We start from the raw sequence: 57,671 nt of genomic DNA, 5'->3' as shown, positions 1-57,671 counted from the left end.
CCCCGACACGCTCATCCAGGCCACCGTCGCCCGGCTGGCGCCGGTCGCCGCGATCGGGGACACCTACGTCGTGACCGGCACCGCCCACGCGGCGGCGATCGCGCGGCAGTTGCCCGATCTGCCCGAGTCGAACATCCTTATCGAGCCGAGCCCGCGCGACTCCTGCGCCGCCATCGGCCTGGCCGCCGCGGTGATCGCGCGGCGCGACCCCGACGCCGTGATGGGCTCGTTCGCCGCTGACCACCTGGTGCGCGACACCGCCCGCTTCACCGAGGTGCTGCGCGACGCCGAGGCGGGCGCCCAGCGCGGCCTGCTCATGACCATCGGCATCACCCCGACCCACCCCGAGACCGGCTACGGCTACCTGCAGTGCGGCGCCGTCGTCGACGGGCCGGTCCGGGTCGTGGACGAGTTCAAGGAGAAGCCGTCGCGCGAGGTCGCCGCGCAGTACCTGGCCTCGGGCCGGTACCTGTGGAACGCGGGCATGTTCGTGTGGCGGGTCGACGTGTTCCTGCGCGAGCTGGCCCGCCAGCAGCCGAGCCTGCACGACGGGCTGGTCCGCATCGCCGCGGCCTGGGACACCGACGACCGGGACCGGGTGCTGGGTGAGATCTGGCCCACCCTGACCAAGATCTCGGTCGACTACGCCGTGATGGAGGGCGCCGCCGCGGCCGGGCTGGTCGCCACCGTCCCCGGCGACTTCGGCTGGAACGACATCGGCGATTTCCACACCCTCGGCGAGGTGCTGCCCGCCGACGAGAACGGCAACGTGGTGGTCGGCGACGACGCGACCCTCGACGGCGGCAAGCCCGAGGTGCTGCTGCACGACGTCCGCAACGTGGTGGTGGTACCGCAGTCGGGCCGCCTGGTCGCGGCGCTCGGCATCGAGAACATGATCGTGGTCGACACCCCCGACGCGGTGCTGGTCTGCGACCGCGACCGCGCCCAGGACGTGAAGAAGCTGGTCGACGAGCTCAAGGAGCGCGGCGACACCCGCATCTGACGCGCCGTCGCGCACCCGGTCAAGTTGCCGGGCAACCGGGGGAATCTCGCACCTTCTTTCCCCCGATTGCCCGGCAATTTGCGCTCTGCGCGGGCACGTGGCGGGCGGTGCGTACGGTGGGGATCATGAAGTTGGTGGAGTTGGCGGCGGCGGGCAACGAGGCGAGTGACCTGCTCCGGGTCGCCGACGGAGCGCTGCTGCGCGAGTTGGGTGCGCGCCGCGCGTACTGGACGGTGCTGGACGAGGGGCCGGTGGAGCGGTGCCTCGCCCTGATCATCGAGCGGGCGGACGGGTCCTGGCACGCCGAGCACGTCGCCGCCGAGGCGGGCGTGCACGCGGGACGGACCGAGGACGCCGAGGCGCTGGCCCACCACGACGGCTGGGTGTACGTGCTCGGCTCCCACTTCGGCTCCAAGGCCGGACCGCTGCGGCCCAAGCGCGCGTTCGTGGCCCGGTTTCGCGAGTCGGCCCGGCCCGAGCTGGAGATCGTCCGGCACCGGTTCGCGCTGCACCGGGTGGTCAACGACGCGCTGGCCGAGCTGGTGACCACGGGGCATCCGGTGGCGCCGGGGCCGGTCGATCCGGCCGTACACGACGGATTCATCGAGCAGACGCTGCGCCGCGGCACCGCCAAGGGCAAAGCCTGGGTCGCGCAGCTCGCGCCGGGCGACCATCCGGTCAACATCGAGGGTGCCGCCTTCACCGGGCGCGGCACGCTCCTGGTCGGGCTGCGCTGGCCGGTCACGGCCGCGGGCGAGCCGGTGCTGGTCGAGCTGGCCGGGGTGCCCGAGCTGTTCACGGGCGGCGCGGTGCGGGTCGCCGGGGTGTACGCGCTGACCGGGACCGGCTCCGGCCCGCTGGGCATACGCGCGCTGGCCGCCCGCCCCGACGGCGGGTACGACGCGGTCATCGGCTCCATCGACGCGCTGGACAAGGGCTCGGTGCTGCTCGAACGGCACCCGCACGCCCGCCACGCCACCTGCCGTCATGTGCGCTTCGAGTTGCCCGGACGGCCCGGCCCGGCCCTGCTCAAGGCCGAGCCGGTGGCGGACCTGGCGCCCCTGCACCATGTGGAGGGGGTGTCCGAACGCGACGGCAGGCCGATTTACGTCACCGATGAGGACCATCGCATCGGGCTGTGGCTCTGAGGAACCCGTGGCTCTGAGCGCGAGACCGTGGCTCTGAGCAGGCTCGAAGCGAACGGAGCGGCCGACCGGTCTGCCCCCCGGCACCCGGCCGGCCGCTACCGTGCCCCGTACGCCCCCGTACGGTTGGCGACGCTGTGCGTCGCTCGGCTCCCCAGGCCGGACCACAGGATCGCGCACCGGGCGGCGTCGGGTCCATGACTTTCGGCTGTGACTTAAAGACCCAGGTCAGTTCCCTCGGTATCCTCATCGAGGTCGCCCCCCACCCCGGAGTCCACATGCTGCGGATCCACTTCACCGGCACCGACCTCGTCCGCACCCGTGTGGCCCCCCGACCCGATCCGATGTGGGAGCTCGCGCTCAGCATCCATCTGCTGCGCATGCGCGGCACCGACCCGCTGCTGTCGGGCTGGAAGAGCGACACCGTGGCCCGGCTGCGCCCGGCCGGACCGCTGCGCGCCGAGGTGGCCATGCTGCTGGCGCTCAACCCGCCGGTGGGCTACTTCCCCGACTTCCTCACCCCGCCCGAGGCGGCCGACGGCATCGACGCCGGGCTCGACGCGGTGCTGTCCACCGCACAGCCCCGGCTGCGCCGCGAGATCGACGTCCTGGGCGGCGCGCGGGGATCACTGCCCGCGAGCGTCGACGAGCTGGGCCGGGGGAACCGGTCCGCCATTGCCGAGCTTGGCACGGCGATCACCCGGTATCACCAGACCGCGATCGAGCCGATGTGGCCCCGGGTGCGCGCCGCCGTCGAGGCCGACCGGGGCATGCGCGCCCGCACCATGCTCGACCAGGGTGTGGAGGGGCTGCTCAACGACCTGCACCCGTCGATCAGGTTCGACGGCGGCACGCTGTCCATCGCCGACTATCCGTCGCACCGTGACGTGCACCTGGACGGGCGCGGGCTGCTGCTGGTGCCGTCGTACTTCAAGACGTACACCAAGCCGGTCACGCTGGTCGACCCGGAACTGCCGCCGGTGCTGGTGTACTCGGTGCACCCGGCGGCCCGGCTCGCGGTCACGGCGCCGGGGGAGGCGCTGACGGGGCTGCTGGGACGCACCCGGGCGGCGGTGCTGGAGCTGGCGGCGGCGGGCAGCACCACCACGGAACTGTCCCGGCGGCTCGGGGTGTCGCCGGCGGCGGTGAGCCAGCACGTGACGGTGATGCGCGACGCGGGGCTGCTGCTGAGCACCCGCATCCGCAACACGGTCCACCACACCCTGACTCCGCTCGGCCACGCCCTGCTCGCGGGCAGCCCCAGGTAGGGCAGGGCACCTTCGTCGGCTCGCGTCAGCGAGACGAGCATTGTTCGGTTGGGTTCGGTTCGCGGAGCGGAAGGGCTCCAGCTCAACTCGCGGCGTGGTTCTCGGCGGCCTGTTCGCGGCCCAGGGCGATCGCCTCGGCGGTGCCCATCGAGAACAGGTCGTGGGCGGCGTCGCGGACCAGCGTCTCGACCGCGCCGGGCCCGTCGGCGCTCGCGGTGATCAAACCTCGGACCACCGCCACCGGCACCCGGTCGACCTTGCCCTTGACCAGCTCCGCCGCGGCGGCCAGCTCATCCACGATCGCCATCTGCGTGATGTGCAGCTCGTTGCCGTACGGGTCGGTCTCGCCCCGGTGGTCGCGCAGCGGCGGAATGCCCGCGCAGCCCAGGGCCACGTCGGTGAGCCCGTTGCGCCACGGGCGCCCCATCGTGTCGCTGATGATCACCGCGACGTCCAGCCCGTACCGCTCACGCATGACCGTGCGCAGCTCGCGGGCCGACCGGTCCGGGTCGATCGGCAGCAGTACCAGCTGGGAGCGGTCGACGTTGGAGGCGTCGATCCCGGCCGAGGCGAGCACGAACCCGTGGTGGGTCTGCACGATGCGGGTGTGGCCCCGGGTGGCCACCGGCCGGGCGGTCTGTTCGCGCAGCACCCGCTCCCGGGCGGCCTCCCGTTCCGGCCCGGCCTGGGGCACGTCGACCAGGTTGCCCTCGGCCTTGGACACGATCTTGCTGGTCACCACGAGGATGTCCCCGTCGACCAGCCAGGGGGCGGCCTCGGTGATGAGCTTGGCGAGGTCGTCGCCGGGGCGAACGTCGCCGATGCCGCGCACCGGGTGCACGCTGTAGCCGCCGATCACGACAGTCCTCCCAGCTCCAGCGCCGCGCGGACCATCGCCGCGGTCGCGTCCTCGTCGGTCATCCACAGCGGTGCCGCGCCCACGCGTACGCCGGGGACTTCGGTCGCCGCGTCGGCGGTGTCGACCAGCCACGCGTCGAGCACCCCACCGGCGGTACGGGCACCGTACAGTCGGCCCACGCCCTCGGCCGTGCACGGCACGTCCAGCGCGGCCAGGCACTTGTCGGCCATGCCGCGCACCGGGCTGCCACCGATGATCGGCGAGACGCCGACGACCGGAGCCCGCCCGGTGACCAGCGCGTCGCGCAGCGGGGCCACGGCCAGCACCGGCGCGATCGACACCACCGGGTTGCTCGGCGCGACCAGCACCACGTCGGCCGAGCCCAGTGCGTCGAGCACGCCCGGCGCGGGTTTGGCGGCCTCGGCCCCGACGAAGACGAACCGCTTCGCGGGCACCTGCGCGCGGTGGCGCACCCACCACTCCTGGAAGTGGATGGCCTGCTCCGCTCCGTCGAGCTCGGTGACCACGTGGGTCTCCAGCCGGTCGTCGGTGGCGGGCAGCAGGTCCAGGCCCGGCTGCCAGCGGTCGCACAGCGCGGCGACCACGGCCGACAGCGGGTAGCCCGCGTTCAGCATCCGGGTGCGGACCAGGTGGGTGGCGATGTCCCGGTCGCCGAGGCCGAACCAGGAGGGCTCGGCGCCGTATTTGGCCAGCTCCTCCTTGACGGTCCAGGTCTCGCCCGCGCGACCCCAGCCGCGCTCGGGGTCGATCCCGCCGCCCAGGGTGTACATCACCGAGTCCAGGTCGGGGGTGATGCGCAGCCCGTGCATCCACACGTCGTCACCCACGTTGACGACCGCGGTCACCTCGGCGCCGGTATCGCGGGCATATGCCCGCACTCCGGTGAGGAACCGCGCGCCGCCGATGCCGCCTGCCAGCACCACGATCCGCATCCTCACATCCTCCCGCACCGCGGCGGTCGCGCCGGGGCAGGGTCGTACGCTGGCCTGCGGGCGTTGGTACCTACTACGGGGTAGCGCGCGGAGGGGAGTCAGCATGGCCGGCGAAGCGGATGCGCAGCACCAGGTCACGGCTGCGGAGGTGACGCGCGCGCTGAGACGGGCGAGCACCGGCAAGGCGCTCGACGCCGCCGAGGCGACCGCCCTGCTCAGTGCCGAGGGCGCGGCCTTCGACGAACTGCTGGCCCTGGCCGGCGCCGTACGCGACGCGGGCCTGCGCGACGCCGGACGCCCCGGCGTCATCACCTTCTCCAAGAAGGTCTTCATCCCGCTGAGCCGCCTGTGCCGGGACCGCTGCCACTACTGCACCTTCGCCACCGTGCCGCACAAGCTGCCCGCCGCGTTCCTGGACCGCGACGAGGTGTTGGCGATCGCCCGGCAGGGCGCCGCGCTCGGCTGCAAAGAGGCATTGTTCACACTCGGGGATCGGCCCGAGGACCGGTGGCCGGCCGCGCAGCAGTGGCTCGACGAGCGGGGGTACGCCTCCACGCTGGACTATCTGCGCTCGGTGGCGATCGCCGTACTGGAGGAGACGGGCCTGCTGCCGCACCTCAACCCGGGTGTGCTGAGCTGGGCCGAGCTGCAGCGGCTGCGCCCGGTGGCGCCGAGCATGGGCATGATGCTGGAGACCACCGCCACCCGGCTGTGGTCGGAGCCCGGCGGCCCGCACTTCGGCTCGCCCGACAAGGAACCGGCGGTGCGGCTGCGGGTGCTGGCCGACGCGGGTCGGATCGGGGTGCCGTTCACCACGGGCATCCTGATCGGCATCGGTGAGACGCACGCCGAGCGGGTCGACGCGCTGTTCGAGATCCGCCGCAGCGCCCGGGAGTACGGCCACCTCCAGGAGGTGATCGTGCAGAACTTCCGCGCCAAGCCCGACACCGCGATGCGTTCGGTGCCGGATGCCTCGGTCCGCGACCTCGCCGCCACGGTGGCCGTCGCGCGGCTGCTGCTCGGGCCGGGCATGCGCCTGCAGGCCCCGCCGAACCTCATCGACGCCTCGTTCGAACTGCTGGTCAGGGCCGGGATCGACGACTGGGGCGGGGTGTCGCCGCTGACGCCGGACCACGTCAACCCCGAGCGCCCCTGGCCACACCTGGACGAGCTGGCGGCGCTGACCGCGGCCACCGGCTTCGAGCTGCGGGAGCGGCTCACGATCTACCCGGGGTACGTCCGAGGCGCCGAGCGCTGGCTCGACCCGCGCCTGCACCCGCACGTCACGGCGCTGGCCGCCGCCGACGGGATGGCCGTGGCCGACGCGCCGGTGACCGGCCGCCCCTGGCAGGAGCCCGAGGTCGAGGGCGGCACGGGCCGCACCGACCTGCACGCCACCATCGACACCACCGGCCGCGCCGCCGACCGTCGCGCCGACTTCGACACCGTGTACGGCGACTGGTCGGCCGTCTCCGAGGCGGCCGGGCGCGGCACCGCCCCCGCGGTACACCTCGGTGCGCTGGCCGAGGGCCTGCGGGTGGCCCGGGAGAACCCGGCGGACCTGCTCGAATCCCGGCACGAGGACGCCGCGCTGGCGCTGCTGCACGCCGACGGCCCGGCCCTGGACGAGCTGTGCCGCATCGCCGACGACGTGCGTGCCGCCACCGTCGGCGACGACGTGACGTACGTGGTCAACCGCAACATCAACTTCTCCAACGTCTGCTACGTCGGCTGCCGGTTCTGCGCGTTCGCCCAGCGCGAGCGCGACGCCGACGCCTACCGGCTGAGCGTGGCGCAGGTCGCCGACCGGGCCGAGGAAGCGTGGCGCGACGGCGCTACCGAGATCTGCGTGCAGGGCGGCATCGACCCGCAGCTGCCCGTCTCGGTTTACCCGGACCTGGTCCGGGCGGTGAAGGAGCGGGTGCCCGGCATGCACGTGCACGCGTTCAGTCCGATGGAGATCGTCACCGCGGCGGCCAAGGCCGGGGTGTCCGTGGCCGACTGGCTGACGCGGCTGCGCGAGGCGGGGCTGGACACCATTCCCGGCACGGCGGCCGAGATCCTCGACGACGAGGTGCGCTGGGTGCTGACCAAGGGCAAACTGCCGACCTCCGCCTGGGTGGAGACGGTCGAGACGGCGCACCGGCTGGGCATCCGGTCCAGCTCCACGATGATGTACGGCCACGTCGACCACCCCCGGCACTGGCTGGGCCACTTCCGGGTGCTCGCCGGGATCCAGGACCGCACCGGCGGCTTCACCGAGTTCGTGGCGCTGCCGTTCGTGCACACCAACGCCCCGATCTACCTCGCCGGGGTGTCCCGCGCCGGGGCGACCTGGCGCGAGAACCGGGCCGTGCACGCGATGGCCAGGTTGCTGCTGCATGGCCGGATCGACAACATTCAGTGCTCCTGGGTGAAGCTCGGCGACGAGGGCACCGTGGCGATGCTGAACGGCGGCTGCAACGACCTGGGCGGCACGCTGATGGAGGAGACGATCTCCCGGATGGCGGGCTCGGCGCACGGCTCGGCCCGTACCGTCGCGCAGCTGGAGGCGGTGGCGGCCGCCGCCGGACGTCCGGCCCGGCAGCGCACGACCGGTTACGCGACCGCGCCACACCGGCACTGACCTGCGTAGATACCGACGGCCGGGGGCGTGACGTCCCCGGCCGTCGCGTCGTTGTGCCCAGGGTGACGGACATCATCGGCTATCTGTCGGATCGCCGTCAGCCGGATGACGTCAAGCCCGACACGCCAGCAGAATTTCGCCACGACACGCCCGGGATGCCGTTACCGCTCTCGGGTCTGGATCGATAGGGCAGTGGCGGGACAATGCCGCCGCACCGAACGGCCCTGCCGGGCGTGTACCAGAGTCAGCTTGACGGTGCACGTGCGACACGCGTGTAATTCCGGTGGGGCCTGGAGGATGCGGCAGCCACGAAACCGCCTATGTGGACAGATGCCCTCTCCAGGGTGGGGGGTTGCGCCGGTGATCCCGGCGCGCATAAAGGAGGCAGCGGAGATGGACGGTCGCCCCGTCGTGGCGGATCTGCTGGGCAACGCGCCCGAGTGGCAGGAGCACGCGCTGTGCTCGCAGACCGACCCTGAGGCGTTCTTCCCCGAGAAGGGTGGATCGACCCGCGAAGCCAAGCGCATCTGCTCGCGCTGCGAGGTCAAGTCCGAGTGCCTGGAGTACGCCCTCTCGCACGACGAGCGGTTCGGCATCTGGGGTGGACTGTCCGAGCGCGAGCGCCGCAAGCTCAAGCGCCGGGCGGTCTGAAGCCTGTCTCCTGCCCGGGTCGGGGGGCCCGGGGCAGGAGGGCATGTCAGCTGAGGTCTTCGGGGCTCAGCCCGAGCAGGTTCGCCACCTGCTCCACGATCACGTCCCGGACCAGCTCGCCGAGGTCGTCGCGGTCCGAGGCGCGGAACTCCAGCGGGCGCCGGTAGACCACGATCCGGGGCGGCACGCCGTGCCGTCCCGGGCGTCCCGGCAGCAGCCGCGCCAGCGGCACCCGGCCGTCCTCCAGCACGTCGGAGTCGTACACGTTCAGGTCCGGCGGGACGTCCTCCACCGCGAACTCGACCCCGGCCAGCTCGGTGGCGAACTTCGCCTCCAGCGACTCGACCGTGTCCAGCACCAGCTCGTCGAAGACCTCCGCCTTGGTCCGGGCCAACGGCACGCTCGCGGGGACCAGGCGGCCGCGCATACCCCGCCCGTGGCGGTCGCGGCGGCGTCGTACGGCGGTGGGGCGGCGGCGGGCGGGACTGGTCACTTCGCCAATGTATCCCCGCCGGTCAGTTTCCCGTCGGGGCACGCCTGAGTGATCCTTCCCTCGGCGTGTCGCGGCGCATCCACGGCGTACTCGCCCGGCGGGGCGCTAACGTCACACGCCGTGAGGTCTCCACGGCGTTGCTCTCGTAACGGCTGCCCCCGGCAGGCGGTCGCAACGCTGACCTATGTCTATGCCGAGTCGACCGCGGTGGTCGGGCCGCTCGCCGCGCACCAGGAGCCGCACACGTACGACCTGTGCGAGCCGCACGCGCTGAGCCTGACCGCCCCCCGGGGCTGGGAGCTGGTCCGCTACGACGGCGAGTTCGAGCCGCCGCCGCCCACCACCGACGACCTGGTCGCCCTGGCCGAGGCGGTGCGCGAGGCGGCCCGCCCGCACCCGCGCGCCCCCGAGCCGCCGGACCCCGCGCCGACCCCCACCCCGGGCCGCCGCGGCCACCTCCGCGTCATCCCACCCGCCTGAGACGTAAGGAAGGGCCCCTTCTTATCGCTTTACGACGAAGAAGGGGCCCTTTCAAACCTCGCGGAGCGGCGGGGCGACCTCGCGCAGCGGTGGGCGCAGCCTGCGGGTGGTCAAGAGCGCAGGCGGGAGAGGGCGTCCAATGCCACGACGCCGCGCAGGCCCGCGTTGATGCCCAGCCAGCGCAGCGGCTCCGGCTCCCAGTTCGGGGAGCGGTGGTTCACCCAGGGCAGGGCGGTGCGTTCGGTCTCATGGCCGGTGATCAGGTCGGCCAGGGTCTGTCCGGCCAGGTTGGTGGCGGCCACCCCGTCACCGACGTAGCCCCCGGCCCAGGCCAGGCCGGTGGCGCGGTCGAGGCCCACGGACGGGTGCCAGTCCCGGGCGATGCCCAGCGGTCCGCCCCAGGCGTGGGTGAACTCGGTGCCGTCCAGCGCCGGGAACAGCTCGCGCAGGGTGTGCCGTAGCGCGTCGTGCACGCGCGGCGCGGTGTCGTACGACGGCCGCACCGCCGACCCGAAGTGGTACGGCGCCCCGCGCCCGCCGAACGCCAGCCGCCCGTCGGCGGTGCGCTGCCCGTAGATGACCAGTCGGCGCAGGTCGGTGAACGTCTCCCGCGCGGCCAGCCCGGTCCGGGCCCAGAACGAATCGGGCAGTGGCGCGGTCGCCACCATCAACGAGTAGATCGGCACCACCGCGCGCCGGGAGCCGGGCAGTCCGGGGGTGTACCCCTCGGTCGCCCGGACCACGAACCGCGCCCGGACCGTGCCGTACGCGGTGCGTACGGCACCCGGCGCCAGTTCCAGCGCCGGGGTCTTCTCGTAGATCGGCACGCCCTGCCGCTCGATGGTGCGAGCCAGCCCGCGCGCCAGCTTGAGCGGGTGCAGCGCGGCGCAGTGCGGGTTCCAGGTCCCGCCGTGCACGTCGGTGGCGCCGCAGCGGGCCCGTGCCTCGGCCGGGCCGAGCAGTTCCAGCTCGAACCCGTACGCGGCCGCCTGCGCCGCCTCGGCCCGTGCCTCGTGCCACTGCCGGGCCGAGCGGGCCAGCCCCAGCGAGCCGCCCTTGGCGAAGTCGCAGTCGATGCCCTCGGCGGCGGCGACCTTGCCGACCTCGTCGACGGTGGTGTTCATGGCGGCCTGGAACGCGACCGCCGCGTCCCGGCCGTGCCGCCGCTCCAGTTTGGGCAGCGAGACCGGCAGCAGGCCGGAGCACCAGCCGCCGTTGCGGCCGGAGGCGCCGAACCCGGCCTGCTCCGCCTCGACGATCGCGACGCGCAGGTTCGGGTCGGCGCGGCGCAGGTAGTACGCCGTCCACAGGCCGGTGTAGCCCGCGCCGACGATCGCCACGTCGACGTCGAGGTCGCCGGACAGCCGCGGGCGGGGCGCGACGGCGCCGCCCGCGGTGTCCCGCCACAGTGAGACAGTCACAGCAGATTCGAGGCCCGGGTCAGCACGTCGCGCAGGATCTGCTCCATCTCGTCGAACTCGGTCTGGGTGCAGATCAGCGCGGGGGACAGCTGGATCACCGGGTCGCCCCGGTCGTCGGCGCGGCAGTACAGCCCGGCGTCGAACAGCGCCGTGGACAGGAAGCCGCGGATCAGCTTCTCCGACTCCTCGGCGTTGAACGTCTCCCGGGTCGTCTTGTCCTTGACCAGTTCGATGCCGTAGAAGTAGCCCTCGCCGCGCACGTCGCCGACGATCGGCAGGTCGTACAGCTTCTCCAGGGTGGCCCGGAAGGCGGGCGCGTTCTCGCGTACGTGCCCGACCAGGTTCTCCCGTTCGAAGATGTCGAGGTTGGCCATGGCCACCGCGCAGCCGACCGGGTGCCCGCCGAAGGTGATGCCGTGGGCGAACATCTGCCCGTCGGCCAGGAACGGCTCCATCAGCCGGTCGCTGGCGATCATCGCGCCGAGCGGGGAGTAGCCCGAGGTCAGCGCCTTGGCGGTGGTGATGATGTCGGGCTGGTAGCCGTAGTACTGGGCACCGAAGTACTCGCCGAGGCGACCCCAGGAGCAGATGACCTCGTCGGAGACCATGAGTACGCCGTACCGGTCGCAGATCTCGCGTACCCGCTGGAAGTAGCCGGGCGGGGCGGGGAAGCAGCCGCCCGCGTTCTGCACCGGCTCCAGGAACACCGCGGCGACGGTCTCCGGCCCCTCGCGCTCGATGGCGCGGGCGATCTCGTCGGCGGCCCATACCCCGAAGGCCTCGTAGTCGTCGCCGTGCTCGGGCGCGCGGTAGAAGTTGGTGTTGGGCACCTTGATGCCGCCGGGCACCAGCGGCTCGAACTCGGCCCGGAACGCGGGCACACCGGTGATCGACAGCGCGCCCAGCGAGGTGCCGTGGTAGGCCAGGTAGCGGCTGACCACCTTGTGCCGCAGCGGCTGGCCGACCTTCTTGAAGTACGAGCGGGCGAGCTTCCACGCGCTCTCCACCGCCTCGGAGCCGCCGGTGGTGAAGAAGACCCGGTTGAGGTCGCCCGGGGTCAGCGAGGCGATCCGGTCGGCCAGCTCGATGGCCTTCGGGTGGGCGTACGACCACAGCGGGAAGAACGCCAGCTCGTGGGCCTGCTTGGCGCCCGCGTCGGCCAGTTCCGCCCGGCCGTGGCCGGCGTTGACGGTGAACAGCCCGGCGAGCCCGTCGAGGTAGCGCTTGCCGTTGCTGTCCCACACGTAGGCGCCCTCACCTCGCACGATCGTCGGCACGTTGCCGTCGCGGTAGGCACCCATCCGGGTGAAGTGCATCCAGAGGTGGTCGGTTTCCTTGCCCATCGTGAGGCTCCACTCAGAGGTACGTCGCCGTGTTGCCTACGGTTATCGCACACAGATTCGCGAGATGACAACCCTTCCAGTGCCATTATCGCTCGTACGCCACGGATTTCGTAGCGGACCGCTGGCCACCGTCCGCCCTGCCGTACCGTTGCGCCGGACAAGGGCGTTTTGTGAGCTGAGGCACCTGGCCCCGCGTAGCCGGACCTGGTTTGGGCAGAATTGTCGGCTGCCCGTTGTTCGACCTGGGGAACGTCCGTCCCCTCAGCTGTAGAGGTACCTCGATTGCGCGCTCCTCGCACCCTTTCCTCGCCCGCCCGCGCCCTGCTCCAGGCCTTCGGCCGCCCAGCCACCCGGCGCCGGGTGCTGACCGGTGCCCTCGCCGGGGGCGCGGTCGCCGTGGGGGCCGCCACGCTGGGCGGGCGTGGGCTGGAGGGCACCGCGGCGGCGGCCGCGAACTGCACCGCGGTCGACCACTCCGCGACCGAGCGCCGCGTCGCCTTCTCCAACTGGGTGCAGTACGTCGACGTCGACGAGCGCGACCCCAACCGGCGTCCGACGCTCGCCGCGTTCACCGCCCAGACCGGGATCAAGGTCGGCTACACCGAGGACATCAATGACAACAACGAGTTCTTCGGCCGCGTCCGTACGCAGCTCGCCGCCTGCCAGGACATCGAGCGCGACCTAGTGGTCTTCACCGACTGGATGGCGGCCAAGGTCATCCGGCTGGGCTTCGCCCAGTCCATCGACCCCGCCCGGGTCGCCACCGTGCACCGCAACGTGCTGCCGTCGCTGCGGCAGCGCTCGTACGACCGCGAGTTCGCGTACTCGATCCCGTGGCAGTCCGGCCTGACCGGCTTCGCCGTCAACACCCGGGTCGCGACCGAGGTGCACACCGTCGACGAGCTGCTCACCCGCCCCGACCTCAAGGGCCGGGTGACCGTGTCGATGGAGATGCCCGACACGATGGGCCTGCTCATCGCCTCGCTGGGCAAGGATCCGGCGAACTTCACGCCCGAGGACTTCGACGCCGCGCTGGACAAGCTCAGCCGGGCGGTGCGCAGCGGCCACATCCGCCGGTTCAGCGGCAACGAGTACGTCCAGGACCTGGCCAAGGGTGACGTCGCCGCCGCGATCGCCTGGTCCGGGGACGCGCTGCAGCTCAACGCGAACGACGAGAAGATCAAGTTCATCGCCCCGGACGAGGGCCTGATGATCTGGTCGGACTGCGCGCTGATCCCGTCCACCGCCCGACACGGGGCCAACGCCGCCAAGCTGCTCGACTACTACTACGACCCGAGCGTGGCCGCGGAGCTGGCGGCCTGGGTCAACTACGTGTGCCCGGTGGCCGGGGCGCAGGAGGAGATGGCGAAGATCGACCCGGAGCTGGCCGAGCACGAGCTGATCTTCCCGAGCGTGGCGACGCTGGCGCGGGTGCGCGCGTTCAAGTCGCTGAGCGCCGCCGAGGAGCGGGCGTACCAGGCGAGCTTCACGGCGGTCATGGGCATCTGACCCGTCGCCCGTCGCCGGTCGCCGGTCGCCGTCGCCCGCGCCGTGCCGTCGCACTTGGCGCTTAGCATCGACGCTGGCCTATCCAGAGGACGGATCAGCGAAAGCCGTCCTCTGGATAGGCCAGCGTCGATAAAAAACCGGGGGTGTGGTCGGGCGCCGGCGCGGTCAGGTGGTGCTGGTGCCGGTGCCCCAGGAGTACGTCTGCTTGCGCAGCTTGAGGTACACGAAGACCTCGGCCCCGACGACTCCGTCCACGGCCCGCACCTCCTGCAGGATCTGCAGCAGGTGGTCGTCGTTGCGGCAGACCGCCTCCAGCAGCAGGTCGTAGGACCCGGCCGTGATCACGACGTAGTCGACCTCCTCGATCTCCGCGATCCGGTCCGAGATGCCGTCGAGGTCGCCGGTCGTCTTGACCCCGATCATGGCCTGCCGGCCGAGGCCGAGCTGGAGCGGGTCGGTGACGGCGACGATCTGCATGACGCCCGCGTCGATGAGCCGCTGGACGCGCTGTCTGACCGCCGCCTCGCTCAGGCCGACCGCTCGGCCGATGGTCGCGTACGGGCGTCGGCCGTCCTCCTGCAACTGCTCGATGATCTGTTTCGCGGTCTCGTCGAGCAGTGCGTGGTTGGCGTGGTTGAGCTGCGGGTGGCGGCGGACGGTTCCGCGGGGCACCGTTGAGTCAGCGGGCGTCGGCAATGCCGGCCTCCTGAGGGACGTGAGCGATGAGGGTCGCAGGGTGGGGTGGGCCCGGGGCCCGGGGCTCCGGTGGTCGAATCGTAACGCCGTCAGCGCCACGATTCCGGTACCGCCCGCCAGCGCTTGTAACGAAAACGTCATCTGTTGGCGACTTTGAGCCCCGGAATCCGTGGAGTCAGCTCAAGAACGCCACGGAATCCCTTGTCATGTGGTCCACGTCATGTAACTATCGTCGCGCCACAGCTTGTTAACCATCTGACAGTGGGGGCCGGGATGACCGTTTTTTCGCCCAATCTGATCGGCGGTGCGAGCGCCGACGGTACCTCGGGTGAGCGGTTCTCCGTGATCAACCCGGCGGACGGCACCTCGGTGGCCGAGTTCGAGCTGGCGGGCACCGAGGATGTGGAGGCGGCTGTGGCGGCGGCGCGGGCGGCGTATCCGGGCTGGTCGGGCGCGACGCCCGGCGAGCGCTCCGGCGCGCTGACCCGGCTCGCGGGCGTCCTGGCCGAACGGGCCGCGGACTTCGTGGCCGCCGAGGTGGCGCAGACCGGCAAGCCGGTGCGCCTGGCGACCGAGTTCGACGTGCCCGGCACGATCGACAACACCGCCTTCTTCGCCGGGGCGGCACGCAACCTGGAGGGCAAGGCGGCGGGGGAGTACTCCGGCGACCACACCAGCATGGTGCGTCGCGAGGCGATCGGTGTGGTCGGCTCGATCTCGCCATGGAACTACCCGCTGCAGATGGCGGCCTGGAAGATCCTGCCCGCGATCGCGGCGGGCAACACCATCGTGCTCAAGCCCGCCGAGCTGACCCCGCTGACCAGCGTCATGTTCGCCCAGGCCTGCCTGGACGCGGGCATCCCGGCGGGCGTGGTCAATGTGGTGACCGGCCGGGGCACGGTGGCCGGGGCGGCGCTGGTCGCGCACCCCGACGTGGACATGGTCAGCTTCACCGGGTCGACCGGGGTCGGGCGCCAGGTCGGCGCCACCGCCGCGGGCGCGGTGAAGCGGGTGCACCTGGAGCTGGGCGGCAAGGCTCCGTTCCTGGTCTTCGACGACGCCGACGTGGAGGCCGCCGCCCAGGGCGCGGTCGCCGGGTCGCTGATCAACAGCGGTCAGGACTGCACCGCGGCGACGCGGGCGTACGTGCAGCGGCCGCTCTACGACCGCTTCGTGGCCCGGGTGGCCGAGCTGTTCGAGGGGGTACGGGCCGGAGACCCGCTCGACCCCGCGACCGACATCGGCCCGCTGATCTCGCTGGCCCAGCGGGACCGGGTGGCGGGGTTCGTGGACCGGGCCCGCGCGGCGGGTGCCAAGATCGTCGTCGGCGGCCGGGTCCCGGCCGACCTGACCCACGGCGCTTACTACGCCCCGACCCTGGTGGTCGACGCGGCGCAGGACAGCGAGATCGTCCAGCAGGAGGTGTTCGGCCCGGTGCTGGTGGTGCTGCCCTTCGACGCCGATGATGAGGGTATGGCGCTGGCCAACGACACACCGTACGGCCTGGCCGCGAGTGTGTGGACCCGGGACGTGTACCGATCCCTGCGCGGCACACGTGAGCTGCGGGCGGGCTGCGTGTGGGTCAACGACCACATCCCGATCATCAGCGAGATGCCGCACGGGGGTTACCGGCGCTCGGGATTCGGAAAAGACATGTCCACCTACTCGTTCGACGAGTACACACAGATCAAACACGTCATGTACGACCGCACCGCGGTGGCCGCCAAGCCCTGGCACCGCACCGTCTTCAAGTAGTTGATAACAGCAGCATTCGGTAGTCCCCTCTTACGTTAAGGAACGTTCGATGCCTCGTCGTATTCCTCTTTCCCCGCAGGCTCAAGCGGTGCTCGCGGCCATGCCGACGCGGCGCAACGTGCTGCGCGGCGCCCTGGCCGGCGGCGCGCTGGCGGTGGGCGGCGGCGCGCTGGCCGCCTGCGGCACCACCGGCAACGGGAGCAGCGGCCCGTCGGCCAAGCCGGCCTGCACCGTGCCGGACGTCTCGGCCACCGAGCGCACCGTGCTCTTCTCCAACTGGCCTGCCTACATCGACGAGGACGAGAAGAACGCCGACGTCCACCCGACGCTCACGACGTTCAAGGCCAAGACGGGCATCGACGTCAAGTACACCGCGGACATCAACGACAACAACGAGTTCTACGGCAAGATCCGTACGCAGCTCGCGGCCTGCCAGAGCATCGAGCGCGACATCGTGGTCTTCACCGACTGGATGGCGGCCAAATTCATCCGCAACGGCTTCGCCCAGAAGTTCAACCCGGACAAGGTGGCCACGTTCCTCAAGAACCTGTCGCCGTCGCTGAAGGGCCGCCAGTTCGACCCGAACATGGAGTACGCGGCCCCGTGGCAGTCCGGCCTGACCGGCATCGCGGTCAACACCGGGGTGACCAAGGAGGTGCACACGGTCGACGAGCTGCTGACCCGTGCCGACCTCAAGGGCAAGGTCACCGCGCTGACCGAGATGCGCGACACGATGGGCTTCATGCTGCTGTCGATGGGCAAGGACCCGGCCAACTTCACCTCGGCCGACTACGACGCGGCGCTGGACAAGCTCAAGGGCGCGGTGGCCTCGGGCCAGATCCGCAAGTTCACCGGCAACGACTACGTGCAGGACCTGGCCAAGGGCGACATCGCCGCCTGCATCGCGTGGTCCGGTGACGTGATCCAGCTCGGGTTCGACAACGACAAGATCAAGCTGATCACGCCGGACGAGGGCATGATGATCTGGTCGGACAACATGCTGATCCCGACCACCGCCGCGCACGCGGCCAACGCCCAGGCGCTGATCGACTACTACTACGACCCGAAGGTCGCCGCCGAGCTCGCCGCGTGGGTCAACTACGTGTGCCCGGTCGCCGGGGCCCAGGAGGAGATGCAGAAGATCGATCCCGACCTGGCCGCCAACCCGCTCATCTTCCCCAACGCCGAGATGCAGTCCAAGCTCCACATCTTCATGCCGCTCACCGAGGCGCAGGAGAAGGAGTACGAGGGCAAGTTCCAGTCAGCGATCGGGGCGTAACGAACGTGACCGACCAGGATCTGTGCATCGAGGGCGTCACCAAGACCTTCGGCAGCTTCACGGCCGTCGACGACCTCACCCTGACCATCCCCGACGGCTCGTTCTTCGCGCTGCTCGGGGCGTCGGGCTGCGGCAAGACCACCACGCTGCGCATGGTGGCCGGGCTGGAGGAGCCGACCAGCGGGCGGATCACGCTCGGCGGCCTCGACATCACCCGGATGCGGCCGTACAAGCGGCCCGTGAACACGGTGTTCCAGAGCTACGCGCTGTTCCCGCACATGAGCGTCGCCGACAACGTGGCGTTCGGCCTGCGGCGCAAGGGCGTGAGCAAGGCCGACGCCCGGGGCCGGGTCGCCGAGATGCTCGACCTGGTCCAGCTCGGCCAGTACGGGTCGCGCCGCCCGGCACAGCTGTCCGGCGGGCAGCAGCAGCGGGTGGCGCTGGCCCGCGCGCTGGTCAACAACCCGGAGGTGCTGCTGCTGGACGAGCCGCTGGGCGCGCTCGACCTCAAGCTGCGGCGTCAGATGCAGATCGAGCTCAAGCGCATCCAGACCGAGGTCGGCATCACCTTCGTGCACGTCACGCACGACCAGGAGGAGGCCATGACCATGGCCGACACGGTCGCGGTGATGAACGAGGGGCGCGTCGAGCAGCTCGGCGCCCCGGCGGAGATGTACGAGTTCCCCGCCTCGGCCTTCGTGGCCAACTTCCTGGGCCAGTCCAATCTGATCCAGGCGCAGGTCACCGGCCAGACCGACGGGCACGTGACGGTCGACGCGCACGGCAACCGGCTGGCGGTGCCCGCGGGCCGGTGCCGGGTCACCTCCGGCAGCGCCCTGCTGGGGGTACGCCCGGAGAAGCTGCACCTGGCCGCGGACCTGACCTCGGTGCCGCAGGGGCACGCCGCCGTCGGCGGCGTCGTCACCGACGCGTCGTTCACCGGCGTCTCCACGCAGTACCTGGTGCGTGCCCCCTGGGGCACCGAGCTGACCGTGTTCGTGCCCAACTCGGGTGTCACCGCGCCCCAGGCGCCCGGGGCCGAGGTGCACGTGCACTGGGCACCAGCGCACTCGTTCCTCGTGGGGAGCTGATGTGGCGGCTCTGATCCCCTCCGCCGGAGGCACGGGTGCGGCGGTCGACGCCGCGCCCGCGGCGCCTCCGGCGGGCATGCGCGCACACCGCTGGGTGCCGTACGCGCTGCTCGCCCCCGGCCTGCTCTGGCTGATCGTCTTCTTCATCGTGCCGGTGTGGCAGCTGTTCGCGGCGAGCCTGTGGGACCCCAACGGCTCGGTCGAGACCGGCTACGCGATGACCTGGTCGTGGAGCAACTACGCCACCGCCTGGGACATGTTCCACGTCCAGTTCCTCCGCTCGCTCTGGTACGCGCTGATCACCACGGTGATCTGCGTGCTGCTGGCCTACCCGCTGGCCTACGCGATCGCGATCAAGGGCGGGCGCTGGAAGAACCTGATGCTGGTCGGCGTGATCGCGCCGTTCTTCACCAGCTACCTGGTGCGCACCTACTCGTGGAAGGCGATCCTGGCCGACACCGGCCCGGTGGTCGAGTTCCTGAAGTGGATCCACGTGCTGCCGCCCGACGGCCGCCTGCTGGCCACCGAGTTCGCCGTGATTGCGGGCCTGGTCTACAACTTCCTGCCGTTCATGGTGCTGCCGCTCTACGCCAGCCTGGAGAAGCTCGACGTACGCCTGCTGGAGGCCGCCCGCGACCTCTACCACGGCCCGGTGCGCAGCTTCTTCCGCGTCACGCTGCCGCTGTCCATGCCGGGCGTGGTGGCGGGCACGCTGCTCTGCTTCATCCCGGCCACCGGCGACTACGTCAACGCGCAGCTGCTGGGCGGCCCGAACACCCAGATGATCGGTAGCGTGATCCAGTCGCGGTTCCTGGTGGTGAACGACTACCCGATCGCCTCGGCGCTCTCGGTGATGCTCATGATCACGATCCTGGTGCTGGTCACGATCTACGTCAGCACCGCCGGCACGGAGGAGGTCGTCTGATGGCCCGCTCCCTGTGGCGCTGGTTCGCCGAGAAATGGGTGTTCCTGCTGGGGCTGCTGTTGCTCGGGTACCTGTTCGTCCCGATCGCGGTGGTGCTGCTGCTGTCGTTCAACCAGCCCGGCAGCCGCAACACCACGTACGTGCTGGACTTCGGCGACCTGCACTTCACGCTGCACAACTGGACCGACATGTGCGGCGCGGCCGGGCTGTGCGACTCGCTGCAGCGCAGCATCGTCATCGGGTTCTGCGCGACGGTGCTTTCCACCATTCTGGGCACTCTGATCTCGTTCGCCCTGGTTCGGTACCGGTTCATGGGCCGGGGCGCCACCAACACGTTGATCTTCCTGCCGATGGCCACGCCGGAAATCGTCATGGGAACTTCGTTGTTGACACTGTTCATCGGGACAAAGTTGCCGCTGGGCTTCTTGACGATCCTGATCGCGCATGTCATGTTCTGCATATCGTTCGTGGTGGTCACCGTGAAGGCACGACTGGCCGGGCTTGACCCGAGGCTGCAGGAGGCGGCGATGGACCTGTACGCGACGCCGTGGCAGGCGTTCCGTCTGGTCATCCTGCCCTTGGTCATGCCCGGGATCGTGGCGGCGGCGCTGCTGGCGTTCTCGCTCAGCTTCGACGACTTCATCATCACGAACTTCGTGACCGGCACCAGCGGCTACGACACCTTCCCCATGTTCATCTGGGGCTCGAACCTGCGCGGCATCCCGCCGCAGGTCAACGCCGTGGCCAGTGCCATGTTCCTGATCTCGTTCGCGTTCGTCATCGCGGGCCAGCTGCGCACCCGTCGCCGCTCCGCCCGTCGCGCCGCGACCAGCTGATCTTCTGAACGGCCGCCGACCCGGCACGCGTCAAGCGTGGTCCGGCTCGGCGGCCGTTTGGTATTCCCGGACAAAACGTTTATCCGGGGAAAATTCAGGATAAGAGGCCACAAACATCTACAGATGTACGGCCTCGCGATTGGTAGAAGGAGGAGATCGGCTCATGCGGGCCAAAGGATCAAAACTGTGGGCGTCGGCGCTAGCGGATGCGTCGCCGACGCCGTACTGGACGGACCGGCCGGAGCGGCCGGCACCCGTACCCCCGCTGACCAGCGCGACCACCGCGCAGCTGGCCGTGATCGGGGGTGGCTACAGCGGCCTGTGGACGGCGCTGGTGGCCAAGGAACGCGACCCGTCGACCGACGTGGTGCTCCTGGAATCGGGGGTGTGCGGCCACGCCGCCTCCGGACGAAACGGTGGATTCTGCTCCGCGAGCCTGACCCACGGGCTGGCCAACGGGGTGGACCGATTCCCGGGCGAGATAACCGAGCTGGAACGGCTCGGCCGGGAGAACCTCGACCAGATCGAGGACACGCTGGTGCGGTACGGCATCGACTGCGACTTCGAGCGCACCGGTGAGCTGGAGGTGGCCACCTCCGCGTACCAGTTGGACTGGCTGCACGAGTCGGCGGAGCTGACCCGGTCCATGGGTTACCAGGCCGAGGTGTTCGACGCCGACCAGGTGCGGGCGCAGGTCGACTCGCCCACCTACCTGGGTGGCTGGTGGGACCGCGACCGGGTCGCCATGCTCGACCCGGCGAAGCTGGCCTGGGGCCTGCGGCAGGCGTGCCTGTCGCTCGGCGTGCGCATCTACGAGGGCACTCCCGTGCTCGGCGTGGTCACCCAGCGCGACGGCCTGGTGCTGCGTACCCCGCACGGTGAGGTGCGGGCGAGCCGGGTGGCGCTGGCGACCAACGCCTTCGGCCCGCTGGTGCGCAAGCTCAAGCGCTACCTGATCCCGGTGTACGACTACGCCCTGATGACCGAGCCGCTGAGCGACGCCCAGCTGGCCGCGGTCGGCTGGGGCAACCGGCAGGGCCTGGGCGACTCGGCCAACCAGTTCCACTACTACCGGCTCACCGCCGACAACCGGATCCTGTTCGGCGGGTACGACGCGATCTACCACTTCGGCAACCGGATCGCGCCGACGCTGGAGCAGCGGGAGGCCACCTTCGCACGGCTGGCAGAGCACTTCTTCACCACGTTCCCGCAGTTGGAGGGCTTGCGCTTCTCCCACAGCTGGGGCGGGGTGATCGACACCTGCACCCGGTTCTGCGCGTTCTTCGGCACCGCCTTCGGCGGCCGGCTGGCGTACGCGGCTGGGTACACCGGACTCGGCGTGGGCGCGACCCGCTTCGGGGCCCAGGTGATGCTCGACCAGCTCTACGGACTCGACACCGAACGCACGAGGCTCGACTTCGTCCGCAGCAAGCCTTGGCCGCTGCCGCCGGAGCCGCTGCGCTCGCTGGGCATCCAGCTCACCCGCTGGTCGCTGGCGCGCGCCGACGAGCATCAGGGCCGCCGCAACCTGTGGCTGCGCACCCTCGACCACGCGGGCCTCGGCTTCGACTCCTGACCCGGCATCTCCACGGGCACCTGCAGCCCCTCGCGTGACCACGCGGCGGGCTGGGACAACACACTTGAAAAGCCACCCATACGCGGTCGAAAGCCGCGTTGTTGAAGGGACTGTTATGCGTATCCTGCTGGTCGGCGCTGGCGGCGTCGGCAGTGCAGCAGCCTCCATCGCCGCACGCCGTGATTTCTTCCAGCTCATGGTGGTGGCGGACTACTCCCTGGAGCGGGCCCAGAAGGCCGTATCCGGGTACGACGACCGCTTCCTGGCGGCCCGTCTGGACGCCTCGAACGCCGAGGACGTCGCAGCTCTGTGCCGCGAGCACCGCATCACCCACGTGCTGAACGCGGTCGACCCCCGCTTCGTCATGCCGATCTTCGACGGGGCGTACGCCGCGGGCGCCGACTACCTCGACATGGCCATGTCGCTGTCGCGTCCGCACCCGACCGACCCCTACTCCCAGACCGGCGTGATGCTCGGCGAGGAGCAGTTCGCCAAGGCTGTCGACTGGGCGGCCAAGGAGCGACTGGCCCTGGTCGGCATCGGGGTGGAACCCGGCCTGTCGGACATCTTCGCCCGGTACGCCGCCGACCACCTGTTCGCCGAGATCGACGAGATCGGGGTGCGGGACGGGTCCAACATCACCGTGGACGGGTTCGACTTCGCCCCGTCGTTCTCGATCTGGACCACCATCGAGGAGTGCCTCAACCCGCCGATCATCTGGGAGCGCGAGCGCGGCTGGTTCACCACCGCGCCGTTCAGCGAGCCCGAGGTGTTCGACTTCCCCGAGGGCATCGGGCCGGTCGAGTGCGTCAACGTGGAGCACGAGGAGGTGCTGCTCATCCCGCGCTGGGTCGACGCCAAGCGGGTCACCTTCAAGTACGGCCTGGGCAGCGAGTTCATCGAGATCCTCAAGACGGTGCACAAGCTGGGTCTGGACTCCACCCGGCCGATCGCGATCGGCGGCGGCAAGTCCCCGGTCATGGTGTCGCCGCGCGACGTGCTCGCCGCGCAGCTGCCCGACCCGGCCACGCTGGGCTCGCGCATGCGCGGCAAGACCTGCGCGGGCACCTGGGTGCGCGGGCGCGCCCTGGACGGCAAGGTCAAGGAGGTCTACCTCTACCACGTGGTCGACAACGAGTGGTCCATGCGCGAGTACGGCCACCAGGCCGTGGTGTGGCAGACGGCCGTCAACCCGGTCGTCGCGCTGGAACTGCTCAGCGAGCGCGTGTGGCAGGGCATCGGGGTGCTCGGCCCCGAGGCGCTGGACCCGGTGCCGTTCCTGAACAAACTGACCGAGTACGGCTCCCCCTGGGGCGTACGCGAGCAGCAGCCGTTCCGTCCCACCAGCAACCAGGTTCGCCAGCAGGTAGCCGCCTGACCTGCGGCCTTGTGAGCCACGCCCCCTCGGGGATATCTTCATGACTGGGTGGGATATACCCCGAGGGGCGCTCGGCGGACAGACAGGGGACGGTCGTGGCGAAGACTCTCATCGACATCGACGAGGACGCGCTCGCCCTGGCGATGGCCGAGTTCGGCACCTCGACCAAGGTCGAGACGGTGAACCGGGCACTGCGCGAGATCGCCCAGCGCCGCCGCGAACGGGTGGACCAGTTCATGCGGATAGCGCTGCTGACGGCCGACCGGCTCGCGGAGACGGACGTCGACCGGGAAGCGTGGCAGTGATCTACCTCGTCGACAAGTCGGCGTGGGAGCAGTTGCGCTACAGCGACGCGGCACGGCAGTCGATGAGCACGCGCTTCCTCGACGGATCGATCGCGACGTGTCCGGTCATCGCGGCCGAGTTGTGCTTCTCCGCCCGTAACCACGCCGAGCTGACCTCGATGCGGGCCGAATACGAGACGGTGCTTTGGCTGGACACGAACGATGCCGCTCAGCGGCGCATGCTCGACGTCATGCAACTGCTGGCACTGCGTGGCCACCATCGCAGCGTCGGCATACCTGACCTGCTGGTGGCCGCCACGGCAGAGGCGCACGGCGCCACGATCTTGCACTACGACAGCGACTTCGAGCGCATCGCCGAGGTCACTGGCCAGCCCCATGAGTGGATCGTCCCGAGGGGCAGCGGGCACGGCGACTCTCAGCGGGGCTGATCGCATACACTCGACGGGCCGCGCGCCAGGTGCGTCGGCGACGGCTACTCCATGGAGGCCGCTGGCGTACGCCCACGAGGGTGCCGCCGACGCCTGTGAAATGACTCGCCCGGTGACGGGACGCCGCCGCCTCCTCGATCTCTGGCGCGCGGCATTCGTAATCACGTTGTGGCACAGCCGTATCCGCCATAGATTGTCTCTCGTCTCCCGGTGCGCAGGCAGCGGATACTTCTTGGATCAACGGGTTGCGGGTTCGAGTCCCGCTCGGGCCGCAGGGTCCGGTAGCTCAATCGGCAGAGCAGTCGACTGTGCCGCCGCCGACATTGACCTCGGGAGACGCCCATGCGGTCGGTCCGGTGCGCAGGTTACGGCTACTCCACTTGTAATGGGGAGGTCGCGGGTTCGAATCCCGCCCGTATCCATACCGGATGCGCGTAGCTCAGTGGCCCAGAGCGCCATCTGCCGTCGCCGACCCGATCTCGGACGGGCCGCATGGATAAAGCATTGGTGCCACCGAAATCTCTGGTCTAGTTTGATTCAGCACCTCCCGGTGCGCAGGTTGCGGCTACTTCTTCTCGCATAAGAATCCATACGCCGCCGCCGTCTTGATCTCGGGAGGCGCACCATTCCTCATCGTCCGGTGGGTGGATGCTGCGCGCCCGCCGACCACCCTCGGGGGAGGGATCTGTCATGGCGAAGTTCAACGTCGCCACCGCTTTCAAGCAGCGTCCGGCCGGGACCACGGCCCAGGGCGCGCCCGGGTTCGCTCGCGAGCCGAAGCAGGAGCTGTTCCTGCTCGCCGTGGCGAACATGGTCGGTGAGCAGACGTTCTACGAGAACGCCAAGGACCGCGACGCGCGCTTCCTGGCGCTGGTCGCACAGGTGGCTGTCGCCGACCCGGACTGGTTCGCGCGGTTCGTGCCGTGGCTGCGCCTCGGCGCCAACCTGCGCACCGCCTCCGTGGTCGCCGCACTGGAGGGCGCGAAGGCACAGGTCGCGGCCGGTATCCCCGGTTCGCGCAAGGTTGTCGACGCGGCACTGCAGCGGGCCGACGAGCCGGGCGAGGCGCTGGCGTACTGGCTGTCCCGCTACGGCCGGGCGCTGCCCAAGCCGGTCAAGCGCGGGGTCGCCGACGCGGCGGTGCGTCTATACCACGAGCGCAGCCTGCTCAAGTACGACTCCGACAGCGCCGCGGTGCGCTTCGGTGACGTCCTCGACCTGACCCACCCGGCCGCGCGCGACGCGACTCAGGCGGAGCTGTTCCGGCACGCGCTGGACCGCCGCCACCAGCGGGACAACCCGCTGCCCGAGGTGCTGTCGGTGCTGCGCGCCCGCGCGGAGCTGATGTCGCTGCCGGTGCCCGAGCGCGCGGCCGTGCTCGACCCGGGGCGCCTCGCCGCGGCGGGGATGACCTGGGAGGCGCTGGCGGGCTGGCGGCAGGGTCCGCTGGACGCGGCGGCATGGTCGGCGATGATCCCGTCCATGGGCTACCTGGCGCTACTGCGCAACCTGCGCAACTTCGACGCGGCGGGTGTGTCCGACGAGGTCGCTGCTGCCGTGGCGGCGAAGCTGTCCGACCCGGACGAGGTGGACCGTTCCCGCGTGCTGCCGATGCGGTTCCTGTCGGCGTACAACGCGGCACCGAGCCTGCGCTGGGCGTACCCGCTGGAGAAGGCGCTGCAGTTCGCGCTCGGCAACGTGCCGAAGCTGGACGGCCGCACCCTGGTGCTGATCGACACGTCCGGCTCGATGAACAGCCAGTTCAGCCGCGACGGCTCGCTGCGCTGCTGGGACGCGGCGACGCTGTTCGGCCTGGCTGTGGCGGTGCGGGCGCAGGCGGCGACGGTGGTGTCGTTCTCGGACCGGACCAAGGTCTTCGACCTGCGGCCGGGCGAGTCGGTGCTGTCGGCGGTGCGCCGCTTCAAGGACGGCGGCTGGTTCTTCGGCATGGGCACTGAGACCGAGAAGGCGGTCCGGGCTCACTACGACAAGCACGACCGGGTGGTGATCCTCACCGATGAGCAGGCGAGCTTCCACGGCAGCCACGACGTGGCGGCCGCGGTGCCCGCGCACATTCCCGTCTACACGTGGAACCTGGCCGGTTACAAGCTCGGCCACACCGCCCCCGTGGGCCGCCGCTACACCTTCGGCGGCCTCACCGACGCCGCCTTCTCGATGATCGCCCTCCTGGAGTCCGCCGAGCGCACCACGTTCCCCTTCTGAGCGCGTAAGGAAGGGCCCCTTCTTATCGCTTTACGCAGCAGAAGGGGCCCTTCCTTACCTCAGGCGGTGGTGATGAAGGCTTCTTCGAGGATGGACAGGCCGCGGTCGAGGTCGGCGTCGGAGATCACCAGCGGCGGCAGGAAGCGGAACACGTTGCCCCAGGTGCCGCAGGTGAGCGTGAGCAGGCCGGCCGCGTGGCACGCCTTGTTGACCGCGCCGGTCAGGACCGGGTCGGGGTCGAGGGTGCCGGGCTTGACCAGTTCGATGGCGACCATGGCGCCGCGGCCGCGTACCTCGGCGATCTGGGGGTGAGCGGCGGCCAGCTTCGTCAGCCGCTCGGTGAGCACCCCACCGATACGCCGCGCGGCGGCGTTGAGGTCCAGCTCGCGCATGGTCTGGATCGAGGCGAGCGCGGCGGCGCAGGCGATCGGGTTGCCGCCGTAGGTGCCGCCGAGCCCGCCGACGTGCACCGCGTCCATGAGCTCGGCGCGACCGGTGACCCCGGCCAGCGGCAGCCCGCCCGCGATGCCCTTCGCGACCGTGATCAGGTCAGGCACCACGCCCTCGTGCTCGCTGGCGAACCAGTCCCCGGTGCGGCAGAACCCGGTCTGGATCTCGTCGGCGACGAACAGCGCCCCGTTGGCCCTGGCCCACGCCGCGAGGGTGGGCAGGAAGCCGGGTGCGGGAACGACGAAGCCGCCCTCGCCCTGCACCGGCTCGATCACGATCGCGGCCACGTTCGCGGCGCCGACCTGCGTGGTGATCTCGTCGATGGCGCGGGCGGCGGCCTGCTCGCCGGTCAGGCCGTCGCGCAGCGGGTACGACATCGGCGCCCGGTAGACCTCCGGGGCGAACGGCCCGAACCCGTGCTTGTACGGCATGTTCTTCGCGGTCAGCGCCATGGTCAGGTTGGTGCGCCCGTGGTAGCCGTGGTCGAACACCACCACCGCCTGCCGCCCGGTGGCGTACCGGGCGATCTTGACGGCGTTCTCGACCGCCTCGGCACCGGAGTTGAACAGCGCCGACCGCTTCTCGTGGCCGCCCGGGGTCAGCTCGTTGAGCTGCTCGCACACCGATACGTACGACTCGTACGGCGCCACCATGAAGCAGGTGTGCGTGAACAGCTCGACCTGCCGCTTGACCGCCTCGACCACCGCCGGGGCGCTGTTGCCCACGTTGGTGACGGCGATCCCGGCCGCGAAGTCGATCCACTCCCGCCCGTCGACGTCGCGCAGCGTGCCACCGGAGGCCCGCTCGACGTAGGACGTGATGGTCGAGCCGACGCCCTTGGCGACGGCGGCGACGCGGCGGGCGTGGATGTCCGAAGAGGCGCTCAAGGTCATTCTCCGATGTTGTGCATGACGTGCTTGACCCGTGTGTAGTCCTCCAGGCCGTACGCGGACAGGTCCTTGCCGTAGCCGGACTGCTTGAACCCGCCGTGCGGCATCTCGGCGACCAGCGGGATGTGGGTGTTGACCCAGACGCAGCCGAAGTCCAGCCGCTTGCTGACCCGCATCGCGCGCCCGTGGTCGGACGTCCACACGCTGGAGGCCAGGCCGTACCGGCAGTCGTTGGCGTACTTCAGCGCCTGCGCCTCGTCGGCGACCTTCTGCACCGTGATGACCGGCCCGAACACCTCGTCGGTGACGATCTCGTCGCCCTGGACCAGGTCGGCCACGACGGTCGGCTCGAAGAAGTAGCCGCGCTCGCCGACGCGGTGGCCACCGGCGGTGATCCGGGCGTGGGCCGGGAGCCGCTCGATGAAGCCGGTGACCCGGGCCAGCTGGTTGGCGTTGTTGAGCGGCCCGAACAGCACGTCCTCGTCGTCGGGCGCGCCGGTTTTGAGGTTGCGGGCCTGCTCGGTCAGGGCCGCCACGAAGGCGTTGTACGCACCCTCGGTGACCAGCACGCGGGTGGCGGCGGTGCAGTCCTGGCCCGCGTTGAAGAACCCGGCGATCGCGATGCCCTCGGCGGCCGCGGCGATGTCGGCGTCGTCGAAGACCATGACCGGCGCCTTGCCGCCCAGCTCCAGGTGGGTGCGCTTGATCGCGGGCGCGGCCGCGGCGGCCACCTCGGATCCGGCCCGGGTGGAGCCGGTGATCGACACCATCGCCGGAGTCGGGTGCGAGACCAGGGCCCGGCCGGTGTCACGGTCGCCGCAGACGACGTTGAACACGCCCGGCGGTAGGAACTCGGCGGCGATCTCGGCCAGCAGCAGCGTCGACATCGGCGTGGTGTCCGACGGCTTGAGCACGACGGTGTTGCCCGCGGCGATGGCCGGGGCGAACTTCCACACCGCCATTAGCAGCGGGTAGTTCCACGGCGTGACCTGCGCGCAGACGCCGATCGGCTCGCGCCGCACATAGCTGGTCAGGTTCGCCATGTACTCCCCGGCGGAGCGGCCCTCGAGCAGGCGGGCGGCCCCGGCGAAGAAACGGATCTGGTCGATCGCGGGCGGCAGCTCCTCGCTCGCGGTCAGCGCCAGCGGCTTGCCGGTGTTGCGACTCTCCAGCGCCACCAGCTCGTCGGCGCGCGCCTCCACCGCGTCGGCGATCTTCAGCAGCGCCTTCTGACGCTCGCTGGGCGTGGTGTCGCGCCACGTGTCGAAGGCGGCGGCCGCCGCGGCCATGGCGTTCTCTATGTCCTGCTTCCCGGAGACCGGGGCGCTTGCGAGAATCTCCCCGGTGCAGGGGTCGATCAGGTCCGCGTAGCCGCCGTCCACCGGCGCTACGTACTTACCGTTGATGAAGTTGGCCAGTTGTTCTGTCATCGGTGGCATAAGGCAATCTTCGCTACGGAATCCGCAACGAGCAAGGGTCTTGAGCAACTGTTTCCGTGCAGTAGGGTGGGCTTATGGCCGATCAGACCCCGTTCTGGATCGCGGGCAGCCCCGAGTCCAGTGATGATCTTGTAGTTGTGCGTAACCCCTACGACGGGCGCGTGGTCGGACAGACCTCCAATGCCACCCCTGCGCAGGTGGAAGCCGCTGTCGCGGCCGCCGCGCGGGTGGCCCCCGAAGCGGCCCGGCTGTCGGCCGCCGCCCGCGCCGCCGCCCTCGACCACGTCAGCCGCCGCCTGGCCGAGCGCGGCGATGAGGTGGCCGCGCTGATCAGCGGCGAGAACGGCAAGCCGCTGCTGTGGGCCAAGGCCGAACTCAACCGTGCCGTCTCCACGTTCCGGTGGGCCGCCGAGGAGGCGCGGCGGTTCGGGGGCGAGCTGATGCGGCTGGACACCGACCCGGCCGCGGCCGGGCGGATGGCCGTGGTCCGCCGCTTCCCCAAGGGGCCGGTGCTGGGCATCAGCCCGTTCAACTTTCCACTGAACCTGGTCGCGCACAAGGTCGCCCCGGCGATCGCGGTCGGCGCGCCGATCCTGGTCAAGCCCGCCCCGGCCACGCCGCTGTCGGCCCTGCTGCTGGGCGAGCTGCTGGCCGAGACCGACCTGCCCACGGGCATGTTCTCGGTCGTCCCGCTGCCCAACGACCGCGCGGCGGCCCTGGTCGCCGACCCGCGCCTGCCGGTGGTGTCGTTCACCGGCTCCGGGCCGGTCGGCGCGAGCATTCAGCAGGCCGTCCCGCACAAGCACGTGACGTTGGAGCTGGGCGGCAACGCCGCCGCGGTGGTCTGCGGCGACTACGCCGACCTGGACTGGGCGGCCCAGCGCATCGCGCTGTTCAGCAACTACCAGGCCGGGCAGAGCTGCATCGCGGTGCAGCGGGTGATCGTGCACCGGGACCGGATGGCGGAGTTCGTGCCGAAGCTGGTCGCGGCGGTGCGCGCGCTCAAGACCGGCGACCCGGCGGCGGCCGACACCCAGGTCGGTCCGCTGATCACCGAAGCCGCCGCGCAGCGGGTCGAGAGCTGGGTGAACGAGGCGGTCGCCGCGGGCGCCCGCGTCCTCACCGGTGGTGCACGCGACGGTGCCGCCTACGCGCCGACCGTGCTGGTCGACGTCCCGGCGGACGCGAAGGTCTCCTGCGACGAGGTGTTCGGGCCGGTGCTGGTCGTGTCGGCGGTCGACTCCGATGACGACGCGTTCGCGGCGGTCAACGACTCCGCGTTCGGCCTACAGGCGGGCGTGTTCACCGGCGACCTGCAGACGGCGTTCACTGCGCACGCGACGCTGCAGGTCGGGGGCGTGATCGTGGGCGACGTGCCGTCGTTCCGGGCCGACCAGATGCCGTACGGCGGCGTGAAGGGCTCCGGCGTCGGCCGCGAGGGTCTGCGCAGCGCCATGGACGACTACACCGACCCGCGCGTCCTCGTACTCACCGGTCTGACCCTCTGAGCTCGGCCCGGTTCGGCCCGGGAGCACGCCGCTCCCGGGCCGACCGCCGGTGTTCAGGCGGCGGCGGGCTGGTTCAGGAACAGGTGGCGGACCACCCGCTCGGCGGCCCGGCCGTCGTCGAGGTGGCAGAAGCGGCGCCGGAACGCGGCGCGGGCCAGTTCCGCCTCCGGGCTGCGCACCTGGTCGTGCTCGAACAGCCAGACCAGGTCGTCCTGGCTGCGGCAGAACGGGCCAGGACCCTCGGTGGCGAGGTCGAAGTAGGTGCCCCGGGTGGCCCGGTAGACGTCCCAGTCGGGCGCGTAGATCACGATGGGCCGGTCGAGCACGCCGAAGTCGAACATCACCGACGAGTAGTCGGTGATGAGCACGTCGGTGGCCAGGTACAGCTGCTCGATGCTCGGGTGGTCGGAGACGTCGCGGACCTGCGGGTGCGCGGCGACCGAGGAGGCGTCGCGGTCGTAGAAGTAGTGCGCCCGCATCAGCACCACGCCGTCGGGTCCGAGCGCCTTGGCCAGCGCCAGCGGGTCCAGCTGCAGGTCGAACCCCTTGGCGTAGTCGCGGTGGGTCGGCGCGTAGAGGACGACCTTCTGGTCGGGCCGGATGCCGAGCTCCGCGCGCACCTTCGCCGCGTCCTCGGCCGTGGCGGTGGACAGGATGTCGTTGCGCGGGTAGCCGTACTCCAGGGACTGGTAGTTGCTCGGGTAGACCCGGCCCCAGACCTCGGTGGAGTACGTGTTGGCCGCGAGGCTGTAGTCCCAGCGGTCGACGCGCTTGAGCAGCTTGCCGAAGTTCATCTTGCGTGCGGTCAGGGCGTAGCGCATCTCGTCGATGCCCATCGACTTCAGTGCGGTGCCGTGGTGGGTCTGCAGGTGGACGCTGCCCTTGCGCTTGACCACGAAGTCCGGGAAGTTCACGTTGTTGATGAACCAGCGGGCACGGGCCAGCACCCGGAAGTAGCGCCAGGAGTTCTCGACGACGTAGTCCACGCCGGGGGGCACGTCGGCCACCCGGTCGGCCTTGACGATCCACACGCCGCGCACCTCGGGCGTGAGTTCACGGGCCCGCTCGTAGATCGCAGCCGGATTGCACCGCACGCCCCGGCCCCAGTACGCCGAGTACACGGCGAGCCGCTGGTCGATGGGGCGGCGGCGCTGGAGGCTGTAGTAGGCGTACTGCAGCTTGCGGCGCAGTCCCCTGGCCTGGCCGCCCAGCTTCCGCTTGGCCCCGCCCAGCTTGCGTCGGGTCTGGTCGAGGCGCCCGTGCGCGTGGCGCATGCTGCGGTAGCCGAGCCAGCTGCCCAGGGCGAGCAGGCGGTGCCGCGCCGGGCTGGCGTCGGGCGGCAGGATGTAGTCGTCGCCGGTCAGGTGACGCTTGCGCAGCAGCACCGACTCCTGGAAGAAGCGGCTGCGCGAGTCGGGGTTCAGCCGGCGGGGGTTGCCGAGCACGACGAGGCAGTGGTTCATGGCGTGACCGAGCACCCAGGGCCGGATCCGGGCGCCGTCGGCGGCGCGGGCGAGCCGCTCGAAGACCAGGTCGTACTGGGCGAAGACCTCGAAGTGGCGGTCGCTGGTCGTGCCCAGGATCGAACCGGAGCGGCGCTGGCGGTAGAGCACGCAGACCCGGGGCAGCACGCTGACCCGCTCGGCGTGGGCCAGCAGCGGGTAGGTGAACGGCAGGTCCTCGTACCATCCGCTGGGGAAGGGCAACTCGGCCGCGATCAGGAACTCGCGCCGGACGACCTTGTTCCAGGCGCACGGGAACAGCTGCAGCAGCTCCGGCCGCTGCGCGATCCGGAAGACGTCCGGCTGATCGGGGTCGCTCAGCAGCTCGTGCAGCATGTTGCGCTTCTGCGCGCCCCACCAGTAGGTCCGCGCGTAGTCGACGATGAGCACGTCGGGGTCCGTGGCGGCCAGGCGCTGGGCCACGGCGGCGAGCGAGCCCTCGGTCAGCGAGTCGTCGCTGTCGACGAACCAGACGTACTCGCCCGTGGCCACTGCGAGCCCGGCGTTGCGCGCGCCGCCCAGACCGACGTTCTCCGGCAGGTGCAGCGGACGCACCCGGAAGTCCCGCGCGGCGTACTCGTCGATGATCGCGCCGCAGCCGTCGGGGGACCGGTCGTCCACCGCGATGACCTCGATATCACGGAATGTCTGGTTCAGGATTGAATCCAGACACTCGCGCAGATACGGCTGGACATTGTAGATAGGCACCACAATGCTGATCTTTGCCATTTTCATTTCCCCGTTGAGCCTTTGACCGGATGCCATCCCCCAGGCACGCAGAGGGGTCGGAATCGACGTGACTCAGCGGGAAGTGCCAGAAGGGGTCGGTAGACGGCCTCGAAGGTAACAGCGTCTGAACAGTCGGCTAATCAGCTGTGAAGTGAATCACGGGCGATATTGGCGATGCGCCTATTGAGGGCCGGATAAAGGTCCCGTCGTCGGAATACGGGATCCCCTGATTGGGTATCACCTTTTAGATGATCTTCCTATCGCGGTGACGCGGTCGGACCGTCCACGCCCGCGCGCCAGCATGTTGTCGCGGTGGGGAAACCTGTGATGGCTAGGCTGTGGCGGTCCCAGCTGCGAGGAGTGAGCGAAATGTTTGACTTGTCCACCATCGTGAAGGCTTACGACGTGCGTGGCACCGTGCCCGATCAGCTCAACGAGCAGGTCGCCGGAGCCCTGGGACGGGCGTTCGCGCAGACGCTGCGGGAGCGGGGCGAGGACCGCGGCACCATCGTGGTCGCGCACGACATGCGCGAGTCCGGGCCCGCCCTGGTCGCGGCCTTCACCGACGGTGTACGCGCCGAGGGCGTCAACGTGATCAACGCCGGTCTCGGCTCCACCGACCTGCTCTACTACGCCTCCGGCGTGCTCGACCTGCCCGGGGCGATGTTCACCGCCAGCCACAACCCGGCGCAGTACAACGGCATCAAGCTCTGCTATGCGGGCGCCAAGCCGGTCGGTCAGGCCACCGGCCTGTCCGCGGTCCGCGAGACCGCCCAGGCGCTGCTGGACGCGGGCACGCCCGTCCCCGCCGCGACCGGCACCATCGAGCGGCGCGAACTGCTGGCCGACTACGCCGCGCACCTGCGCACGCTGGTGGACCTCAGTGGCGTACGCCCGCTGAAGGTCGTCGTGGACGCGGGCAACGGTATGGGCGGCTACACCGTCCCGGCGGTGCTCGGCGACGCGGTGCTCCCGGCTCTGCCGCTGGACATCGTGCCGCTCTACTTCGAGCTGGACGGCTCGTTCCCCAACCACGAGGCCAACCCGCTGGAGCCGGCGAACCTGGTCGACCTGCAGCAGGCCGTGGTCAAGGAGGGCGCCGACATCGGCCTGGCCTTCGACGGCGACGCCGACCGCTGCTTCGTCGTCGACGCCGACGGCAACCCGGTCTCGCCGTCGGCGGTGACCGCGCTGGTGGCCACCCGCGAGCTGGCCAAGCACCCCGGCTCGACGATCATCCACAACCTGATCACGTCGGCGGCGGTGCCGGAGATCGTGCGCGAGCACGGCGGCACGCCGGTGCGCACCCGGGTCGGGCACTCGTTCATCAAGGCGGAGATGGCCGCGACCGGCGCCGTCTTCGGCGGCGAGCACTCGGCGCACTACTACTTCCGCGACTTCTGGGGCGCCGACACCGGCATGCTGGCCGCGATGCACGTGCTGGCCGCGCTGGGCGAGCAGTCCGGGCCGCTGGCCGAACTGGGCCGCGAGTACGAGCGGTACGCCGCCTCGGGCGAGATCAACTCGGTGGTGTCGGACCAGCCCGCGAGCCTGGCCAAGGTGCGGGAGCACTTCGCCGGGCAGCCGCAGGACGAGCTGGACGGGCTCACCGTGACCTTCGACGACGGGGCGTGGATCAACCTGCGCGCCTCGAACACCGAACCGCTGCTGCGCCTCAATGTCGAGGCCCCGAGCGTGGAGCGGATGTCGCAGCTGCGCGACGAGGTGCTCAAGCTCGTCCGTGGGTAGGCTGCACTTCAGCTCAGCCTCGCTGTAGCCCAGCCTGCGATGTGAAGGAGCCGACGTGTCGCTCGACCCGCAACTGCTCGAGATTCTCGCCTGCCCGGCGGAGGACCACGCCCCGCTGCGCCACGACCCCGAGGCGCAGACGCTGACCTGCACCTCGTGCGGCCGGGTGTATCCGGTGCGCGAGGGTCTGCCGGTACTGCTGCTCGACGAGGTGCTGACCGACAAGGCTGGTGCCTGATGGCCATGCCGCCGCTGGACGGTGCCGCGGGCGTACGCGGCAACCGGTGGTTCGACGAGGCGCTGCTCGACGACGCCCCGGGTCTGGCCGCCCGTGACCCGGGCGGGATGCTGCGCGCCATCGCCTCGGCGGGCGCGCAGGTGCGTGAGGCGACCTCGCTGACCGCCGAGGTGGATCTGAGCCACCTGGCCGACGAGGGTCGCCCCCGGGCGGTCGTGGTGGTGGGCGCCGGTACGGCGGCCCGTACCGGCGACATCCTCACCACCATCGCCGGGCCCCGCTGCCTGGTCCCGGTGCTGACCCACCGCAGCGTGGAGGTGCCCGCCTGGATCGGCGCGGCCGACGTGGTGATCGCGGTATCGGCGTCGGGCCGCTCGCCCGAGGCGCTGGCGGTCGCGGAGGCGGCCGGGCGGCGCGGAGCGCGCCTGGTGGCGATCGGTGCTCCCGGCTCGCCGCTGCAGTCGGTGGCCGAGCGCCACCGGGCGCCGTTCATCCAGGTGCCCCGCCGCGGCGCGGCGCGGGCGAACCTGTGGGGTCTGACCGTGCCGGTGCTGCTCACCGCACGCGCGCTGGGCCTGGTCAAGGTCAACGAGGCCGACCTGGCCGAGACCGCGACCCGGCTGGACCTGGAGGCCGACCGTTGCCGGCCGACCGCCGAGACCTTCGTCAACCGGGCCAAGACCCTCGCCCTGAACCTGGCCGGTTCGGTGCCCATCATCTGGGGTGACTCGCCGCTGGCGGCGGTCGCGGCGGTGCGCTACGGCGACATGCTGTCGGCCAACGCCCGCTACCCGGTCGTCACCGACGCGCTCGGCGAGGCCGGTCGGGGCCGGGTGGGTCTGCTCGACGGCGTCTTCGGCGCGCTGGCCGCGCTGGAGCGGGACATCTTCGCTGATCCGGACCTCGACGCGCCTTCGGCCGACCCTCCGCGCCTGAAAGTGGTGCTGCTGTGCGACGGTGGTCTCGCCGACGAGAACAGTGCGGCGCAGACGACGGACCGGCGGGCCGAGGTCGTGCAGGACATCGCCGCGAGGCGAGGCATCGAGGTTGACGTGCTCACCGCTGAGGGAGGCTCGGCGCTGGAGCGCTTCGCCTCGCTTGTGGCGGCGACCGACTTCGCCTCGGTGTACCTCGGGCTCGGGCATGGCCTCGATCCGATGGCGGTGCCGGCCGTCACCGAGCTGAAGGAGCAGTTGCGCAAGTGAAGTATGGGTTCTGCGGGATGACGACGGTCGGGGCAAAGGCATGAGTGCCGAGGGCGGCACCAGGGCGATCGTGGCGGCGTTGGCCGCCAACCTCGGTATCGCGGTGACGAAGTTCGTGGCCTGGGGGCTGACGGGCTCGTCGTCGATGCTGGCCGAGGGGATCCACTCGGTGGCGGACTCGGGCAACCAGCTGCTGCTGCTGCTCGGCGGGCGGCGGTCCAAGCGCGAGGCGACGGCGCTGCACCCCTTCGGGTACGGCCGGGAGCGCTACATCTACGCGTTCATCGTGTCGATCGTGCTGTTCAGCGTGGGTGGCCTGTTCGCGCTGTACGAGGCGTGGCACAAGTGGGAGCACCCGGAGCCGATCACCGAGTGGCAGTGGGTGCCGATCACGGTGCTGGTCGTGGCGATCGTCCTGGAGTCGCTGTCGTTCCGGACCGCGATCAAGGAGTCGAACCAGATCCGCAACGGCGTCTCGTGGAAGAACTTCATCCGGCGGGCCAAGGCGCCGGAGCTTCCGGTGATCCTGCTGGAGGACTTCGGCGCGCTGGTGGGTCTGGTCTTCGCCCTGATCGGCGTCGGTATGACGCTGATCACCGGCTATGGCCGGTGGGACGCGGCCGGTACCGCGATGATCGGTCTGCTGCTGGTGGCCATCGCCGTGGTGCTGGCGATCGAGACCAAGAGCCTGCTGCTGGGCGAGTCGGCCACCGAGGAGCACATCCTTGCCATCGCGGCCGCCATCGTCGACGGTCCCGAGGTCGAGCGCGTGATCCACATGCGCACGATGCACCTGGGCCCGGAGGAGCTGCTCGTCGCCGCCAAGATCGCGGTCCGGCATGACGAGAAGGCGGACGAGATCGCGCGCGGCATCGACGCCGCCGAGGCGCGCATCCGTGCCGCAGTGCCGATTGCCCGGGTAATCTACCTCGAACCGGACATCGACTACGCGAAGGGCTGACCCCCGTGCGCCGACTGCAGAACCCGATCAGGCCGTACGCCTGGGGCTCGCGCGACATCATCGCGCAGGTCCAGGGGCGGCCCGTGCCCAGCGACGGGCCCGAGGCGGAACTGTGGATCGGCGCGCACCCCGACAGCCCCTCCACGATCGACGGCCGATCACTGGCCGAGGCCATCGCGTCGGCGCCGGGTGAACTGCTCGGCGCCGACGCGCACGCCAGGTACGGCGCGCGCCTGCCGTACCTGATGAAACTGCTGGCGGCCGAGCGTTCGCTGTCGCTGCAGGCGCACCCCGACGCGCGACAGGCCGCCGACGGGTTCGCCGCCGAGGAGCGGGCGGGTGTGCCGCGCACCGCCGCGCACCGCAGCTACGTCGACGGCAACCACAAGCCAGAACTGCTGGTGGCGTACACGCCGTTCGAGGCGCTGTGCGGGTTCCGGGACCCGGCGGCGTCGGCCGAGCTCGTCGACGCGCTGGCGGTCCCCGGGCTCAAGCGCGTGGTCGGCGCGCTGGCCGTCGGCGACCTGCGCGAGGCGGTGCACGCGCTGCTCAGCTGGCCCGCCGCGGACCGGCCCGACCTGCTGGAGCAGATCGCCGCCAACGCCGACAAGCTGCCGACCGGCGTCGTCGGCGGCGGCCCGCGCGGCCTGGTCCGGCGGCTGGCCGCCGACTACCCCGGTGACGTCGGCGTGGTCGTGTCACTGCTGCTCAACCACCTGCTGCTGGAACCGGGGCAGGGCATCTGGATGCCCGCCGGGAACCTGCACGGATACCTGCGCGGCGCCGGGATCGAGATCATGGCGGCCAGCGACAACGTGCTGCGCGGCGGCCTGACCCCCAAGCACGTCAACGTGCCCGAACTGCTGCGGGTGCTGCGCTTCGAGCCGCTGCACGAGCCCGTACGCGACCCGGAGCCGGTCACTCCCGGCGTGGTCACCTGGAGCGTGCCGGTGCCCGACTTCCGGCTGCACCGGGTGCGGCTGGACCACGAGGTCGGCGAGGCCCGGCTGGTACTGGACGGGCCGCGGACCGTGTTCTGCGTGGCCGGAAGCATGACGGTGGGCGACGAGAGCGGCTCGGTGCCGCTGCGCGGCGGCGACGCGGCGTACGGGCTGCCCGCGGGCGGGCGGTTGACCTTCACGGGCGCGGGCGAGGCGTACACCGGCTCGCTCTGACGCGGGCCGGGGACGGGGCACCCGGGGTCCGAAAGACTCCAGATCCGCTCGGCGTCGCCGACAACCCCCACTTATCATCGACGGTGGCCTATCTAGAGCACAGTTTCGCGCTTTTCGTGCTCTGGATAGGCCACCGTCGATCGAAAACGGGGTGGCGGCGGCGGGCCGGGTGGGGCACCCGTGTCGTGATTACGCTGTGGTGATGTGACGGACACGGCGCGTGGCGAAACTTGATCTGAACTGCTTGACAGTGGCGCGACGGAATGTGACTCTTTAAACACGCAGCGTTATCGGGATCAAACATCCGAGCCACGCGCGGGGGAACCAAACCGGGGGGAGTGTGGCCCGGTTCCTGGTGCGGAGGGTCCGCCCAGGGACCGGGCCACACGTATGTCCGGCCCGGCCGACCGAACAGGAGCACTCCGATGGCCAGCACGCTCGCCCCCGGCGACTTCAAGGTCGCCGACCTCTCGCTCGCCGCGTTCGGGCGCAAGGAGATCCAACTCGCCGAGCACGAGATGCCGGGCCTGATGGCGGTGCGCGCCGAGTACGCGCAGGCGCGGCCGCTGGCCGGGGCCCGGATCGCAGGCTCGCTGCACATGACGGTGCAGACGGCGGTGCTGATCGAGACGCTGGTGGCGCTGGGCGCCCAGGTCCGCTGGGCCAGCTGCAACATCTTCTCCACGCAGGACCACGCGGCGGCGGCGATCGCGGTGGGGCCGGATGGCACGCCGGACGCTCCGGCCGGGGTGCCGGTGTTCGCGTGGAAGGGCGAGACGCTGCCGGAGTACTGGTGGTGCACCGAGCGGATCCTGCGCTGGCCGGGTGGCGACGGGCCGAACATGATCCTCGACGACGGCGGTGACGCCACGCTGTTGGTGCACAAGGGTGCCGAGTTCGAATCGGCCGGTGCCGTGCCCGCGCCGGACGGCGACGACTCCGAGGAGTACGCGGTCATCCTGGAGGTGCTGCGGCGTTCGCTGGCCGAGGACCCCGGGCGTTGGCGCGCGATCGCGGCGGGCATCCAGGGGGTGACCGAGGAGACGACGACCGGCGTGCACCGGCTGTACGAGATGCTGGCCTCGGGCCGGCTGCTCTTCCCGGCGATCAACGTCAACGACGCGGTGACCAAGAGCAAGTTCGACAACCGGTACGGCTGCCGCCATTCGCTGGTCGACGGCATCAACCGGGCCACCGACGTGCTGATCGGCGGCAAGGTGTGCGTGGTGGCGGGCTACGGCGACGTGGGCAAGGGCTGCGCGGACTCGTTGCGGGGGCAGGGCGCCCGGGTGGTGGTCGCCGAGGTCGACCCGATCTGCGCGCTGCAGGCGGCGATGGACGGCTACCAGGTCGCCACGGTGGACGACATGGCCGCGACGGCCGACGTCTTCGTCACCGCGACCGGTTGCAAGGACGTGATCACCGCCCAGCACATGGCCCGGATGAAGCACCAGGCGATCGTGGGCAACATCGGGCACTTCGACAACGAGATCGACATGGCGGGGCTGACGCGTACGCCGGGTGTGACGAGAATCAACATCAAGCCGCAGGTCGACGAGTGGCGCTTCGCGGACGGCCACTCGATCATCGTGCTCTCCGAGGGCCGCCTGCTCAACCTGGGCAACGCCACCGGCCACCCGTCGTTCGTGATGAGCAACAGCTTCACCAACCAGGTGTTGGCGCAGCTCGAGCTGTTCACCAAGCGCGACCGGTACCCGGTGGGCGTGTACACGCTGGCCAAGAAGCTCGACGAGAAGGTGGCCCGGCTGCACCTGGACGCCCTGGGGGTACGGCTGACCGAGCTGACCAAGGCGCAGGCCGACTACCTGGGGGTGCCGGTGGAGGGACCGTACAAGCCGGACCACTACCGCTACTGACCGGACCGTCGCAGGTCACCGCTTTCTGGAGCCGTTCCAGTCAAGTTACCCCCGTCGACTTCTGGTGCGCCCGAGTCCTAAGCTAAGGTGTGCCTCGCCTTATTAAGGCAAGGCTCACCAAGCAAGACTGCTCTTACCCTCGGGAGCGCACGTGAACGGCAACGTCTTTCTCGCCACGTACCTGATCGGGCTACGCGAGGGACTCGAAGCGACCCTGGTGGTGACGATCCTCGTCGCCTTCCTGGTCAAATCGGATCTGCGCACCCGCCTGCCGTACGTCTGGTCGGGCGTCGGCGTGGCCGCCGCGCTCTCGGTCGGCTTCGCCGCGTTGCTGCAGTTCACCAGCGCCAACCTGGAGTTCAAGCGCCAGGAGCTGTTCGAGGCGATCACCTCGATCGTCGCCGTCGTCTTCGTCACCTGGATGATCTTCTGGATGCGCCGCGCCGCGCGTTCGATCGCGGGCGACCTGCGGACCAAGCTCAGTGCCGCGATCCAGCTCGGCCCGCTGGCCGTCGTGGTGACGGCGTTCCTGGCCGTGGCGCGCGAGGGCCTGGAGACCGCGCTGATCTTCTTCGCGACGGTCCAGGGCGCCGCCTCCACCTGGTCGGTGGTGGCCATCGTCAGCGGCATCGCCACCTCCGTGCTGCTGGGCTTCCTGATGTACCGCAGCGCCCTGAAAATCAACCTGACCAGGTTCTTCACCTGGACCGGCGTGCTGCTGGTGCTGGTCGCCGCGGGCATCCTCAAGTACGGCGTGCACGATCTGCTCGAGGCCGGGATCCTGCCGGGCCTGAACGACTACGCGTTCGACATCACCGGCGCGCTCGACCCCACCACCTGGTACGCCGAGCTGCTGCGCGGCATGTTCAACATCACCCCGGCGCCGACGGTGCTGGAGACCATCGCCTGGGTCGGGTACGCGGTACCCGTGCTCGTGCTCTTCCTGGTCGGGCGGCCGTCGTCGCCCGCGGCCAAGACCACGCCCTCGACCGTCGCCGAGCCGACCCCCGTCAGCGGCGACGCCGCCGGTGGGTCGTCGCACCAGCCCGCCTGAGCGGCGTCCGCCGCGTACCCCTCGACGCGGTCCGCACCGAACCTCGGAACCATCTGAACCCCACCCCGGAACCACAGGAGCCCGACCGATGCGCAAGCTTCCCGCCCTGACCGCCGTGGCCGTGCTCGGCCTGGGCCTGACCGCGTGCACCACCGACCCGGAGCCTGCCGCCCCCGGCGACACCACCGGGCCGATCGCGGTCAAGGCGACCGACACCAGCTGCGAGGTCGCTCGGGGCGAGAACGCCGCGGGCACGGTGACCTTCAACATCACCAACTCCGGCGCCAAGGTCACCGAGTTCTATGTGTACGCCGCGGGCGACCGGGTCATGGGCGAGGTGGAGAACATCGCCCCGGGGCTGACCCGTGAGCTGCGGGTGGAGCTGCCCGCCGGGACGTACGAGACCGCCTGCAAGCCGGGCATGATCGGCAAGGGCATCCGGGGCGCGTTCAAGGCGACGGGTTCGGCCGCGCCGCTGACCGCCGACGCGAAGCTGGCCGAGGCGAGCGCCAACTACCAGCGCTACATCCAGAGCCAGACCGCGGCGCTGCTGCCCAAGACCGAGGAGTTCGTCGCGGCGGTCAAGGCCGGCGATGTGGCCAAGGCCAAGGCGCTGTTCCCGATCGCGCGCACGTACTGGGAGCGCATCGAGCCGGTGGCCGAGATCTTCGGCGACCTGGACCCGAAGATCGACGGCCGGGCCGAGGTGATCGAGGAGGGGATGGCCTTCACCGGCTTCCACCGCCTCGAGCAGGACCTGTGGGAGAAGAACGACATCGGCAAGTCCGGTCCGATCGCCGACCAGCTGCTGGTCGACGTGAAGGAGATCGTGGCCAAGGCCAACGCCGAGAAGCTGTCCCCGCTCCAGCTCGCGAACGGTGCCAAGGAGCTGCTCGACGAGGTCGCCAGCGGCAAGATCACCGGCGAGGAGGACCGCTACTCGCACACCGACCTGTGGGACTTCGCCGCCAACGTGGAGGGTTCCAAGGCCGCCGTGCAGGCGCTGCGCCCGACCCTGGAGGAGCGCGCCCCCGAGCTGGTGGCCGGCCTCGACGCCGCGTTCAAGACGGTCGACGACACCCTGGCCAAGCACCGCGACGGCGACGGCTGGAAGCTGCACACCGCGCTGAGCCAGGCCGACCTGAAGGAGCTCACCGACGTGATCAACGCGCTGGCCGAGCCGATCAGCAAGATCGCCGCGGTCATCTCCAAGTGACGCCCGAGTCCCGTGGCGCCCTCCGGCGGCGCGGGGCTTCTTCCACCCCCGAAGGGACGTGACCCACGTGGTATCGCGACGTACCGCCCTGACCGCCGCCGGTGTCGGCATCGCCGGTGTGGCCGGAGCCGTGGCCGTGGGCTCGGCGATGATGAACGACAGCCCCGACCCGGCCGCCGCCTCGCCGGGCGCCCCGGTGCCCTTCTACGGGCCGCACCAGGCCGGGATCGTCACCCCGGCGCAGGACCGGCTGCACTTCGTCGCCTTCGACGTGATCACCAAGGACCGGGCCCGCCTGGTCGAGATGCTGCGCGAGTGGTCCGCCGCGGCGGCGCGGATGACCGCGGGCCGCGACGCGGGGCTGCTCGGCGCCGTCGGCGGCCAGCCGGAGGCGCCGCCGGACGACACCGGCGAGGCGCTGGGCCTGCCCGCCTCCGGGCTCACCCTGACCATCGGCTTCGGCCCATCGCTGTTCCGCGACGCCGACGGGGTCGACCGGTTCGGCATCGCCGACAAGCGCCCCGCCGCGCTGGAGGACCTGCCGCACTTCCCGGGCGACGCGCTCAAGCCGGAGATCAGCGGCGGCGACATCTGCGTCCAGGCCTGCGCCAACGACCCGCAGGTGGCCGTACACGCGGTGCGCAACCTGGCCCGCATCGGCTTCGGCGTGGTCAGCGTGCGCTACTCGCAGCTCGGCTTCGGTCGCACCTCCAGCACCTCGCGGGCGCAGGTCACCCCGCGCAACCTGATGGGCTTCAAGGACGGCACCCGCAACCTCAAGCTGGAGGACGGCAAGCTGCTCGACGAGCAGCTGTGGGCGCACGCCGACGACGGCGCGGCGTGGATGGCCGGGGGCAGCTACCTGGTGACCCGCCGCATTCGGATGCTCATCGAGACCTGGGATCGGACCTCGCTGACGGAGCAGGAGGCGATCTTCGGCCGGGACAAGGGCGAGGGCGCGCCGCTGGGGCAGCGCAAGGAGTTCGACGAGCCCGACTTCGCGGCCAAGGGCGCCGACGGCACTCCGACGATCCCGATGGACGCCCACGTCCGGCTGGCGCACCCGGCGCAGAACAGCGACGCCCACCTGCTGCGGCGCGGCTACAACTTCGTCGACGGCTCCGACGGGCTGGGACGGCTGGACGCGGGCCTGTTCTTCATGGCCTACCAGCGCGACCCGCGCAAGCAGTTCGTGCCCGTGCAGCGCAACCTGGCCCGCCACGACACGCTCAACGAGTACATCCGGCACACCTCCAGTGCCCTGTGGGCCTGCCCGCCCGGCGTCGCCAAGGAAGGCGACTTCTGGGGCAGCGGCCTCTTCAACTGAGCGGCAGACCCCGCTCGGCCGGCGCCGCCTCGGACCCGACCCGCCCCGGTCGGGACCGAGGCGGCGTTCGTATGCGCGGGGTCAGGCGGTCGGCGCGGCGGTGCGCAGCGCCGTGTCGGCGGCCGGGACCGTGGCCGGGGCGGTGGCCGGGACCACTGCCGCGGTGGCGGGCGTGGGCTGGGTCGGCAGGGCGGGGAACAGCTGGGGCCACAGCGCGGCGTGGCTGGCGCGGTTGCGGGCCAGCCGCAGCGCCGAGCGGCGGTGCCGCTCGCCGACGATCGCGGCCAGATAGACCCAACCCGGGGTGTTCGGCGGTGGCGGCGGCGTGGTGACGGCCAGGATCTCGGTGGCCAGGGCCTGACCCAGCCGGGTGCGGTACGGCTCGCGCAGGCCGCGGCTGCGGGCCAGGAAGTGCCGGGCCGCCAGGGCCAGCTCGTCGTCGAGGTCGGTCAGGTCCAGGGTCGCCGCCCACTCCTGCAGGAACTGCGGGGTGCTGGGCACCCAGCCCCAGCTCTGCGGAGTGCGGTCGTGGATGACGATGGTGCCCGCGGCCAGATCGGCCAGGCGCTTGGCCTTCGCGGAGCCGATGAGCACGCCCAGGCTCGCCGCCCAGCTCACCGGCAGCAGCACGCCGGGCCACTCCAGCACCGTGCCGACCAGGGCGCGGGTGAAGGCGTGGCGCAGGGTGACCGGGCCGCCGTCGTCGCGTACCACCCGAAGGCCCATCGCCAGCTTGCCCACCGACCGCCCGCGGGTCAGCACCATCAGCACCGCCGGGTAGACCACCAGGGCCAGCGCCGACGTCAGCACCCACGCGATCGGCGGCGCCGCCGAGGTGAAGCCGAGCAGCAGCAGGACGAGGGTGAGCAGCGACGCCAGCACGATCATCAGGAAGATCTGCACGAACATGTCCAGCATCAGGGCGAGCACGCGGGATCCGGCCCGCGCCAGGCGCACCTCCAGGTGCACTGCCTCGCCGCTGACCAGACCCGCCGCTGTGGTGTCGCCCTGTCGCACCGGCACAGTGAATCACAGGCACACCCGACTGGGCTGTCCCCGCTAGGCTGCCGGTCGGCGCGGACCCCTCCCGCGCCGGGGGAGGACGAGCAGTGGACCTGGATGCGTACGTCGCCGAGCACCGGGGCGAGTGGCGCCGGCTGGACACGCTGAGCCGCCGTCGGCGCCGCCTGAGCGCGGCCGAGGCCGACGAACTGGTGTTGCTGTACCAGCGGGTGGCCACGCACCTGTCGGTGGTCCGTAGCCGCACTCCGGACCCCGCGCTGGTGGCGGAGCTGTCGCGACTGGTGCTGGCGGCCCGTGGGGCGATCACCGGACCGACCGCGTTCGACTGGCGCAGCGTTCCCCGCTTCTTCACGCACAGCCTGCCGCTGAGCCTGTACGTCGCCCGCCGCTGGTGGATCGCGTCCGCCCTGGCCTTCTTCGCGGTCTCGGCCATCCTGGCCGTCTGGGTCATCGAGGACACCAGCGTGGCCGCGCAGTTCGGGCTGGGCGCGGGCGAGATCCAGCAGCTGGTCGAGCACGACTTCGCCGACTACTACAGCGAGTACGACCATCATGTCTTCGGCACGCTGGTGTGGACCAACAACGCCTGGATCGCGCTGCAGTGCCTGGCCTCGGGCGTGGCCATCCTGCCCGTGTTCTGGCTGCTGTGGCAGAACGCGCTCAACCTCGGCCTGGTCGGCGGCATCATGATCGGCCACGGCGGCGCGGAGCAGTTCTTCGGGTTGATCGCCCCGCACGGCCTGCTGGAGCTGACCGGCATCTTCGTGTCGGCCGGGATCGGGCTGCGCCTGGGCTGGTCCTGGATCGTGCCCTCGCCCGGCCTGAGCCGGGGCCAGTCGCTGGCCGCCACGGCGGTGCAGAGCATGGTGGCCGCGCTGGGGCTGGTCGGCGTGTTCGCGGTGGCCGGGTTCCTGGAGTCGTTCGTGACCCCGTCGCCGCTGCCGCTGCTGGTCCGGGACGCGATCGGGCTGGTGGTCTGGCTGGCGTTCCTGGCGTACGTCTTCGTGCTCGGCGCTCGGGCGCAGCGGGCCGAGGCCGCCGCGCCCGAGTCGTCAGAGCTTGCCTGAGGCCTTCAGGTCCAGGTAGGCGTCGGTGACCCGGCTGGCGAACACGTCGGCCGGGAAGTCGAGCACGGTGACCCCGTTGCGGCTGAGCGCGCTCGCGATGCGCTCGCGGTCGGCCAGCGCCCGCGTCCCGGCCGCCGCGGCGTAGACGTCGCCTGGAGCGTCCAGCGGGGTGGCGGCCAGTTCGGTGAGCGCGTGATCGTGCACGGCCGCGATCAGCACCCGGTGCCGTGCCGCCAGCTTCGGCAGCACCGGCAGCAGGCCCTCACCCAGCGCGCCCGGCTCCAGGGCGGTGAACACCACCACCAGGCTGCGCTTGCGCTCGCGTCGCAGCACCTCGCTGGTGATCAGCTCGAAGTCCGTCTCGACCATCGCGGGCTGCAGCGGCGCGACCGCGTCGACCAGGCGCGGCAGCAGCGACCGGCTCTGCGTGGCGGTGACCACGGCCCGGACCCGATGGTCGGCGGCGATGAGATCGACCTGGTCACCGGCCTCGCGGGCAACCGCGGCCAGCAGCAGCGCCGCCTCCATCGCCGCATCCAGGCGCGGCTCGTCGCCGACCCGGACCGCGCTGGTGCGGCCGGTGTCGAGCACGCAGACGACCCGGCGAGACCGCTCCGGCCGCCAGGTGCGCAGCATGACGTCGCCGCGCCGGGCGGTGGCACGCCAGTCGATGGAGCGCACGTCGTCGCCGGGAACGTACTCGCGCAGCACGTCGAACTCGCTGCCCTGGCCCCGGCCCCGGATCGCGGTGGCGCCCTCGACGGTACGCAGCCGCGACAGCTTCTCCGGCAGGTGCTTGCGGGAGGCGAAGCGCGGCAGCACCCGCAGGGTCCACGGCACGTCGTGATCGGCCTGCCGGAACGCCAGGCCGAACGGTCCCCGGCTGCGCACGGTCACCCGCGCGGCGGGTCGGTCGCCGCGTCGGGTCGGGGTGAGCGCGGTCGGCAGCAGCGCGGTCGCACCCGCGGGCAGCCGCAGCTGGTACGGCTCGTCCGACGCGCCCGCCGACGGCACCCAGGCATCGCGGATCAGCAGCTCGCCCGGCCGCTGGGTCGGGTTGCGCACCGACAGCGTGACCTGGGTGCTCTCGCCGAGCCGGACCGTGGTGGCGCCGGAGCGGGCCAGGGTCAGCCGCCGCGGGTCGGCCGCCAGCGACCGGTCCAGCAGCACCAGCAGGGCGAGCAGGACCAGCAGCACGGCGAACACGGCCGACGGATAGACGCCCAGGATCGACCCGAAGATCACCCCGACGGTGCCCAGGGCCGCCAGCGCGGCGGTGCGTGCGGTGGGCATCAGCGGGGCGTCGGGACGGTGGCCAGCACGGAGTCGAGCACCGCGTCCGCGGTGACACCCTCCAGCTCCGCCTCCGGGGTCAGCCGCAGCCGGTGCCGCAGCGTCGGCCGGGCCATCACCTTCACGTCGTCGGGCGTGATGTGGTCCCGCCCGGCCAGCCAGGCCCACGCCTTGGCGGTGGCCAGCAGCGAGGTGGCGCCGCGCGGCGAAGCCCCCAGCTCGACCGAGGGCATGGCCCGGGTCGCCCGGCAGATGTCCACGATGTACGCCATGACGCCGTCGGCGACGGTGACCTTGCCGACCGCCTCGCGCGCGGCCGCCAGCTCCGCGGCCCCGGCCACCCGCTGGATGCCCACCGCCCGCAGGTCACGCGGGTCGAAGCCGGAGTGGTGGGCGCGCAGCACGCCCAGCTCCTCGTCCCGGGTGGGCAGCGGCACGGTCAGCTTGAGCAGGAACCGGTCGACCTGCGCCTCGGGCAGCGGGTAGGTGCCCTCGTGCTCGACCGGGTTCTGGGTCGCGGCGACCAGGAACGGTTCGGGCAGCGGGCGGCTCACCCCGTCGGCGGAGACCTGGCGCTCCTCCATGACCTCCAGCAGCGAGGACTGGGTCTTGGGGGGCGTCCGGTTGATCTCGTCGGCCAGCAGCAGGTTGGTGAAGACCGGCCCGGGGCGGAACTGGAACTCGGTGGTCCGCGGGTCGTAGATGACCGAGCCGGTCACGTCGCCGGGCATCAGGTCGGGGGTGAACTGCACCCGCTTCATGTCCAGTTCGAGCGCGGCGGCGAGGCTGCGTACGAGCAGGGTCTTGGCCACCCCCGGCGGCCCCTCCAGCAGCACGTGCCCCCGGCACAGCAGGGCGATGACCAGCCCGGCCACCACGCCGTCCTGCCCCACCACGGCCTTGGCGACCTCGGTACGCAGCCGGCCGAGCGCCTCGCGGGCCGGGTCGGCGGGTTCGAACGTCAGCGGCTCGGTCACCGGTGTTCTCCTTCGTTGATGCGGGTGCCGGTCACGGTCTCGACCAGCGTCTTCAGTTCGGTGGCGCGAGCGTGCAGCTCGCTCTCGGAGGTGGGCTCGTTGCCGTACAGCAGCCGGTCGAGTTCGGTGCGGCGGCCGGGCAGGCGCGCGTCCAGCGCGTCGACCAGCTGCTGCCGGTCGGCGGTCGACGGCAGCCCCAGCGCGGTGCGCAGGCGGACCCGGGCGTCGGCGCGCAGCACGTCCAACACGGGACCCCGGGCACGGGCGCGCAGGTAGAGGCGGGCGCGGCCGAGCGCGGTTTCGGCGCCGCGCACCTCGACCGGCAGCGGCTCGACGGCCGGAGCACCCAGCCGCCGCCCCTTCGCCAGGGCCAGCAGCACGCCCGCGACCAGGAGCAGCAGCACGGTCCAGAACGTCCAGTCCGGGAACGGGCTCGGCGGCGTCCAGTCGTCGGAGGACGACTGCGGGCTGTCGCGGTTGTCACCGTCGTCGGACTGCTCGCCGGGTTCGGTGTTCGGCCGCTCGTAGACGACGTCGGGCGGGAGTGTCGCGCCGGGCGACGGGGAAGTCGTCACGACCACGGTCGGGCTGGTCGGTCGCGGGCTCTCCAACGTGTGCAGGTCCAGCCAGATCAGGGTCCGGTGCCTGCTGAGCAGATCGGCGGCGAACCGGCTGTTGTCGTGTTCGGCGAGCCGATCGGCCCGGAACGGGTCGTCGCTGCCCACCGCGATGAACTCGACGCCGTTGTAATTCAGCTGCGCGAGGCCGTGCTCGTAGCAGAAGACCGGCTCCTTGCTGCTGTTCTTGACCTTGAGGTATCGGGTGCGGGCCACCGCGGCCGGAGCGGCCGTGGTGAGCGGGCAGTCCGGCCCCGGCCCGGTCACCGCGGTGGCCCAGCGGCGGTCGGCCACGCCCAGCGTGGGCACGAAGTCGCCCAGCTCCGAACCCGGCTCGACCAGCACCACGGTGGCCCCGTCCGGCGCCAGGTCGACGACGTCGCGGTAGTCGGGATGGACGAAGCGCGGCGCGGGGATGAACAGGGTGACGTCGCTGCCCAGCCGCTTCATGCGCGCGAGCGCGTCGCCGGTGCGAGTGTCGGTGAGGATGCTGACGCCCCGGGCGCGCAGCAGCTCGGCCAGGTCGCGGCCGCCCTGGTCGGCGGGCGAGGTGGGGGCGAGGTACGTGGCCTCGCTCGGATCGGTCTGCTCGACCGCGTGGGCGGTCAGCGCGACCGCGACCACCGCCACCACGGGCACGAACGGCAGGACCAGCCGCCAGCGGCGGCGCTTCTTCGCAGGCGTCATGCCCGGCCTCGCAGCTGCTCGTGGACGCGGTCGAGGCAGTCCCTGACCGCGGCGTCGTGGTCGGCGGTGGCGGGGCGCTTGCCGTACCAGATGGTGGAGAAGGTCTCGGTCGCGGTCGTCACCGCGGGGGCGATCTCGGGCCGGGCGGTGCCCGCCGCACGGGCCAGCTCGGTCACGGTCAGCCCCGGCTGGTTGGTGACCACGTCGCGGTCGACCAGCTCGCGCACCATGGCGCGCAGCCGCTCCCGGACCGCCTCGGCGTAGCGCCCCTGGGCGGCGAGCCGGTCGGCCAGCGTGGTGAAGACGACGGGGGCGACCTCCGGCAGCTCCTCGACCGCCGCCTCGACGGCGTCGAGCTGCTCCTCGGTGACCACGATGGGCTCCTCGGCGCGCTTGGCGCGCTTGGCGCGGCTGCCCCAGCCCTGGCGCAGGTTCCACCGGTTCGGCAGCCAGGCGGGCCAGGTGTACCAGAGCAGGCCGGTCACCCCGGCGAGCACGAGCAGGCACAGCAGCGTCAGACCCAGCGACATCTGGTCGCTCCAGGCGGCGACCGTCTCGTTCCACCACCTCATCGCGTGGCCGCCAGCAGGTCGGCGGAGAGCGGGCGGCGCAGCGCGGCCCGGTTGAGCCAGATGTCCAGGCCCTCGACCCGGGCGCGCGACTCGATCAGCAACGCGGCGTCCAGGGCGGCCAGGCAGGCGTACGCCACGGTGTTGGCCAGCACGAAGCTCGGGATCAGCACCCAGTCGTAGTCCGCGTTGTCCAGCGAGAGGAAGTCCTGCCCGGCCACGACGCCGAGGAAGAAGCCGAAGCGCAGCAGGGCCCAGGCGAGGTAGCCCAGCACCCGCACGCCCAGCACGCGCAAGCCGCCCCGGAAGGCGACGGCACTGGCTCGGCCCAGCGTCCGGAACAGGCCCTGGCGTTCGACGTACAGCACGACCGCGGCGAGCCCGAACAGCGGGTAGCCGACCAGCCACACCGGCCCGAGGAACGCGCCGAGCAGCGCGGGCACGCCCGCGATCAGCGCGAGCAGGGCGGTCTTGGCGATGATGCCGGGGCGGAACCGGCCGAGTTGGCGCGCGGGCACGCTCGCGACGTCGGCGACCACGGCGCGGCCGGTCACCAGGCCCAGCGCCGTGATGATCATCGCTTCCAGGCCCATGCCGAGCGCGAACACCGTCCAGTACCCGGAGAACAGGTCGGGTGGGCCCGAGGCCGGGTGGTAGCCCTCGCCGAGCCGGATCGGGTACAGCACCAGCTGCTCGAGTGCGGCCAGCACGGCGGCCACCATGAGCAGCGTCCGCCCGTTGCGGTGCACCAGCTGCATCGCCGCGTCCAGCAGCTCGCCGAGGGTGAGCGGGCGAAGCGGCACGGCTCGCTCGTACGGCGGCTGGTGCGCGGCCGGCGCGGCGCGGTCCAAGAGGTGCTCCGAGGGGGTGTCGGGGTGGGGGTGGGGCAGCGCCCGTCATCCTGGCACGCCGAGGCCAGTCGCGTGGTCCCACCCTCGCGGGGCGTGGCCGGTCGCGGGGTCCCCACCCTGGCCGATCGGACGAGATCCGCGAAGGCGGTTCGTGTCTTGCGGGATGGGATGGAATATTGGACGACATGAACGAGCTGATGCTGCCTGGAGCAAATGGATGAGGGCCCGAGTCCTGGTTGTGGACGACGATCCCGCCCTGGCGGAGATGCTCGGCATCGTGCTGCGCAGCGAGGGGTTCGTCCCGGCGTTCGTCGCCGACGGTGAGCGCGCGCTGGCGGCGTTCCGCGAGGCGCGCCCGGACGTGGTGCTGCTGGACCTGATGCTGCCGGGGATGAGCGGCCTGGACGTGTGCCGCGCGATCCGCGCCGAGTCCGGGGTGCCGATCGTGATGCTGACCGCCAAGAGCGACACCGTCGACGTGGTGCTCGGGCTGGAGTCCGGCGCCGACGACTACGTGGTCAAGCCGTTCAAGCCCAAGGAGCTGGTCGCCCGGGTGCGGGCGCGGCTGCGCCGGGGTGAGGACGTCACGCCCGAGCTGCTGACCATCGGGCCGCCGAACAACCAGATCGTCATCGACGTGCCCGCGCACACGGTGACCCGCAACGGCGACGAGGTGAAGCTGACGCCGCTGGAGTTCGACCTGCTGGTGGCGCTGGCCCGCAAGCCGCGCCAGGTGTTCACCCGCGAGGTGCTGCTGGAGCAGGTCTGGGGTTACCGGCACTCGGCCGACACCCGACTGGTGAACGTGCACGTGCAGCGGCTGCGCGCCAAGATCGAGCCGGACCCGGAGCGTCCAGAGATCATCTTGACGGTTCGCGGGGTGGGCTACAAGGCCGGGACCAGCTAGTCTTGCCCACGCTGTGACCACCCCCGCCCCCCGCCCCGACCTGCTGTCCAGCGCCGCCGAGGGCGACGACGACGGCCGCTCCGGCGCGTCCGCCTCGCGGGCCGCCCGGCTGGCGACCGGGCTCGGCCGCCTGGTCCGCCGGGCCGCCCGGGTGCCCGCGCTGCGCCCGGCGGCACGCAAGGTCGCGCCCGTGCTGCGGCAGGGTCGGCGCACCTGGCGCCGCTCGCTGCAGCTGCGCATGGTCACCATCACCCTGCTGTCCTCCAGCGTGCTGGTCGGCGGGTTCGGCTACCTGGTCGCCAAGCGCAGCACCGACGCGCTGCTGGGCGGTGTCGGGCAGGAGGCCAAGCAGCGGTTCGACAACGGCGTCGTCGACGCGACCGAGCAGATGAACATCATGCTCACCGCCGAGGACCCCAAGATCACCCAAGACATCACGCTGCTGCTCAGCTCCCTGGCCGGGCAGCGCTCGGACGCCAGCGGCGTGGTGGTGGCGATGCGGTTCAAGGACGAGCCCGCGCGGACGCTGCCCAGCGAGGGCCTGGTGTGGCCGCAGGGTCACGACGTCGGCAAGGCCATCACCAAGGCCCTGGAGGACGACGTGATGGCGGGCGGGTCCAGCCATCAGTACGTCACCGCCGACCTAGGCGGCGACGAGGGCCAGGGCACCTACCTCGTGTACGGCTCGCCCGTCCCGACCCGCTGGAAGCACGGTTCGGTGCAGCTCTACTACCTCTTCCCCGTCGACAGCCAGATGGCCATCGCCGAGGACATCCGGTCGACCATCAACTACATCGGCGCGGCGCTGGTCCTCCTGCTGGGGGTCGTGACGGCGCTGGTCACCCGGGCGACGGTCAGCCCGGTGCGCGTCGCCGCCCGGACCGCCCAGCGCCTGTCGGCAGGCCTGCTCGACCAGCGGATGGCCGTCAAGGGCGAGGACGAGCTGGCCCTGCTGGCGGACGCGTTCAACCAGATGGCGGCCAACCTGCAGCGGCAGATCGTCCGGCTGGAGGAGATGTCGCGCCTGCAGCGGCGGTTCACCTCCGACGTCTCGCACGAGCTGCGTACGCCGCTGACCACCGTCCGGATGGCGGCCGACCTGATCCACTCCGAGCGCGACAGCTTCGAACCGGCCGTGGCCCGCAGCGCCGAGCTGCTGCTGGGCGAGCTGGATCGGTTCGAGGAGCTGTTGACCGACCTGCTGGAGATCAGCCGCTTCGACGCGGGGTTCGCCATGCTTGACGCCGAGCCGACGGACCTGGTCACCGTGGTGCGCCGGGTGACCGAGCGACTGGAGCCGGTCGCCGAGCGCCTGAACGTGTCGCTGGAGCTGGTCGCGCCCGACCCGCCGGTGATCGCGGAGATCGACGGTCGCCGGGTGGAGCGCATCCTGCGCAACCTGGTCGGCAACGCGGTCGACCACGCCGAGGGCAAGCCGGTGGTGGTGACGCTGGGGGTGGACAACCGGGCCGTCGCGATCACGGTGCGCGACCACGGCGTGGGGCTGAAGGCGGGGGAGGAGAAGCTGGTGTTCAACCGGTTCTGGCGGGCCGACCCGTCCCGGGCCAGGCAGACCGGCGGCACCGGCCTCGGGCTGTCCATCAGCCTGGAGGACGCCCGCCTGCACGGCGGCTGGCTGGAGGCCTGGGGCGCGCCCGGCCGGGGCGCCCAGTTCCGGCTGACCCTGCCCGTGCGCGCCGGCGGCCGCCTCGTCGGCTCGCCGCTGCCGCTGGTGCCCGCCGAGCTGCCCGCCCCGCGCGACGGTGCGCAGGACCGGGCGCGTCCGCAGGGAGCCGCGGCGTGACCGGGCTTGACCGGCGCCGCCTGCTCGGCCTGTTCTCCGGGGCCGGCGCCGCGCTGGCGTTGGGTGCCTGCGGCATCAGCCCCGGCGACGAGGTGGTGCGCGATGGGCCGGGCCCCACGGCCGGACCCGGCGTGGCGCCGGCCGCCCTGGCCACTCCGCCCAAGCGCACACCCACCGAGGTGCCCAGCGTGCTGGTGACGGAGTTTCTCCAGGCGTCGGCGGGCGACCACGGGACGCAGGCTTCGCACGCGCAGGTGATGGAGGTGCTCAAGAGCTACCTCAGCCCCGCGGCGATCGAGGAGTGGAGTCCCGGCACCGAGGTGAACCTCGTCCGGCTCACCACGCAGCCGACCCGCACCGACGTCAAGGGCGTCTACTTCTCGGTGCAGCACCTCGGCGTGCTGACGCCGGACGGGCGGATCGAGCCGCCCCGGCTGACCCAGAAGACCTACACCATCGAGGTGGAGAAGTCGGCGACCGGGCCGGGGTTGGTCATCACCAAGCCGCCCAACGACCTGCTGCTCATCGACACGGCGGTGGCGAAATACTACGACGTGCGGCCCATCTACTTCCTCAGCAGCGGGGACGCCTCGACGCTCGTGCCCGACCTGCGCTACCTGCCGCGCGCGGTGCCGCCGGAACAGCAGGGCAACCGACTGCTGGAATGGCTGGTCAACGGGCCGTCGTCGTGGCTGGACCGGGCGGTGGCGCGCCTGCCCGAGGGCACCGCGCGGCGGGGCAACATCACGTTGAGCGCCGACAACGTGACGGTCAACCTGACCGCCAGCGTCTCCGACGCGACCGCGCTGGACAACCTGGCCGCGCAGCTGTGGTGGACCCTGCGGCCGGACCGCTCCAACCGTGGCCTGCAGTTGCGCACCGAGGGCGTGCCCGTCACCACGAGCACGGCCTACCTGTCGAAGAACGCGGCGGTGCTCGAGGGCACGCTGGCGGACGAGCCGCGCCGCTACGCGGTGGTCGACGGCAGCCTGCACCGCCTGCGCTCGGGCCCGGCCACCGCGCCGCTGGCGCTGGGCAACGTCAACCAGAACGTTGTCGTCGCCGCGGTGTCGCGCCGGGCGGAGGCGGTGGCGCTGGTGCGCAAGCGCTACGGCCACCACCAGCTGTGGATCGGCGCGGTCGACCGGATCCTGTACAGCGGGCTTGACGGCGAGAGCATGTCGGCACCGACCTGGCTAGACCGTGGCAAGTCCAAACTCCTGGTGATCGTGAACGGCGAGATCTATGCCGTGGACGTCGAGGGCGGGCACGCGCCCGTGCACGCCGAACGACTGCCCGGCAAGGTCACCGCGATGTCGGTGGCCCCCGACGGCCGCCGGATGGCGCTGGTCATCGGCGGAAAGCTGTACGTGGCCACGCTGATCCGCGATTCCAACCGGGTCACCTCGTTCTCGATCGGCCAGCCGAGACTGGTGCCGACCGGGCTCAGCGACCTGAAGGGGGTGGCCTTCACCAAGGAGGACCACCTGGTCATCGCCGGGCTCAGCCCCGACCAGGAGGTGCTGCTCTTCGAGATCACCGTGGACGGGGTGCTGCGCTCGGACAAGCTGAGCCCGGCCCGGCTGCACACCGAGATCTCGAACCTGGTCGCGTACGTCGACAACCCGATCACCGGTCCGGGCCTGAACCTGCTGCTCGACATGGACGGCTCGGCGTACCAGGTGTTCGGCAACACCATCCGCGACCCTGAGCCACTGAGCCAGTTCCTGGTGTCGTCGCCCACGCCCACACCTTCGGCCTCGGCCTCGGCACTCTCGCCCACGGCCTCGCCCAGCCCGCCGACGCCGCCGACCGTCTCCGCCGCCTGCTTCGAGGGCTGAGCCGTGCCGCCGGGGGTCCGCCGTGCTCGGGCGGGTGCCGCCGCGACCGCCCTGTGGGGTGCGCTGAGCGACCTGGTGCTGCCCGCCGCCTGCGCCGGGTGCGGGCAGGAGGGCCTGCCGCTGCGGTTCGAGGTCTGCGAAGGCTGCGCCCGCGAGCTGGAGGGCCTGCGGGCCCGGCCCACCCGGCCGCAGCCCGCGCCGGACGGCCTGCCCGAGTGCGTCACCCTCGGCGACTACGACGGGCGGCTGCGGGAGCTGCTGCTGGCGTACAAGGAACGCGGTCGGCACCGGCTGGCCCGGCCGCTGGGCGCGCTGCTGGCCGAGGCGGTCGCCGCCGTGGTGCCGAGCTCCCCGGTGCTGCTGCTGCACGTGCCGGACACGGCCGCGGCGGCGCGGGCGCGCCATGGCGACCACATGCTGCTGCTGTCGCGGGGCACAGCCGCCCGGCTGCGCGAGGCGGGCCGCCGGGTCGGGGTGGCGCAGCCGCTGCGCGCCCTGCCCAAGGCCGACTCTACCCAGCTGAGCTCGGCGCAGCGGGCGCTGGCCGCGCTGGGTGGGTTCACCACGGCGCCGGGCCAGCTGGCCGCGGCGCGCCGGGCCGCCGCCGGGTCGGTGGTGGTGCTGCTCGACGACATCATCACCACGGGCGCGACTCTTTCGGCCGCGGCGGCATGTTTGGCGAATGCGGGGGTACGGGTTGATGCATGCGTCACTCTCGCCGCGACACGCCGGACCCGTGCCTGACCGAGAAATATGCCGGAAACTTCCGCATAATGGCCTGATCGGCAGCCGGTGACGGCTCGGTGACGCGTGGTACCGAAAGGGCGAATCTCGTCAAAACAGTCTTGGTACAAGGGATGACGAGAGGCTGTCCAGCGGCTAGCGTCAGAAGCCAACCACCTGATGGAGGCCACTGTAAGAGGTGGCACGAGCGTCGGAAGGGGCTTACGTAAGTGCGCCCCGGAGCAGATCGCCGGGGTGTCCAGTTTTTCGGACAGACCGTGGGAGGTCAGGCGTGGACATCGAGGTCAAGGGTCGTAACGTCGAAGTGCCCGAGCACTACAAGGTGCACGTGGCCGACAAGCTGCAGAAGATCGAGCGTTACGACCAGAAGATCATTGAAATCGACGTCGAGCTAATCCACGAGCGCAACCCGCGCCAAGCCGATTCCTGCCAGCACGTTGAGATCACCTGTGTCACCCGCGGTCCCGTTATCCGCGCCGTCGGCGCCGCCGGTGACTTCTACAGCGCACTCGACATGGCCATCGAACGTCTCGACCGCCAGATGCGCAAGGCGGCCGACCGCCGCCGGGTGCACCGCGGCCGCCGCGCGCCGATCTCCGTCGCCGCCGCGACCGCGGGACTGCCTCTCTTCGAACCCCCCGGTGACCTCGCCGCCGCTTCGCTGTCCCGTACCGGTTCCGTCGCGACGATGGAAGACGAGGAGCAGCCCTGGCACATCGTGCGAGAGAAGGAGTTCTCCGGCGAACCGATGACGATCGACGACGCGCTCTACCAGATGGAGCTCGTCGGGCACGACTTCTACCTGTTCCATGACAAGGACAGCGGCCGGCCCTGCGTGGTCTACCGCCGTCGGGCCTACGACTACGGCCTGCTCACCCTCGCCTGGTGACGTTGCTCGTGGTCACCCTCCTCTGGGAACGGTGACCTGGCACCCGGTGGTCTCGCACCGCCGGGGGCCGGGTCACCGTCCTTTTGCCTGCTCAGCGGTACTGCTCCGCGATCCGTACGAACTGGATGTCGTCGATTCGCCCGCCGTCGCGGCCCGGCAGCTTGGCCTTCAGGTAGGCCTCCTGCTCGAACCCGGCCCGCCGCAGCACGTTGCGCGACGCCTCGTTGTAGGGGAACGTCCCCGCGCACACCCGGATGATCCCGGCCTGCTCCAGGGCCCAGTCGCTGATCAGGCGCGCCGCGCTGGTGGCCATGCCCCGGCCCCGGAACTCCGGCCGCAGGCCGTAGCCGATCAGCGCCTGGCGGGTGAAGGGTTCCTGGTAGAACAGGCCGATGTCGCCCGCGAACGCGCCGGTGGCCGCGTCGAGGATGGCGCAGTCGGCGCGGGCGCCCGCCAGCCACTCCGACTCGGCCCGCTCACAGCGGTAGCGCAGGTGCTCCGGGGTGATCGGGCCGCCCAGGTTGGTCTTGGCGACCTCGGGCAGGCTCTGCAGGGCGTACACGTCATCGGCGTCGGCCAGGGTCAGCCGCCGCAGCACCACCCGGCCGTCGGTCAGCTGCCCGCCGGGGAAGTCGGGCAGGCCCGGGGCGACCCGGTCACCGGAGTCGGCGGCGAGCCGGACGAACGCGGTCAGGTCCGTCTGCGCTCCCGACCGGTCGGTCCCGGCGCCGCGCCGTACCCCCTCCCGGGTGAAACCCGCCGCCAGCGCCACCCGCTGGCTGGCCGCGTTGGTGGCCGCGGTGAGCAGCTCCAGGCGGACGCAGCCGCGCTCGCGCAGG

The 57,671-nt window shown here is 71.3% G+C and carries 48 protein-coding genes and 1 pseudogene (2 of these 49 cut by a window edge); 33 read left to right on the top strand and 16 right to left on the bottom strand.

Annotation, left to right across the window (positions count from 1 at the left end):
- The 3 genes from KUA19_RS28540 to KUA19_RS28530 form a co-directional block, all read left to right on the top strand.
- Positions 1-1,003: the 3' portion of a mannose-1-phosphate guanylyltransferase gene (locus KUA19_RS28540; protein ID WP_217394941.1), read on the top strand. 98 nt of this gene lie to the left of the window's left edge; only the last 1,003 of its 1,101 coding nucleotides appear in the window; the start codon falls outside the window, past its left edge; the stop codon is at positions 1,001-1,003.
- 125 nt (positions 1,004-1,128) lie between these two features.
- Positions 1,129-2,151, top strand: coding sequence for a hypothetical protein (locus tag KUA19_RS28535; protein ID WP_217394940.1), 1,023 nt, complete (start codon positions 1,129-1,131; stop codon positions 2,149-2,151).
- A 275-nt stretch (positions 2,152-2,426) separates the two neighbouring features.
- Positions 2,427-3,416 (top strand): ArsR/SmtB family transcription factor, encoded by a 990-nt coding sequence (locus KUA19_RS28530; protein ID WP_217394939.1) that lies wholly within the window; start codon positions 2,427-2,429, stop codon positions 3,414-3,416.
- A gap of 103 nt (positions 3,417-3,519) precedes the next feature.
- Here the strand turns inward: KUA19_RS28530 and KUA19_RS28525 are convergent.
- Both KUA19_RS28525 and cofD read right to left on the bottom strand, forming a co-directional pair.
- Positions 3,520-4,257: pseudogene (locus KUA19_RS28525) on the bottom strand (coenzyme F420-0:L-glutamate ligase); the annotation flags it as partial.
- 14 nt (positions 4,258-4,271) lie between these two features.
- On the bottom strand, positions 4,272-5,228 hold the full coding sequence (gene cofD / locus KUA19_RS28520) for a 2-phospho-L-lactate transferase (RefSeq protein WP_217394938.1): 957 nt from the start codon (positions 5,226-5,228) through the stop codon (positions 4,272-4,274).
- Between the two features lie 103 nt (positions 5,229-5,331).
- Here cofD and KUA19_RS28515 point away from each other — a divergent pair, with 103 nt between their 5' ends.
- Together KUA19_RS28515 and KUA19_RS28510 are read left to right on the top strand one after the other, a co-directional pair.
- A complete protein-coding gene (locus KUA19_RS28515) occupies positions 5,332-7,854 on the top strand; it encodes a bifunctional FO biosynthesis protein CofGH (protein WP_217394937.1) in 2,523 nt (840 codons plus the stop codon).
- A gap of 393 nt (positions 7,855-8,247) precedes the next feature.
- The gene (locus KUA19_RS28510) at positions 8,248-8,505 is read left to right on the top strand and encodes a WhiB family transcriptional regulator (protein ID WP_203755039.1); all 258 of its coding nucleotides are present in this window, start codon (positions 8,248-8,250) and stop codon (positions 8,503-8,505) included.
- Between the two features lie 46 nt (positions 8,506-8,551).
- Here KUA19_RS28510 and KUA19_RS28505 read toward each other — a convergent pair whose 3' ends face one another.
- The gene (locus tag KUA19_RS28505; RefSeq protein WP_217394936.1) at positions 8,552-8,998 is read right to left on the bottom strand and encodes a metallopeptidase family protein; all 447 of its coding nucleotides are present in this window, start codon (positions 8,996-8,998) and stop codon (positions 8,552-8,554) included.
- Between the two features lie 120 nt (positions 8,999-9,118).
- Between KUA19_RS28505 and KUA19_RS28500 the strand changes: the two genes are divergently transcribed.
- The gene (locus KUA19_RS28500; protein WP_217394935.1) at positions 9,119-9,478 is read left to right on the top strand and encodes a DUF3499 domain-containing protein; all 360 of its coding nucleotides are present in this window, start codon (positions 9,119-9,121) and stop codon (positions 9,476-9,478) included.
- Between the two features lie 110 nt (positions 9,479-9,588).
- On the opposite strand, the gene KUA19_RS28495 is transcribed toward KUA19_RS28500, so the two are convergent.
- Together KUA19_RS28495 and KUA19_RS28490 are read right to left on the bottom strand one after the other, a co-directional pair.
- On the bottom strand, positions 9,589-10,899 hold the full coding sequence (locus tag KUA19_RS28495; protein WP_217394934.1) for an NAD(P)/FAD-dependent oxidoreductase: 1,311 nt from the start codon (positions 10,897-10,899) through the stop codon (positions 9,589-9,591).
- Positions 10,896-12,242, bottom strand: a complete 1,347-nt coding sequence (locus KUA19_RS28490; protein ID WP_217394933.1) for an aspartate aminotransferase family protein — start codon at positions 12,240-12,242, stop codon at positions 10,896-10,898. The genes KUA19_RS28495 and KUA19_RS28490 overlap by 4 nt, the downstream gene beginning before the upstream one ends.
- A gap of 282 nt (positions 12,243-12,524) precedes the next feature.
- On the opposite strand from KUA19_RS28490, the gene KUA19_RS28485 reads away from it, so the two are divergent.
- Positions 12,525-13,751 carry a polyamine ABC transporter substrate-binding protein gene (locus KUA19_RS28485; protein WP_254548670.1) on the top strand — a complete coding sequence of 409 codons (1,227 nt, stop codon included), beginning with the start codon at positions 12,525-12,527 and terminating at the stop codon, positions 13,749-13,751.
- A 165-nt stretch (positions 13,752-13,916) separates the two neighbouring features.
- On the opposite strand, the gene KUA19_RS28480 is transcribed toward KUA19_RS28485, so the two are convergent.
- Positions 13,917-14,423 carry an Lrp/AsnC family transcriptional regulator gene (locus tag KUA19_RS28480; RefSeq protein WP_217394932.1) on the bottom strand — a complete coding sequence of 169 codons (507 nt, stop codon included), beginning with the start codon at positions 14,421-14,423 and terminating at the stop codon, positions 13,917-13,919.
- Positions 14,424-14,720: 297 nt separating this feature from the next.
- Here KUA19_RS28480 and KUA19_RS28475 point away from each other — a divergent pair, with 297 nt between their 5' ends.
- The 10 genes from KUA19_RS28475 (at position 14,721) to KUA19_RS28430 (ending at position 26,243) form a co-directional block, all read left to right on the top strand.
- Positions 14,721-16,202 (top strand): gamma-aminobutyraldehyde dehydrogenase, encoded by a 1,482-nt coding sequence (locus tag KUA19_RS28475; protein WP_217394931.1) that lies wholly within the window; start codon positions 14,721-14,723, stop codon positions 16,200-16,202.
- Between the two features lie 49 nt (positions 16,203-16,251).
- Positions 16,252-17,481, top strand: a complete 1,230-nt coding sequence (locus tag KUA19_RS28470) for an ABC transporter substrate-binding protein (protein WP_254548669.1) — start codon at positions 16,252-16,254, stop codon at positions 17,479-17,481.
- Between the two features lie 5 nt (positions 17,482-17,486).
- Positions 17,487-18,572 (top strand): ABC transporter ATP-binding protein, encoded by a 1,086-nt coding sequence (locus KUA19_RS28465; protein ID WP_217394930.1) that lies wholly within the window; start codon positions 17,487-17,489, stop codon positions 18,570-18,572.
- A gap of 1 nt (position 18,573) precedes the next feature.
- The gene (locus tag KUA19_RS28460) at positions 18,574-19,497 is read left to right on the top strand and encodes an ABC transporter permease (protein ID WP_308167341.1); all 924 of its coding nucleotides are present in this window, start codon (positions 18,574-18,576) and stop codon (positions 19,495-19,497) included.
- On the top strand, positions 19,497-20,333 hold the full coding sequence (locus KUA19_RS28455; RefSeq protein WP_217394929.1) for an ABC transporter permease: 837 nt from the start codon (positions 19,497-19,499) through the stop codon (positions 20,331-20,333). Before KUA19_RS28460 ends, KUA19_RS28455 begins: the two co-directional genes overlap by 1 nt.
- Before the next feature lie 163 nt (positions 20,334-20,496).
- On the top strand, positions 20,497-21,909 hold the full coding sequence (locus tag KUA19_RS28450; RefSeq protein WP_217394928.1) for an NAD(P)/FAD-dependent oxidoreductase: 1,413 nt from the start codon (positions 20,497-20,499) through the stop codon (positions 21,907-21,909).
- A gap of 115 nt (positions 21,910-22,024) precedes the next feature.
- A complete protein-coding gene (locus KUA19_RS28445) occupies positions 22,025-23,287 on the top strand; it encodes a saccharopine dehydrogenase family protein (RefSeq protein ID WP_217394927.1) in 1,263 nt (420 codons plus the stop codon).
- A 95-nt stretch (positions 23,288-23,382) separates the two neighbouring features.
- Positions 23,383-23,592 carry a type II toxin-antitoxin system VapB family antitoxin gene (locus KUA19_RS28440; RefSeq protein ID WP_212827194.1) on the top strand — a complete coding sequence of 70 codons (210 nt, stop codon included), beginning with the start codon at positions 23,383-23,385 and terminating at the stop codon, positions 23,590-23,592.
- On the top strand, positions 23,589-24,020 hold the full coding sequence (locus tag KUA19_RS28435) for a PIN domain nuclease (RefSeq protein ID WP_217394926.1): 432 nt from the start codon (positions 23,589-23,591) through the stop codon (positions 24,018-24,020). Before KUA19_RS28440 ends, KUA19_RS28435 begins: the two co-directional genes overlap by 4 nt.
- Positions 24,021-24,710: 690 nt before the next feature.
- Positions 24,711-26,243 carry a TROVE domain-containing protein gene (locus KUA19_RS28430; protein WP_217394925.1) on the top strand — a complete coding sequence of 511 codons (1,533 nt, stop codon included), beginning with the start codon at positions 24,711-24,713 and terminating at the stop codon, positions 26,241-26,243.
- A 59-nt stretch (positions 26,244-26,302) separates the two neighbouring features.
- Here KUA19_RS28430 and gabT read toward each other — a convergent pair whose 3' ends face one another.
- On the bottom strand, positions 26,303-27,586 hold the full coding sequence (gene gabT, locus KUA19_RS28425; protein ID WP_372451766.1) for a 4-aminobutyrate--2-oxoglutarate transaminase: 1,284 nt from the start codon (positions 27,584-27,586) through the stop codon (positions 26,303-26,305).
- Positions 27,583-29,013, bottom strand: coding sequence for a gamma-aminobutyraldehyde dehydrogenase (locus KUA19_RS28420; protein WP_217394924.1), 1,431 nt, complete (start codon positions 29,011-29,013; stop codon positions 27,583-27,585). Before KUA19_RS28420 ends, gabT begins: the two co-directional genes overlap by 4 nt.
- 83 nt (positions 29,014-29,096) lie before the next feature.
- On the opposite strand from KUA19_RS28420, the gene KUA19_RS28415 reads away from it, so the two are divergent.
- On the top strand, positions 29,097-30,530 hold the full coding sequence (locus tag KUA19_RS28415; protein ID WP_217394923.1) for an aldehyde dehydrogenase family protein: 1,434 nt from the start codon (positions 29,097-29,099) through the stop codon (positions 30,528-30,530).
- Positions 30,531-30,583: 53 nt separating this feature from the next.
- Here KUA19_RS28415 and KUA19_RS28410 read toward each other — a convergent pair whose 3' ends face one another.
- A complete protein-coding gene (locus KUA19_RS28410; protein ID WP_217394922.1) occupies positions 30,584-32,761 on the bottom strand; it encodes a bifunctional glycosyltransferase/CDP-glycerol:glycerophosphate glycerophosphotransferase in 2,178 nt (725 codons plus the stop codon).
- A 369-nt stretch (positions 32,762-33,130) separates the two neighbouring features.
- On the opposite strand from KUA19_RS28410, the gene KUA19_RS28405 reads away from it, so the two are divergent.
- From KUA19_RS28405 to efeB, 9 genes are all read left to right on the top strand, one after another.
- Positions 33,131-34,510 carry a phosphomannomutase/phosphoglucomutase gene (locus KUA19_RS28405; RefSeq protein ID WP_217394921.1) on the top strand — a complete coding sequence of 460 codons (1,380 nt, stop codon included), beginning with the start codon at positions 33,131-33,133 and terminating at the stop codon, positions 34,508-34,510.
- A gap of 55 nt (positions 34,511-34,565) precedes the next feature.
- Entirely contained in the window at positions 34,566-34,748 is a 183-nt protein-coding gene (locus KUA19_RS28400; RefSeq protein WP_217394920.1) for a Trm112 family protein, read from the top strand.
- Between the two features lie 5 nt (positions 34,749-34,753).
- The gene (locus KUA19_RS28395) at positions 34,754-35,953 is read left to right on the top strand and encodes an SIS domain-containing protein (protein ID WP_217395344.1); all 1,200 of its coding nucleotides are present in this window, start codon (positions 34,754-34,756) and stop codon (positions 35,951-35,953) included.
- 40 nt (positions 35,954-35,993) lie between these two features.
- Entirely contained in the window at positions 35,994-36,914 is a 921-nt protein-coding gene (locus KUA19_RS28390; protein ID WP_217394919.1) for a cation diffusion facilitator family transporter, read from the top strand.
- A gap of 5 nt (positions 36,915-36,919) precedes the next feature.
- Positions 36,920-38,089 (top strand): mannose-6-phosphate isomerase, class I, encoded by a 1,170-nt coding sequence (gene manA / locus KUA19_RS28385; protein ID WP_217394918.1) that lies wholly within the window; start codon positions 36,920-36,922, stop codon positions 38,087-38,089.
- Between the two features lie 425 nt (positions 38,090-38,514).
- Entirely contained in the window at positions 38,515-39,966 is a 1,452-nt protein-coding gene (gene ahcY / locus KUA19_RS28380; RefSeq protein WP_217394917.1) for an adenosylhomocysteinase, read from the top strand.
- A gap of 151 nt (positions 39,967-40,117) precedes the next feature.
- A complete protein-coding gene (gene efeU, locus KUA19_RS28375) occupies positions 40,118-41,020 on the top strand; it encodes an iron uptake transporter permease EfeU (RefSeq protein WP_217394916.1) in 903 nt (300 codons plus the stop codon).
- 88 nt (positions 41,021-41,108) lie between these two features.
- Entirely contained in the window at positions 41,109-42,236 is a 1,128-nt protein-coding gene (gene efeO, locus KUA19_RS28370; RefSeq protein ID WP_217394915.1) for an iron uptake system protein EfeO, read from the top strand.
- 58 nt (positions 42,237-42,294) lie between these two features.
- Complete coding sequence (gene efeB / locus KUA19_RS28365) at positions 42,295-43,563, top strand: iron uptake transporter deferrochelatase/peroxidase subunit (RefSeq protein ID WP_217394914.1); 1,269 nt, start codon at positions 42,295-42,297, stop codon at positions 43,561-43,563.
- Between the two features lie 81 nt (positions 43,564-43,644).
- On the opposite strand, the gene KUA19_RS28360 is transcribed toward efeB, so the two are convergent.
- Positions 43,645-44,580, bottom strand: a complete 936-nt coding sequence (locus tag KUA19_RS28360) for an RDD family protein (RefSeq protein ID WP_308167340.1) — start codon at positions 44,578-44,580, stop codon at positions 43,645-43,647.
- Positions 44,581-44,672: 92 nt separating this feature from the next.
- Here KUA19_RS28360 and KUA19_RS28355 point away from each other — a divergent pair, with 92 nt between their 5' ends.
- A complete protein-coding gene (locus KUA19_RS28355) occupies positions 44,673-45,653 on the top strand; it encodes a stage II sporulation protein M (RefSeq protein ID WP_217394913.1) in 981 nt (326 codons plus the stop codon).
- On the opposite strand, the gene KUA19_RS28350 is transcribed toward KUA19_RS28355, so the two are convergent.
- Genes KUA19_RS28350 through KUA19_RS28330 form a run of 5 tightly spaced genes read right to left on the bottom strand, consistent with a single transcriptional unit; the run spans position 45,639 to position 50,647 of the window.
- On the bottom strand, positions 45,639-46,946 hold the full coding sequence (locus tag KUA19_RS28350; RefSeq protein WP_217394912.1) for a DUF58 domain-containing protein: 1,308 nt from the start codon (positions 46,944-46,946) through the stop codon (positions 45,639-45,641). The genes KUA19_RS28355 and KUA19_RS28350 overlap by 15 nt on opposite strands.
- Positions 46,946-47,923, bottom strand: coding sequence for an AAA family ATPase (locus tag KUA19_RS28345; RefSeq protein ID WP_308167339.1), 978 nt, complete (start codon positions 47,921-47,923; stop codon positions 46,946-46,948). Before KUA19_RS28345 ends, KUA19_RS28350 begins: the two co-directional genes overlap by 1 nt.
- Positions 47,920-49,227 carry a DUF4350 domain-containing protein gene (locus KUA19_RS28340; protein ID WP_217394911.1) on the bottom strand — a complete coding sequence of 436 codons (1,308 nt, stop codon included), beginning with the start codon at positions 49,225-49,227 and terminating at the stop codon, positions 47,920-47,922. Before KUA19_RS28340 ends, KUA19_RS28345 begins: the two co-directional genes overlap by 4 nt.
- A complete protein-coding gene (locus KUA19_RS28335) occupies positions 49,224-49,799 on the bottom strand; it encodes a DUF4129 domain-containing protein (protein ID WP_217394910.1) in 576 nt (191 codons plus the stop codon). The genes KUA19_RS28340 and KUA19_RS28335 overlap by 4 nt, the downstream gene beginning before the upstream one ends.
- The gene (locus KUA19_RS28330; RefSeq protein ID WP_217394909.1) at positions 49,796-50,647 is read right to left on the bottom strand and encodes a hypothetical protein; all 852 of its coding nucleotides are present in this window, start codon (positions 50,645-50,647) and stop codon (positions 49,796-49,798) included. The genes KUA19_RS28335 and KUA19_RS28330 overlap by 4 nt, the downstream gene beginning before the upstream one ends.
- Positions 50,648-50,864: 217 nt before the next feature.
- Here KUA19_RS28330 and mtrA point away from each other — a divergent pair, with 217 nt between their 5' ends.
- The 5 genes from mtrA to hpf all read left to right on the top strand — a co-directional run bounded on the left by mtrA (position 50,865) and on the right by hpf (position 56,832).
- Entirely contained in the window at positions 50,865-51,554 is a 690-nt protein-coding gene (gene mtrA / locus KUA19_RS28325) for an MtrAB system response regulator MtrA (protein WP_217394908.1), read from the top strand.
- 238 nt (positions 51,555-51,792) lie between these two features.
- Complete coding sequence (mtrB, locus tag KUA19_RS28320) at positions 51,793-53,358, top strand: MtrAB system histidine kinase MtrB (protein WP_217395341.1); 1,566 nt, start codon at positions 51,793-51,795, stop codon at positions 53,356-53,358.
- Positions 53,355-55,199 carry an LpqB family beta-propeller domain-containing protein gene (locus tag KUA19_RS28315; RefSeq protein WP_217394907.1) on the top strand — a complete coding sequence of 615 codons (1,845 nt, stop codon included), beginning with the start codon at positions 53,355-53,357 and terminating at the stop codon, positions 55,197-55,199. The genes mtrB and KUA19_RS28315 overlap by 4 nt, the downstream gene beginning before the upstream one ends.
- 3 nt (positions 55,200-55,202) lie before the next feature.
- Positions 55,203-55,943 (top strand): ComF family protein, encoded by a 741-nt coding sequence (locus tag KUA19_RS28310; protein ID WP_308167338.1) that lies wholly within the window; start codon positions 55,203-55,205, stop codon positions 55,941-55,943.
- A 271-nt stretch (positions 55,944-56,214) separates the two neighbouring features.
- The gene (hpf, locus tag KUA19_RS28305) at positions 56,215-56,832 is read left to right on the top strand and encodes a ribosome hibernation-promoting factor, HPF/YfiA family (RefSeq protein ID WP_217394906.1); all 618 of its coding nucleotides are present in this window, start codon (positions 56,215-56,217) and stop codon (positions 56,830-56,832) included.
- A gap of 91 nt (positions 56,833-56,923) precedes the next feature.
- On the opposite strand, the gene KUA19_RS28300 is transcribed toward hpf, so the two are convergent.
- Positions 56,924-57,671: the 3' portion of a GNAT family N-acetyltransferase gene (locus KUA19_RS28300; RefSeq protein WP_217394905.1), read on the bottom strand. 362 nt of this gene lie beyond the right edge of the window; only the last 748 of its 1,110 coding nucleotides appear in the window; its start codon lies beyond the right edge, outside the window — the gene reads right to left on this strand; it ends in the stop codon at positions 56,924-56,926.

It is taken from the genome of Catellatospora tritici (assembly GCF_019083965.1).
Taxonomy (GTDB): domain Bacteria; phylum Actinomycetota; class Actinomycetes; order Mycobacteriales; family Micromonosporaceae; genus Catellatospora; species Catellatospora tritici.
This window is presented reverse-complemented; position numbering and strand designations above follow the sequence as displayed.

Coding starts and splice junctions, on each gene's coding strand:
- KUA19_RS28535 (WP_217394940.1), top strand. CDS start 1,129: ATGAAGTTGGTGGAGTTGGCGGCGGCGGGCAACGAGGCGAGTGACCTG.
- KUA19_RS28530 (WP_217394939.1), top strand. CDS start 2,427: ATGCTGCGGATCCACTTCACCGGCACCGACCTCGTCCGCACCCGTGTG.
- cofD (WP_217394938.1), bottom strand. CDS start 5,228: ATGCGGATCGTGGTGCTGGCAGGCGGCATCGGCGGCGCGCGGTTCCTC.
- KUA19_RS28515 (WP_217394937.1), top strand. CDS start 5,332: ATGGCCGGCGAAGCGGATGCGCAGCACCAGGTCACGGCTGCGGAGGTG.
- KUA19_RS28510 (WP_203755039.1), top strand. CDS start 8,248: ATGGACGGTCGCCCCGTCGTGGCGGATCTGCTGGGCAACGCGCCCGAG.
- KUA19_RS28490 (WP_217394933.1), bottom strand. CDS start 12,242: ATGGGCAAGGAAACCGACCACCTCTGGATGCACTTCACCCGGATGGGT.
- KUA19_RS28475 (WP_217394931.1), top strand. CDS start 14,721: ATGACCGTTTTTTCGCCCAATCTGATCGGCGGTGCGAGCGCCGACGGT.
- KUA19_RS28470 (WP_254548669.1), top strand. CDS start 16,252: ATGCCTCGTCGTATTCCTCTTTCCCCGCAGGCTCAAGCGGTGCTCGCG.
- KUA19_RS28455 (WP_217394929.1), top strand. CDS start 19,497: ATGGCCCGCTCCCTGTGGCGCTGGTTCGCCGAGAAATGGGTGTTCCTG.
- KUA19_RS28450 (WP_217394928.1), top strand. CDS start 20,497: ATGCGGGCCAAAGGATCAAAACTGTGGGCGTCGGCGCTAGCGGATGCG.
- KUA19_RS28445 (WP_217394927.1), top strand. CDS start 22,025: ATGCGTATCCTGCTGGTCGGCGCTGGCGGCGTCGGCAGTGCAGCAGCC.
- KUA19_RS28430 (WP_217394925.1), top strand. CDS start 24,711: ATGGCGAAGTTCAACGTCGCCACCGCTTTCAAGCAGCGTCCGGCCGGG.
- gabT (WP_372451766.1), bottom strand. CDS start 27,586: ATGACCTTGAGCGCCTCTTCGGACATCCACGCCCGCCGCGTCGCCGCC.
- KUA19_RS28420 (WP_217394924.1), bottom strand. CDS start 29,013: ATGACAGAACAACTGGCCAACTTCATCAACGGTAAGTACGTAGCGCCG.
- KUA19_RS28415 (WP_217394923.1), top strand. CDS start 29,097: ATGGCCGATCAGACCCCGTTCTGGATCGCGGGCAGCCCCGAGTCCAGT.
- KUA19_RS28410 (WP_217394922.1), bottom strand. CDS start 32,761: ATGGCAAAGATCAGCATTGTGGTGCCTATCTACAATGTCCAGCCGTAT.
- KUA19_RS28405 (WP_217394921.1), top strand. CDS start 33,131: ATGTTTGACTTGTCCACCATCGTGAAGGCTTACGACGTGCGTGGCACC.
- KUA19_RS28395 (WP_217395344.1), top strand. CDS start 34,754: ATGCCGCCGCTGGACGGTGCCGCGGGCGTACGCGGCAACCGGTGGTTC.
- KUA19_RS28390 (WP_217394919.1), top strand. CDS start 35,994: ATGAGTGCCGAGGGCGGCACCAGGGCGATCGTGGCGGCGTTGGCCGCC.
- ahcY (WP_217394917.1), top strand. CDS start 38,515: ATGGCCAGCACGCTCGCCCCCGGCGACTTCAAGGTCGCCGACCTCTCG.
- efeO (WP_217394915.1), top strand. CDS start 41,109: ATGCGCAAGCTTCCCGCCCTGACCGCCGTGGCCGTGCTCGGCCTGGGC.
- KUA19_RS28350 (WP_217394912.1), bottom strand. CDS start 46,946: ATGCCCACCGCACGCACCGCCGCGCTGGCGGCCCTGGGCACCGTCGGG.
- KUA19_RS28340 (WP_217394911.1), bottom strand. CDS start 49,227: ATGACGCCTGCGAAGAAGCGCCGCCGCTGGCGGCTGGTCCTGCCGTTC.
- KUA19_RS28335 (WP_217394910.1), bottom strand. CDS start 49,799: ATGAGGTGGTGGAACGAGACGGTCGCCGCCTGGAGCGACCAGATGTCG.
- mtrA (WP_217394908.1), top strand. CDS start 50,865: ATGAGGGCCCGAGTCCTGGTTGTGGACGACGATCCCGCCCTGGCGGAG.
- mtrB (WP_217395341.1), top strand. CDS start 51,793: ATGGTCACCATCACCCTGCTGTCCTCCAGCGTGCTGGTCGGCGGGTTC.